Source organism: Amycolatopsis alkalitolerans, from assembly GCF_006152065.1.
Taxonomy (GTDB): domain Bacteria; phylum Actinomycetota; class Actinomycetes; order Mycobacteriales; family Pseudonocardiaceae; genus Amycolatopsis_E; species Amycolatopsis_E alkalitolerans.
Map to the genome: position 1 here is coordinate 335336 of NZ_VDFW01000002.1, position 48122 is coordinate 383457.

Sequence of the window (48122 nt, forward strand, 5' to 3'; positions counted from 1 at the left end):
CGTCGACGGCGAGCCGGTGCGCGCCACGACCACCATCATCAATCACCATCCGATCAATGTGCCCAGCCTGGAGGTCCACGCCATCGGATCCGGTGGCGGCGCGATCGCCTGGGTGGACCCCGGTGGAAACCTCCACATCGGACCGCGCAGCGCCCAGGCGGTGCCCGGTCCGGCGTGCTACGGCCAGGGGGGCACCGAACCCACCAACACCGACGCCAATCTGGTTCTGGGCATCCTCCCCGAGAGCGGGCTTCTCGGCGGGAAGAAGAAGCTCTCCATGGAGCTCGCCCGCGAGGCGATCCGGACCCGCATCGCTGAGCCATTGGGGTTGAGCGTGGAGGACGCCGCGTCCGCCATCTACGCCGTGCAGAACGCACAGACCGGTGACCTCCTGCGCAAGACGGTCGTCGAGGCCGGGCACGATCCGCGGAACTTCATCGTGTACGCCTTCGGCGGATCCGGCCCGGCGCACTGTGCCGGCTACGCCGCCGAAGTCGGAGTGAAGCAGGTCGTGGTCCCGCTGGGCCAGGTCGCCTCTGCCTTCTCGGCCTACGGACTCGCTTCCTCCGACGTCGTGCTGGCCACCGAGCTCTCCGTGCCGAGCGCGATCCCGCTGGACCCGGAGAAGGTGCGCAAGAGTTTCGAGGAGCTCGAGGCACAGGTCCGCGAGGCGCTCGCGCGCCAGGGGCTCTCCTTCACCTCGATCGGAATCGAGCGCGAGATCGACATGCGGTTCACCGCCCAGCTGGCCGAGATCGCCGTGCCGGTAGCGGGCGACGCCATGGACCAGCCCGGTCTCGACGCCGCCGCGACCTGGTTCGAGCGCAAGTATGCCGAGCTGTACGGCGAGGGCACGGGCTTCCGCGGCGCGGGCATCCAGGCGATCACGTTCCGGGTGCGCGCCACGGGTGTCCTGCCGTTTTCACCCGAGCTGCCCGGCATCGGCGTCGCGGGCTCGAGCGACGCCTCGGCGGCCCGCACGGGGACGAGGCCGGTCTGCCTTGACGGGGCGACCGGTTACGTCGATACCGGCGTCTACGACTACCGCAAGCTCGCCCGCGGCCACGTCATCCCCGGCCCCGCCATCATCGAGGTCCCCACAACGACCGTCGTCGTGCCGCACGGCGCCACCGGGACGATCGATCACCTCGGCAACCTCACCATCGCCGCCAGCCAGGAGCAGCCACGATGACCATGCACATTCCCGGTTCGGCCGCGTTCGCCAGCCGTCCCATCGACCCGCTCCGGTTCGCCGGCCAGTTGCCGGACTCCCCGCCGCGGCACACCGTGACCGATGAGCAGATCGAGGCACTGGACCCGCTCACCTACGAGGTGATCCGGCACCGCCTGTGGTCGGTCACCGACGAGATGGGCGAAACCCTCAAACGCATGTCCGGCTCGCCGGTCGTCACGGACGCCAACGACTTCGACTTCGCGATCAGCGACGAGCTCGGCCAGGAAGTCCAGGTCGGCCTCTACAACACGATGCTGGCCGGTGCGGTCGATCTGGCGATCTACTGGACCCTGCGGAACCGCACCGTTCGCGAGGGCGACATGTTCCTGTGCAACGACCCGTGGGTCGGCGGGGGTCTGCACCAGAACGACGTCATCGTCTTCCAGCCCATCTTCGTCGACGGGCGGCTCTTCGCGTGGACCAGCGCGGTATGCCATGAGCCCGACCTGGGCGGTGTCGGACTCGGCTCCTTCGACCCCGCGGCACAGGACGTCTTCTCCGAGGCGGTTCCCACCCCGCCGGTGCGTGTCGTCCGCGATTTCGAGCTCCAGGAGGACATCGCCGACCTGTGGATCCGCCGCTCCCGGGTGCCGCTGCTGGTCGGGCTCGACCTGCGCGCCAAGGTCGGCGCGAACACAGTGGGCCGCAACCGGCTCGAGGCGGTCGTCGAACAGTACGGCGCCGACACCGTCAAGGCCGTCATGAAGCGCATGATGAACGACGCCGAACAGCGGCTGCGCGACAAGCTCCGCCGCGTTCCCGACGGCACCTGGCACGCCACCGGCTATCAGGACCAGGCGCGCGAAGGCGACCGCGGAGTCCACAAGATCACCGTCGCGATGACGAAAAAAGGGGACCACCTCACCTTCGACTTCACCGGTACCGATCCGCAAGCCGGCGTCATCAACTGCACCTACGCCGGTATGCGCGGGGGCGCCATGCTCGCGCTCCTGCCCGTGCTCGCGCATGACATCCCGTGGTCCGCCGGTGGCCTGCTGCGCTGCTTCGACATCGTCTCGGAGGAAGGGACGCTCAACAACGCCACCTTCCCCGCCGCGGTCAGCCGGGGCCCGATCGGCCCGGCGTGGCTGACCGGATCGCTGATCGCGGAATGCCTCTCGCAGATGCTCGACCGGACCGTCGAGTTCGGCGACAGCGTTCAGGCCAGCTGCTGCGGCACGCACGACACCGCGGTCCTGGCCGGCGTCGACGCCCGCGGCGGCGAACCGGCCCCCTTCATCAACATCGTGATGGACGTGATGGCCGCCGGTTACGGCGCGCGCCCGCGGCAGGACGGGATGGACACCGGCGGCCTCAACTGCATCCCGATGGGCCGGATCCCCGACGTGGAAATGGTCGAGTACCTCTACCCGCTGATGACGCTGTGGCGCCGCGAGGAACCCGACTCGGGCGGTCCGGGCCGGCATCGCGGTGGCGTCAGCGGCTCCAGCGCCATGATCCCTTACGGCACGGGCACGCCCATGGGGCTGGTCGTGGCCTCCTCCGGCAAGGGGGTCGCCCAGAACAACGGCCTGGCCGGTGGTTACCCCGGCAACACCGCCATCGGGATCGTGGCCCGCGGCTCCAGCGTCAAGGCCGCCTTCCGGTCCGGCATCCTCCCGACCACGTTGGAGATCGTCGCCGGCACCCAGGAGTTGCGCGCCTGCTACGACACCTCCTATCTGGCCCCGGACGACGTCCTCTACCTGAACTGGCAGGGCGGCGGCGGGTATGGCGACCCGGTGCTGCGCGAACCGTCCGCCGTCCTGGCCGACTACCACGCGGGCAAGGTCACGGCGGACGGGTCGGCGGAGACCTACGGCGTCGTACTGTCCGGTGACACCGTCGACGAGGCGGCGACCGGGCGCCGGCGTGCCGAGATCCGCCGGCACCGCGCCACCCAGGCCACCATTCCGGCCGGGGAGCCGCGGACCGTGGATCTCGCTACCGCGGTCCGGCTGGACGACAACCTGGCCGAGGTCAGGGCAGGCGGCGGCCTCGTGGTGGCCTGCCGCCATTGCGGCCGTCAGCTGGGCGATGCGCGCACGGACGCCACCCTGGCGCTGGCCAGGCTCGACGGGCCCGCCCGCGCTGCCGGTCCGCAGGTCACCGCCGACCCGGCCACCTACCTCGATGACGAGGTGGTGTTCCGCCAGCTCTTCTGCCCGGGTTGCTGGACGGCCGTCTACTCCGGCCTGGTGCCCGCCGACCACCCCGACCACGCCCTCGACATCGGCCGGCTGATGCCGAGCAGCGCATCCCGATGAGCCACTCGGACTGGGACGGGCGCCTGGTGAGCGTTCCGGCCGAGCGGGCGGCGCGCTACCGTGCGACCGGCGAGTGGAGCGACGCTCCCACCAGCCGGCGGCTCCACGAGGTCGCAACCCGGTTTCCCCGGCGGCCGGCGGTCATCACCGCCGAGGGCGAGCTCAGCTACGCGGACCTCGACGCGCGCACCGACCAGATCGCCGCCGGGCTGATCGACCTCGGGTTCCGGCGGCTGGACCCGGTGCTGTTCCAGGTGACCAACCGCATGGCGACGGTCCTGGCGTGGTACGGATGCCTCAAGGCCGGGCTGGTGCCGGTCGCCACCTTGGCGGCGCACCGGATGCACGAGATCGGCCACGTCAGCCGGGCGGTGGGGGCGGTCGGCCACCTGGTCGAACGAGGCCTCGGCTTCGACCTCGCCGGATTCGCCCGCGAGGTCGCCGCGGGCCACCCCACACTGCGCCATGTCCTGACCATCGGCGGAGATCCGGAGCCAGGCGCGCCGGCCCGGATCGAGGACGTCGGCGCGTCCATCGACTCCGGCCGCGCCCGTGCCGTGGTCGAGGCCGTGGAACAGGCCACGGATCCGCTGGACGTCGCGGTCTTCCAGCTCTCCGGCGGCACCACCGGGGTGCCCAAGGTGATTCCCCGCATCCACGCCGAGTACTGGAACAACGCCCTGTTCTACGCCCGTCACCTCGGCTGGGACGAGCACAGCCGGGTCGCGCACCTGATCCCGCTGGTCCACAACGCGGGCATCTCGTGCGCCCTGCACGCGGCCCACTCCGTCGGGGCGTGCCTGCTGCTCGCCACACCCGATGCCCGCCGGGCCTTCGCGCTCATGGCCGAGCACGGCGCCACGGAGGCCCTGTTCGGCCACGGCCACTACCAGGCGCTGCTGCGGCCGGAGTTCGACCGGGCACGGCGCGCCTTGCGCCGCTCGGTGCTCTCCGGCGCCAAGGTCAGCCCCGAGCTCTTCGCGCGCGTCGACGACGGGCAGAGCCGGTGGGCCGGCCAGATGTTCGGCATGTCGGAGGGGTTGTTCACGGTCAGCCCCCTGGACTCGCCCGCGGAAGCGCGGCAGACCACCGTCGGCGTACCGATCGCGCCGAGCGACGAAGTGCGGATCCTCGATCTGTCCTCAGAGGACGAATTGCCGGCCGGTGAGGTCGGCGAACTCTGCTGCCGCGGCCCCTACACGATCGCGGGCTACTTCGACGCACCCGCACACAACGCGACCGCGTTCACCTCGGACGGCTTCTACCGGACCGGGGACCTGGCCGCGATCCGCCTTGCCGGAGGGCGCCGTCACGTCGTCATCGAGGGGCGCATCAAGGACCTGATCAATCGCGGCGGCGAGAAGATCAACGCCGAGGAGGTCGAGATGCTGCTGGCGCGCCACGACCGCATCACCGCGGCGGCGGTCGTCGCCATGCCCGACGCACGGCTCGGTGAGAAGACCTGTGCGTATCTCGTCTCCACCGACGAGACCCGGCTCAGCCTCACCGAGATCCAGCATCACCTCGAAGGCCTGGGAGTCGCGAAGTTCAAATGGCCGGAGCGGCTGGAGTGGGTGCCCGCCTTGCCCCGGACCACTGTCGGCAAGGTCGACAAGAAACACCTGCGTGCCGAGGTCGCCGCCAAGGTCACCGAGCGGGCCGCCGGCTGACTGGCGCAGGTACCTCCTGTCTTCACCCTGTACTGGCTGCCCGGAGTCGCGAACCGGGCTCCTCGTGGACGGGGGAACCCGGGTCTGGCCACCGTGTCGTGGACGTTGCAGAGTGAGCGTTACATACAGAGCTGGCGCCAGGCACGCTGTCCACCACGGTCTCATGCGCTGCTTCGAGATCGTCACCGACGAGGACACCATCACCAACGCCTCGTTCCCGGCCGGCGCGCGTCCCGGCGCCACCGGCCTCGGTCACCTCGTCCTGGCCAGTCCCAAGCTCGACGAACTCCGCGAACTCTACGAGTCCGTGCTCGAGTTCCGGCTGACCGACTATCGCGCTCCCGGCCTGTACTTCCTCCGCTGCAACGCGACCCACCACAGCATCGCGCTCGCGCACGCGGAGACACCGTCGATCCACCACCTCGAGATCGAGCACGGTTCGATCGACGATGTCGGACGGGCTCACGACCGGGCCCGGGCCAACGGCGTACCGATCTCCATCAGCCTCGGCCGGCATATGAACGACAAGGCGATTTCTTTCTACGTCAGGAATCCCAGCGGGTTCCACCTCGAGATCGGGTGCGGCGGCATCGAGGTGACCGACGGCTGGGTTCCGCACGATTTCGGGGTATCGGACGTCTGGGGTCATCACCATGCCGAGGCCAATCCCTTCGCTTCCCCCGCATCGTGATGAGCAACCCTTATCCCGGCGCTGCCCGAGGCGCCGAGGAGGAAGCCGAAGATCAGGGGCGAGACGACGCCGGCGAGGCGGGCGAAGCTGCTCGTCAGCGTTTTCCTGGGAAGCCGCCGCCACCGCTCTGACCGGCGAGCCCGCTGCGCGGCGGTGAACTGCTTCACCACCACCATGAGTTGTCCGGCGAGGGTGCCCAGCCAGGTCAGTCCAATCAGGACGGTCAAGCCGTCGAGCCGGAACCACCAGGCCAGTACTGTCGGGGCGCCCGTGAACGTTCAGGGCTGCCTACGCCCTTCTCCCGTCGCACCCCGCCGCTGATCGAGGCCCTGGTTGAGGGACCGGTTTCTGTCGACCTCATCTCTCGGCGGGTATGGCGTCGGGATCGGGAGGTGGGGTCCAGGCGTAGGTGTCCGCACTGGAGCGCAGGTACCGCCGGGCTGGAATGAGGCTCACCAGAGCGTTGCGGAACGCCGCCGCGGCTGGGTGGCTCCACGCCGCTATGCGGCCGATGCGGGCGGACTCGCGTACCAGGCGCTGGGTGCGGGGGCGGCGCGCGTGGTCGTAGCGTCGGAGGGCGGCGTCGATGTCCGGTTCACGGGCGAAGCCGGCGAGGGTGGCCGCGTCCTCAAGTGCCAGGCAGGCGCCCTGACCAAGGTCGGGAGTCATGGCGTGCGCCGCGTCGCCCAGCAGCGCGACCCGGTTGGCGACGTAGGTTGGCAGCGGTTGGCGCAGGTAGTAGATGTCGTGGCGCAGCACCGCAGCCGGCGGGGTGGCGGCGAGCAACTCGGGGATGGGCCGATGCCAGTCCCGGTACCGCGTCTGGAGGCCGGCGAGCTCGTCGTCGGTGTGTGTGCCCGCGGGGGCCGACGCCGCGGCGAACCAGTATGTCCGCCCGTCGGTGAGAGGGACGATGCCGAACCGCTGGCCGCGGCCCCACGTTTCGGTCACCGCGTGCTGTTCCAGAGCTGCTGCTCGTTCGGCGGGGACGATCCCGCGCCAGACGACGTAGCCGGCATAGGCGGGGCCGGGGTAGGCGGGAAGCAGCGTCGTGCGGATGGTGCTGTGGAGACCGTCGGCGGCGACCACCAGGTCGGCTGTCACTTCGGCGGTGGCCGTTGACTCGCCGTCCGGCCGTTCGTACGTCACGGTCGCGCGGCCGTCGGGCCGTTGCGCGATGTTGAGCACCCGGTGCCCGGTCCGCAGCTCGGCGTCCTGCACGGAGTCGGTGAGCAGCTGGTGCAGGTCGGCACGGTGCAAGGCGAACGCCGGGACTCCGAACATGGCCTCCAGGGCGTCAAGGCGGGTGTGCATGATCCATCGCCCGCCTGACACGGATGCCGGCGGCGCCTTGGGCCATCGCGCGGTCGTGAAGCGCACCGCCTAGCCCCAGGGCGTCCAGCGCCCGTACCGCGTTGGGCGCGAGCGTGATTCCCGCGCCCAGCGGGCGGAGTTCGGGCGCCTGTTCGAGCACCTGCACCCCCCACCCCGCCCGGATCAACCCGCGCGCCACCGCGAGTCCGCCGATGCCTCCGCCCACGACCACCGCCGACAGCTGCCCCATCCCTTTCTCCTCACTGCGAATCTCTGTGTCCGTATACGGGGGTCAGGAGGCGAGGCCGCGGCGACCGGAGGCTCCAATCGCCTGGCGGCCGGCTCGTGCCGGTCACCGGGGGAGCAGTTGGTCGATGAGCGTCTGCGTCAGCCAATGCTCGTAGCGCTTCGCTGACCAGCCACGGTCCTCCACGAGGAGCTGGAACACCTCGGGGGACATGAGTGCGTGGATGAGGTCGGCTGCGTCGCGTTCGCGGACTCCCGGTCGCAGCGCGCCGGCGCGGGCAAGGGCACGGGCGATCTGCCGCTGCCCGGCGCCGCGGGATTCCGTCCGCTCCGCGACCAGAGCGGCCGCGTCCCGGTCGGCTGCGGCAGCGCCGACCAGAACGCGGTACAGCGGTGCGGTCCTGACGTTCGTCTCCCGGCAGATCGCGGCGAACCCGGCGAGCTGCTTGGCCGGATCGGGTTCCCGGAGCAGGGCCTGCGCGGCCGGCTGGTCCACCAGCGCGCCCGCACCTGCCGCACCGGTGACGGCGGTGTCGATCAGTGCGGTGAGGATGCCGATCTTGGAGGAGAACAGCCGGTACACGGTCGCCGGGGGAACGTCGGAACGCTCGCTGATCATCTCCACGGTGGTGGCCGGGTAGCCGCGCTCGACGAACAGGGCGCGGGCCGCCTGGACCACCGCCGCGCGTGCCAGCCGGGTTCGGGCCTGCCGCCCTGTTCCCGGCCTGCCGGCGTCGGTCTCTGGTCGCATGGTGATCAGGCCGTCTCGCACTCGGTGGCTACGGCGCCGGGACCGTCCATGCTCGGCTCGGCGATGTTCATACAGATGAGAGTAGCACTCTTGAAATGACAGTGCTACTCTCAAAGAATGCGCAGGTCACTCGCTGCAGTCGTCGCCGTAGGGTGGGGGGTTGCTGTCGGCGGGACGTTCGGGTGCCTGCTGCCATACCTGCTGGGTTACTGGACGGTCCGCTGGTCGGCGCCCTTCGGCCTGATCCCGATCGTCGTCGGCGCGGTCCTGATCGGTCTCGGTGTGGTCCCGATCGTGCAGGCGTTCGTCGCGTTCGTTCGCGCCGGCGGCACTCCAGTACCCGCCGCGTCGCCACCCCGGCTGGTGGTGAGTGGTCTCTACCGGTACGTGCGTAACCCGATCTATGTCGGCTTCCTGGTCGTGCTGCTCGGCGAGGCGTTGCTGTTCGGATCCGTGCGGATCGTCGGATACACCGCCATCGCCTGGTGCGTCAGCGCCGCGGCGGTCCTGTTCTACGAACAGCCTCGGCTGGCCCGCCGGTTCGGCACCGAATACGAGCGGTACCGGCACGCGGTGCCGGCCTGGTTGCCCCGGCTTCGTCGCTTGACCCTCCCGGAACACGCCGTCACGTCGCGCAGGGTCAGCGATCGGTAAACCGCATACGGAGAGGAGTGGTCATGGCCCGCATCACACCGGTCTCGTCGGCGGACGCGAGACTGAGCATCAAGATCGTCTACTGGTTTGTCAGGCGCGGCTTGGCCAAGGCCGCCGGCAGGAACGTGACGCAGGTGATCCAGCCGCTGCAGATGTACGCACACCTGCCGAAGTTGTTCAAAGGCTACGTCAAGCTGGAACGGGCCACGGCCTCTCTCCACACTCTCAGCCCGCGTCTGCACGCACTGGCCGAGCTCAAGGCCGCCACCGTGACCCAATGTGAATACTGCATCGACCTGGGCTCGGTGATCGCCCACCAGTGGGGGCTCACCGACGCCGAGCTGCTCGCGCTGCCCGAATACCAGTCCAGCCCGCTGTTCTCCGATCAGGACAAGCTCGTCCTCGACTACGCCGTCGCGATGAGCCACACGCCCGTCGAGGTGACCGACGCTCTTTTCGGCCGGCTCCGACAGCACTTCACCGACGCTCAGATCGTGGAACTTACCCACCACATCGCTCTGGAGAGCATGCGCGGACGGTTCAACCTCGCTCTCGGCATCGGCTCCTCCGGGCTCAGCGACGGCATGGTCTGTGCGGTACCGGTGCGGCACTCCGCACCGAACAAGCCCGCGAGCCCGCCGGCCGGCCTGGCCGCGCGCAACGACCCGCATCAATGATCCAGTGGAGGGTGGAAAATCGGATGGACACACACGGGAGAAAGCGGACCGTCGCCGCTCCGCGGCTGACCGCGGCCCTGGGCCTGCTGCTCGCGGTAGGTGTGCTCGCCCAGGGCCTGACCGCCGGCGCGTTCCTGCAGGGTGACGGCCAATGGCACCCATGGCACGAGGCACTGGGCGATGCGCTCGTGCTGCCCCCGCTGATCAGCCTGGTGGTCGCGCTCGCCCTGTTCCGGCGACAACCCGACACGCCGTCGGTTCTCGCGACCCGGATCGTCCTGCTCGCGCTCGTCGTCATCGCGATCGGCGCCGGGCACGCCGGGAAAAGCATGCTAGTCGTGCACATTCCCACCGCTATCGCCGTAGTCGGAATCGCGGTGCGGCAGGCCACCGGCTTCGCGCGAATCGCCGAACCGCAAAGTGGCCAACCGGCACGAAGCGGATACCCGGATCCCGAAGAGCGTTCACCGAGCGAGACCAAGCGCCGCGGCTAGTAGAAGGAGGTGCCAGCGATGGCCGAATCCGTGACCGGGCCCACCGGAGTCGACATGAGGGTTACCTTGATCAACGCCTTCACCGTCCCCGACCTGGAATCTGAACGCTTCCTGCGCCGGTGGCGGGAAAACGCCCGAATCATGGCCGCTCAGCCAGGATTCGTCCGGGCCCGCATGTATCGTGCGCTGGATGACGGGACCGAGTTCCCTTTCGTCAACGTGGCCGAATGGGAGAATCAGGCCGCGTTCGATCGGGCCACGGCGAACCCGGAATGGCTGGCCTCCGTGCAGCGGGCGGTGAACGACCCTGATTTGCACCTGACCTCCCGGCCGGCGGTCTATCGGCTCAGCGTCGACGTCAGCCCCGGTGGCGAATTGTGACCGCGCCGCGCAACGTGGTACGGCACGATCGAAACGGGGGTGTGCTCCGATGAATCCTGACGTCGCCGGTGCGATCGACCTGCACCACCATTTCGTACCCCGCGAGTACGCCGCGGCACTCCACAAGCTCGGCATCTCGGAAGGACTTGGGGTGAAGCTCCCGAAGTGGAGTGCCCGCAAGTCGCTGGACGTAATGGACGCCAACGGAATCGCGACGGCGATCCTGTCGATATCGGCGCCGGGGGTGTATTTCCCGGCCATGGATCCGGACGGCCGGACCGCGCGGCAGCTCGCCCGGGAAATGAACGAGGCGGCCGCGCGGCTGATCCGGGAGCACCCGGGGCGGTTCGGCGGATTCGCCACCCTCCCCGTGCCGGATGTGGACGCCAGCCTCTCCGAGATCGACTACGCCTTCAACGAACTTCGCCTCGACGGTGTGCTCCTCTTGTCGAACTACGCCGGCTACTACCTCCGGTTCAAGGACAACGTCCTCCCGGAAGGCCCAGACCACTTCCTGGGCACCTTCCACTACGACACCGCGCTGTCGGCATCGCCGCACTGCTTCGCCTCCCTGACCACCCTGGTCGACAGCTCCCATATCGTGTTCGGCACCGACTACGTCTTCGCGACTCCCGCGGCGGTCCCGCTCACGGTCACCGGCATCAGCGACTACCCCCACTTCACGGCCGAAGACCGACGGCAAATCGCCTCCGGCAACGCCCGCCGGCTATTCCCCCGCCTGTCAGAGTCCGTTCCTGAACCTACGTCGTGAGTCGGCGGGTGGTGATGCGAATCATGCTCCAGCGGACCATCGCCTCGTGATGTTTGGGTAGGCGTTCGTAGTCACGGACACAGCGACGGTGGCCGGTGATCCAGGCCAGCGTTCGTTCCACTACCCACCGTCGGGGCAGGACCTGAAACCCGATGGTGTCATCGGACCGCTTCACGATCGTGACGGCGATCTTCACGGTGTTTCTCGCCCAGTCCAGTAGCTTTCCGGAGTAGCCGCCGTCGGCCCAGATCAGCCGGACGCGGTGGCAGGAGGCCGCCAGCAAGCTCAACAGTGGGCGAGCACCGTCCCGGTCTTGTACCGATGCCGCAGTCACCAGAACGCAGAGCAGCAAACCGAGGGTGTCCACCGCGATATGCCGTTTCCGGCCATTGATCTTCTTGCCCGCGTCGTAGCCTCGGCTCGACCGCGCGACGGTTTCGGCGGCCTTCACTGACTGGGAATCGATGATTGCCGCCGTAGGTTTGGCTGTGCGACCTTCCGCGAGGCGGACTCGGTCCCGCAACCCATCCAATACGTCTTGAGTCACGCCGACGGCTTCCCAGGCGGCGAAGTAGTTGTAGACCGTGGACCAGGGCGGGAAGTCCGACGGCAGGGCTCGCCATTTGATGCCGTTGTCGACCACGTAGAAGATCGCGTCCACGATGCGGCGGCGGCAATGCGTTTCCCGGCGGCCGCCCTTGCCCGCCAGCCAGGCCGGGTTCGGCAACAACGGATCGATCATTGCCCATTGGGCATCAGTGGTATCCGACGGGTAGCGACGGGCACGGCCCTGATCAGCGGCTTGGTGGAACGGGGCCAGACGGCAACATGCCCCGCCCGGCACGACCTCACCGGGGAGATACGGCACGATAACAACGGAACTCCTGGTGGAACGGCGCTTCAGCACCGCTCGATCTACCAGGAGTTCCTTCATAACCAGCGTCGACACGCCCAGCCAAGATCAGTTCAGGAACAGGCACTCAGAGACGAGCGCACCGCGGTACGACCGAGCGTGATCGAGCAAACCCCATCTTCCCCGGGCCGGACGGAGCGCCGTACTTCCCGGACTTCTTCGAGGCCGAAGTCGGCAGGCTCACCGTCTTCGTCCAAGACTGCCGCACCATTGCCGCTTCCGGGCGGGCCGGCGCGTTCGATCTGCCCGCCGCCGGTACGAGCAGCGATGTCGTAGACGCCGCAGAACACCGGGCTGCGGTGGGGGAACTGGCCGGCCAGAAGCGGCATGACGTCGTCGGATCGGGCTCGTGGCCGACGGGCCGTGCTCCCCGAAATCACCGACGGCCTGCCGATGAAGATCATCGGCAGGCCGTCTGAGCTGGGAAAACACGCTGTGGGCGATACTGGGATCGAACCAGTGACCTCTTCGGTGTGAACGAAGCGCTCTCCCGCTGAGCTAATCGCCCCCGTGCGGTACGAGTAGAAACTCTAGCGGACGTCCTTCCGGCTCTGACAAACGGGTGGTCTTACCCGGGCACGGTCCGCGCACGAGCCCGTACGCTGCGAACAACCGGGTGGTAGCGAGGGCCGTTTCGGGGAGTAGCGAGCCATGTCACCTGCGACATCGAAGACGTAACGCTGTCGTTTCGCGACTGAACCGAGCAGTATGTACGGGTGGACGATCACAGGACCGGACGCGGGGCGCAGGACGAAGGTGAAGATTGACCTAGCCGACCGATGAACTCGTCTGGGTGATGTCGCGTCAAATAGAGAGCGAATCAGGCCGCTGCGGCGTCACACAGGTGTAGACGGCCTGGCGGGCCGTGGAGGGAGACGAAAGGTAAGACCATGCGTAACGATCACGTGACGCTCCGCTCGACGGCGGTGTTCGACCTGCTCGCGCCCCGTACGCCGGCGGTGCCGGTCAAGGTGGAGCTGCGCTACGACACGCGCGACCCGTATGCCGTCGTGGCCGCGTTCCGCACCGGCCGCGCGGGCTGGGTCGAGTGGGTTTACGCGCGCGACCTGCTTGCCGACGGCCTGCTGGCGGACGCCGGCGACGGGGACGTCCGCATCCGGCCGTCGGTCGAGGATCCGGAGTCCGTGCTGATCGAGCTGAACTCGCCGTCGGGGCACGCCATGTTCGAGGCCTCGGCGCAGGAGCTGGCCGATTTCCTCGATCGCACCTACGACGTCGTGCTTCCCGGCAACGAACACCTGTGGGTCGACGTGGACGACGCCCTGACCCACCTGATCCCGAACGATCTGGGCTGATGACGCCCTGCGATCGAAACACCCACCCCCCTGTGACGTGGCATCCCGGGTCCGATATGGTTTTCACACCACGGCGACGGAGGAGCGAATGCTCTCGTCGCGGGCAACGCGGACGTAGCGCAGCTGGTAGCGCATCACCTTGCCAAGGTGAGGGTCGCGGGTTCGAATCCCGTCGTCCGCTCGGAGAGAGGCCTTCTCGGGCCTGTCGCGGTGGAGTGGCCGAGAGGCGAGGCAACGGCCTGCAAAGCCGTGTACACGGGTTCGAATCCCGTCTCCACCTCGCGCGATTAGCTCAGCGGGAGAGCGCTACCTTGACACGGTAGAGGTCACTGGTTCGATCCCAGTATCGCGCACCACGTGTTTTCGCAGGTCAGACAGCCTGTCGGCGATCTTCGTCGGCGGGCTGCTGGTGTGTTCGGGGAGCAGTTTGGGAGCACGGGGTGGTGAACACTTTTCGTTTTCCTAAGTGTTCAGCCCATGTCCAGGTGCCGAACTGCTCCCAGCGGGCTTGTAGGGCGGCCAGCATGGCTTGGGTCATCGCGGGGGTGACGTGCGAGTAGGTGTCGGCGACGTCCTTGCCCTTATGCCCGAGTCGCTGGTACTGCAGTACCCGGTCGACCGTCGGCGTCCCACTTCTGGACACCGCGCCCGACTCTCGGGGCATCAGGCTGACTCCTGTCGGCGAGACCTTCGCCAAGGACGTACTCCCGATCCTGGCCATGCTCGACAGAACCGGCAACGGCGACAATAGTTTCTGAGGCCCGAGGCCATATCGAGCACCACCGCCCGGTGGGCCGTGGACTGTCTGCCGGTTCTGATGGTCGGCACTCACCGGCTCGGTCGGGGTTATTCCGGCTCGGGGTGCCACGCCGACAAGTGGCGGCCTGGCACCCCGAGCGGTGCGTCCACCATTGGTACGGAAGAAATTTCCCGTCGAGCGTGACCACGACACGATCGCCGGCCGGGTCATGGACGCGCTGGACATCCAGCTGGCGCCGCCGCCTGTTGACCTGTTGGCGTTACCATCGCTGGAACACGGCTGGTGTCAGCGCGCAGCGGTGCTACGAGGTCAACAAGATCTTGCCGAAGGCGGTGCCCTTTTCCATGCTGCGGTGCGCGTCGCCGGCTTCGCGGAGTGGAACGGTCTGGCCGATGACCGGCCGGACGCAGCCACGCTCGACGAGCGGCCACAGGTTCTTCTGTACCTCCGCAACGATACGGCCCTTCTCCGGCACCGGTTGGGGTCGCAGCGCGATGGAGGCGATGCCAGCTCGTTTGCGCATCAGCGTGCCGATGTCCAGTTCGCCGGTGAGCCCGCCTTGGAAGCCGATGATCACCAGCCGGCCGCCGGTGGCGAGCGCGTCGAGGTTGCGGTCTAGGTAGGACGCTCCCATGTTGTCCAGGATCACGTTCGCACCGTCGGTTACATTGTGTAGCTCGGTGACGAAGTCCTGGTCGCGATAGTTGATGAGGATGTCGGCGCCGAGTCGCCGACACTGCTCAAGCCGTTCGGCCGATCCGGCGGTGACCGCGATGGTCGCGCCGAGTGCCTTGCCTACCTGGATGGCGTGGGTGCCAATGCCGCCCCCGCCGCCGTGCACCAGCAGCACCTCGCCACCACGCAGGCCCGCGCTCATCACCGCGGTGGCCCACACGGTGCAGGCAGCCTCGGGCAGGGCAGCGGCGGCCACCAGGCCCACACCGTCCGGGACGGGCAGCAGTTGCGGAGCGGGCACCACGACCTGCTCGGCGTAGCCGCCGCCGGCGAGCAACACGCACACCTGGTCGCCGACCTGCCAGCCGTCGACATTCTCGCCGAGTTCGGTGATCGTGCCCGAGCATTCCAGGCCGAGGATCTCACTCGCCCCGGCCGGCGGCGGATAGAGGCCCTGGCGTTGCAGCACATCCGCCCGGTTCACCGCGGTGGCGGTGACGCGGACCAGCACCTCGCCGGCGCCCGGCCGCGGGTCCGGCACCTCGGTCCAGTCCAAAACATCAGGGCCGCCGGATCCGCGGATCGTGATCGCGTGCACGGAATCTCCTTGACTTGACGGGTTTTCGGGTCGAGTCCAGTCCACCCGGAAACGTCGCCCCGACCAAGGCGTGATTCGCGTCCGCTGCGATCAGGAATCGTGATCGCAGGCGCGCAGCAGCTCGTCCAGACACCAGGGCGGGTTGGTCTCGGACACGGCGAGCAGTGTCGTCATGGTTATCGGCGTAACCGTGGCGCGGAACGTCACCCGGGGTGCCACCAGCCGGCGCACCTGCGACTCGTAAACGACGGTCCATATGTCGGTGCTGCTGCCGATCATGGCCAGCGTGTCTTGCAGGCTGGTGGACGGTGGGCCGAACACCGGGGCGAACCCTGCCGATCGGCAGGAGGAGACCATCAGGTCGTACAGCGGCCCGTTACGGGTACGGTCGGCCAGCCGCAACGGCATGTCCGCCAGGTCGGCGAGCGCGACCACGTCAGCCTCGGCCAGCGGATGCTCGGCGGGCAACGCGATGGTGAGTCGGTCCTGCCACAGCGGGATCAACCGCAGTTCGGGGCTGTCCGTCACGCCCCGGACGAACGTGGCGTCCATCGCGTGCACCCGGACCTGGTCCAGCCTCGTCTGAGTGGCGGCCGACACCAACTCCACGCTCACCCGTGGGACGAGGGCGGTCAGCTGGTCCAGTACTCGGTCCAGGTGCTCGCCGAGGCCATTGCTGGTGCCCAGCCGCAGCACGGTGGACCGCTTGGCGACGAGCTTGGCGATCACGGCCCTCGCCCGGTTCTCGGCGGCGAGCACGGCACGCGCGTCGGGCAGGAACAGCTGGCCCGCGGCGGTGAGCCGAACCGTCCGTGGTGAACGGTCGAACAGCTCCACCCCCAGTTCCCGCTCCAGCTTGCGGATCTGCTGGCTCACCGCGGCCTGCACGATGTGCAGCCGCTGCGCGGCCCGCCCGAAGTGCAGTTCCTCCGCGACCGTCACGAAGTACCGCAGTTGACGAAGTTCCATCAGCCCAGTATCCGCCGATCACAATCTCTGATCGCAGCAGGCGCGGACTGCTTCTTGGTCGCGCCGGGATTCTCCTGTGGACTGCACTCGGCCCAAAACCCGTCCAATACAAGGAAGAATGACATGCCGATCGTGACCATTCAGCAAGGACCGCGCGCCGTCGAGCTCAAACGGGAGTTGGTCAAGCAGATCACCGACGCGTTCGTCAACGCGTACGCGATCCCGGCCGAGACCGTGCAGGTGTGGATTCACGAGATCCCCACCGACAGCTGGGGCTCCGCCGGGAAGCTGACCGCGGACAAGTGATCGCGGCCCGTGGCGCCCGCCCCTGCGGCGGGCGCCACGACGGAAGCTGCGAGAAGACAATGCCGCGCCCTGGGATGAGTATCGGCGGTCAGTTCGCCGCGAATTCCGCGAGCCGGTCGAGCGCGGCCTCGAGCACGGGCACGTCGACCGCGTAGCTGAGGCGAATATGGTCAGGCGCGCCGAAGCCGCTGCCGGGTACGAGTCCGACCCCGGTGTCGGCGAGCAGCTGCGCGCAGAATTCGTCCGAGGTCTGGCACTGGTCGCCGAGCAGTTCGGCGACGTTCGGGAAGAGGTAGAACGCACCGGCCGGCACGGCGCAGCGGACCCCGGAGATCGACGCCAGCCGATGGTGGGCGAGGTCACGACGGGGGCGGTAGGACTTGATTTCGGCCCACGGCACGGAGTCCATGGCGCCGATGGCGGCGTACTGTGCGACGATCGAGACGTTCGAGGTCGCCTGGCCCTGGAGGCGCCGGATGAGTTGCGTGATCGCCTGCGGCGCGGCCGTGTAGCCGACTCGCCAGCCGGTCATGGCGCAGCTATTGGACACCCCGTTGACGATGACGGTTCGGTCTTGGAGTTCCGGGCCGAGCGAGGCGATGCTGGGCACGGGGCTGTCGCCGTAGTGGAAGTACTCGTAGATCAGGTCCTCGACCACGTACAGATCGTGTCGGAGCACCACTTCGGCGAGAGCTTCCAGTTCCGGCTTGCTGTAGGTGGCGCCGGTCGGGTTCGCCGGGCTGTTCAGCACGACCGCTTTCGTCTGCGGGGTCACCACGGTCTCCAGCAGGTCGGCGGTCAGCGTGAAGCCTTCGCCGGTGGGCGCGATGACGGGCTCGGCACCGGTGAGACGTACCTGTTCCGGGTAGGTCACCCAGTACGGCGCGGGCACGATCACCTCGTCCCGTTCACCGCACAGGGCCAGGAAGGCGTTGAAGAGGGCGTGCTTGGCACCGTTCGCCACCACGATGTCGCCAGGGGCGTAGTCCAGATCGTTGTCCTCGGCCAGTTTGCGCTGGATCCGTTCCCGGAGCTCAGGGATGCCGGTGACATCGGTGTAGCGGTTACGTCCTTCCTCGATCGTTTTGCGCGCGTACTCGCGAGCCAGTTCGGGCATCGGGAAGTCGGGTTCACCGACGGAGAGGTTCAGCACTTCCTCACCTGCCACCTTGCGGGCGCCGAGCTGCGCGTTGAGCGAGAGGGTCGGCGAGGGGCGGGTCGCTGCGGCCCGAGCGAAAGGGGTTTCATGTCAGTGGCTTTCCCTTGGTCTCAGGGGTCAAGAGCGTGGTGATCAGGCCGATGGCGACCAGCAAGACGAGGTAAACGGAGAACAGCCAGTCCAGCTGGTGCGCATGCAGCCAGGTCAGCACGTAGGGGGCGGTGCCGCCGAAGATCGCGACCATCACCGAGTACGGGACGCCGACCCCGGAGGCGCGTACCTCGGTGGGGAACAGTTCGGCGAAGTAGGCGGGCATGATCCCGACGAACGCGCCGAGGAAGAAGAGCGCGACGCCCATGAGCAGGCCCAGCCTGAGCGCCGAATCGTTGATCAGCGCCATCAACGGGAATGACAGCACCAGGAACGCGATGCCGTAGGCGATGAAGATCGGTTTGCGGCCGAACCGGTCAGACAGCTTGCCCCACAACGGCAACGTGATCATGAAGAACGCGTTCGCCGCCACGGTGGCCCACAGCCCAGAGGTCGCGTCGACACCCTTGGCGCTGATGGCGAAACCGGAAATTCCGACCGCCCAGATGTAGTAGACGACCGTGACACCCGCGGTGAGCCCGAGGATACGGACCAAGCTCGTCTTGTTGCGCCCCAAGGCACGCAGCAAATCGCGCGTGCTGCGGGTGCTCGTGCCTTCGGTGTAGACGTCAGTCTCCTTCAGCGTGCGCCGCAGGTACAGACCGACCAGTCCGAGCCCACCGCCGATCAGGAATGGCACCCGCCAGGCCCAGTCCCGCAGCGCCTGTTCGCCGAACAGGCTGGATCCGGCCGCGCCGATCAGCGACGCCAGAACGATTCCAGCGGTGACCGAAATGTACAGGCTGGTTGACCACAGACCCCGGCGCGCGGTCGGTGCGATCTCCGCGACATAGGTGTAGGAGGCGGCGATCTCCCCACCGTGCGCGAGACCTTGCAGCAGACGGGCCAGCAGGAGAATGATGGCGGCGCCCACGCCGATCGCGGCGTGGGTCGGGGTGACGGCGATGACGAGACTCCCTGCCGCCATTGTGACCATGGACGTGGTGAGGGAGAACCGGCGGCCTCGCCGGTCAGCCAGCCAGCCGAAGAAGAAGCCTCCCAGCGGTCGCATCAGGAAACCTACTGCGAATACGGCCAGAGTGGACAGCAGCGCGCTGGTGGCATTGCCGCCGACGAAGAACTGCTTGGCGAAGAACGGCGCGAAGATGGCGTAGACGCTCCAGTCGTACCACTCGAGCGTGTTGCCGATCCCCGCCCCGAACAAGGTGCGGATCGTGCCGGGCGCGGTGCCCGCTGGCGCCGTCACTGGCGCCTGGTTGGGAGCCGTCATGGGTCCTCCAGAAAACGGTCAGGCCGTGGCGGCCGCGATGCCGGCCACGCGCCCGAACACCATGCCCCGCAACACGGACGTGCCGCCGGGATACTTGTCGTAGTAGATACCGGTGCACTCGCCCGCCGCGTACAAACCGGGGATCGGAGCGCCCTGTTCACTGATCACCCGGGCTTCCGGGTCGGTCTCCAGGCCACCGAAGGTGAACACGATTGCGCACGCAACCGGGTAGGCCAGCAGCGGCGCCTCGTCGATCGGCAAAGCCCAGTTGCTCTTCGGCGGCGTGAGCCCCTCGGTGTGCTTGCCATCAGGCCGGCGCCAGTCGAACTCACCATCCACAACGGACTTGTTGTACGCGGTGATGGTCTCGGCCAGCCGGTCCGCCGGCAGCCCGAGTGCCGAAGCGAGCTCAGCCAGACTGCCGGCGGTGATGGGCTTGCGGCTGGTCAGCACGCCTCGCTCGCGGTCGGCCACCCGCTCGAACTTGCGGTCGGTGATGAAGTAGGCGGTGCCACCCGGTTGCGACCACACTGCCCGTGCGGTGCTTTCGTAGGTTTCGTCGACGGTGCCGCGACCCTCGTCGATGAACCGTTCCCCGTCCTTGTTGACCAGGATGCCGTAGGGAAACACCATGACTAGCGCTTCGGGATTGTCGGCGCGCGGGTCGACCGGTTCGGCGTGAAAGCTGTCCCACTGCCCGCTACGCCGGGCACCGGCTTGCAGCGCCATGCGGATACCCTCGCCCTTGTTTAGGGCGACACCGGGTGCGATCGGGATGAGCGTGCTGACGTCTCCCGGCAGCTCGTCAGCCAGCGCCGCCGGGTCGCCCTCGAACCCGCCGGACGCGAGGACCACCGCCCGTGCGGGCAGCACCTGCTCGCCGTCGGGACCAGTAACGACCACTCCCGTGACCCGGCCGTCCGCAGCGGTCACCAGACTCCGCGCGGTCGTGTGATAGCGAAACTCGACCCCGAGTTTCTCCGCGACCGGACGGAGAGTGTTCAACAGTGCTTCGCCACCGCCATGTGGCTGCAGCCGCGGCCGGTTGCTGTTGACGAAATAGGTCGGGAAGCGCCGGAAGCGTACGCCGTGGCGCTGAATCCACTCCATTGTCTCGGGCAACCGATCGACAAGTGTCTCGATGTACTCCTTGGAAGTGCGATCGCCGGAGAATCCGACGACCTCCTCCACGAACGACTCGCTGGGCTCGTACACGTCGTCCAGGCGCAGGTACGCCGAGGTCCATTTGGTGTTGCCGCCCGCATCCAGCGGACCGGCCCGGTCCACCAGTACGACGGAGCCGCCTTGCTCGGCGGCCGAGACGGCAGCCGACAGGCCCGCGATACCCGCTCCAACCACCACGACGGGACTCGGCGACGATGCCGATGTTGTCATGCTCTTCTCCTTGGACGGCGCGTCAGGCGCGGGGGTTGAAGGGGTCCTTGACGCCCTGGCCGGTGTCCACCCAGACGCTCTTTTCCTCGGTGTACTCGCGCAGCGCATCGGCGCCGTTCTCGCGGCCAAGACCGCTTTGCTTGTAGCCGCCGAATGGGGTGGCGTATGAGGTCTTGCGGTAGTTGTTGATCCACACCGTGCCAGCGCGCAGCCGACTCGCGACCCGGTGGGCCCGCTGCACGTTTCCAGTCCATATTCCGGCGGCCAGACCGAACTGGGTCTCGTTGGCGATGCGCACGGCCTCGTCCTCGTCGTGGAACCGGATGAGTGAGGCGATGGGACCGAAGACCTCCTCCTGCGCGATCCGCATGTCGTTGGTGACATCGGCGAACACGGTGGGCCGGACGAACAGGCCATCGGGGAAACCGTCTACCTCCGCCCGCGTACCTCCGGCGACCAGCCGCGCCCCGTCGGACTTGGCGATGTCGATGTAGGAGAGCACCTTCTCGAACTGCGGGCGGCACGCGACTGTGCCCATCTCGCTGGCCGGGTTCTGCGGGTCACCGACCTTGATCGCCTCGGCGCGCCGCACGAACTCCTCCACCACCTGGTCGTACATGGTGTCCTGCACCAGGATGCGGGAGCCGGCCATGCAGGTTTGGCCGCTGGCGCCGAAGATCCCCGCGACCAGGCCGTTGATTGCGCTGGTGAGGTCGGCGTCGCTGAAGACGATGTTGGGCGACTTGCCACCCAGCTCCAGCGACACCCGCTTGAGCGTCTTGCCGGCCTGGGAAGCGATCGCCTGCCCCGTGGCGGTCGAGCCGGTGAAGGCGATCTTGTCCACGCCAGGGTGCCCGGTCAGTGCGCTGCCCGAGGGGCTGCCCAGGCCGGTGACGACGTTGAACACGCCCGGTGGCAGCCCGGCCTCGGCTGCAAGCTCGGCGAAGCGGATCGCCGACACCGGAGTCACCTCCGACGGCTTCGCGATCACGGTGTTGCCCGCGGCAAGGGCCGGACCGAGCTTCCACACCAGCAGCAGCAGCGGCGAGTTCCACGGAGTGATCGCAGCGACCACACCAAGCGGCTCTCGCACGGTGTAGTTGAGCATTTGCTTGACGTGCAACGGATTGGTGCTGCCGGTCGGCATCTGCGCCAGCCCGGCATAGTAGTTGAAGTACTCGGGCATGAGCTTGGCCTGCCCGACCATCTCACGGATCAGCTTGCCGTTCTCGTTGACCTGTAGCTGGGCGATTTCCTCGGCGTTGTCGGCGATCGCCTCGCCGAAGCGGATCAGGAATTTCGCGCGGTCGGCCGCGCGGTAGCCGAGCCAGTCACCTTCCTCGAACGCCGAGCGGGCGGACTCCACCGCCATGTCGACATCCTTCACCGACGCGTTCGGCACCTGGGCCCAAACCTTGCCGGTCGCGGGATTCACGACGTCGAGATACTCGCCGTCCACCGGGGCGATCTGCTGATTGCCGATGAACAGGCCATAGCGAGTGACACCGGCCACGGAGGTGCCCGGCAGCGACTGGGACATGGTGCGCCTTTCTCGTCGTCGATGACGGCGCTGACGATAGATTATTGTCCCACAATATGTCAATCCGAATGTATTGACCTGCATATATGTCCAAACGGAGCTAAGATCTCGGCATCGGTTTTTGACCTACAATCGGGCAACAAGTAGGCTAGCGCCGTGAAGGTGATCCATGCGGCGGCCCCGGTCCGTGCCCAGACGGTCGACACCATCCGGGCCGAGATCATCAGCGGTGCGCTCAAACCCGGACAGCGGCTCGTCGAACGCGAACTGTGCGAGCAACTGGACGTGTCACGCAACACCATCCGTGAGGCCTGCCGCCAGCTGGAAGCCGAGGGTTTCCTCGTCATCCCGCCCCATAAAGGCCCGACCGTCGCTCAGCTCAGCGACGATGAAGCTCGCGCGATCTACGAGGTGCGCGAAGCCTTGGAATGCTTCGCCGTGCGACTGTTCGTCGAACGGGCTTCCGACGAGATGCTGAACCGGCTAAAGGACACGCTCGCCAAGCTCAAGGCAGCGCACCAATCCGGCCGGGTCTCGCGCATGCTCAGCACGAAGAACAGGTTCTACGACGCGCTGTACTCCGGGGCCGGAAACGACGTTTTGCACGCACAGGCCCGGCTCCTGCACGGCAGGCTAGCCCAGCTGCGCGCCCGTTCACTGGAACATCAGGGCCGTCCGCAGTCCAGCATCGAGGAGATCGAGGAAGTCGTGGAACACATCGCCGCACGGGACGCGGACAGAGCGAGCGAGCTATGGCGGGACCACATCCGCAACGCTGCGGCCACAGCGCTGGCCCCGATCTGACCGAACGTCCTATCGGGACACAGGAAGTCTCGGACTTCAAGACAACAGCGGCGCAAGCGCGCCGAGCAGTACCAACGTTGTGCCGCCGCACCAGTCCGCGTCCGCATCGGGCACAGGGAATACCGGGTTGAGGGCCGTGAACAACTCATCGAACCGGTCTCTGCTGGAGGTCGCCGGCGACGACTGCGAATCACCGGTCATGTTCAGGGAAGGCACCCAGTCGACGAGCGAGTCGACCCGGCGGCGGAGGCGTGTCGACGCTCACGATTTTCATGGGCGCCGACACAAGCATCTCCCGACGACGAAACGTCAAACAAGTCCTGAGACCACACAGCACGCTTTCCGTGATGGGCCCCGGGTCTTGCGTGCCCGGCCGGGTGGTTGATCATGTCCGCGGTGTGTTGATCTTGATCTTGTTTCGGTGCTGTGGCCGCATCTGGCTCGGGTACGGATCGAGGCGGTGTCGGCTGCTGGCGGTGCGGTGCAGATCCGGGCCAGGACCAGGAGCGCTTCGGCGGCGTGTTCAGGGTGCGGGTCGGTGTCCGAGCGGGTGCACAGTCGCTACGAGCGCCGCCTGTCCGACACCGCGTCGGCGGGCCGTGAGGTGCTGATTCGGCTGACTGTCCGCCGGTTGTTCTGCGACAACGCCGACTGCGCGAAGACGACCTTCGCCGAGCAGGTGCCCGGCCTGGCCGCGCGCTATGCCCGGCGCACCACGGTTTTGGAGCGAGTGCTGTGCGCGGTCGGGTTGGCGTTGGGCGGTCGGGCTGGGGCACGGTTGACCTGGCACCTGGCGGCGTCGGTGAGCCGGATGACCTTGGTGCGCATGGTGCGGGCGCAATCGGATCCCGACCGGCCGACGCCGCGCGTGCTGGGGGTGGATGACTTCGCCCTGCGCCGCGGCCACCGCTTCGGGGTCAGCCCCCCGCAAAACGATCGTGCCGGATCCATGCACCACCACAACCTCGCCGGTTGTCGACCGACACCCATCCGGAAAGCACGCTGTTCGCGGCCACCACAGTGGTATCGACTACCCCTTTGGTCACCCCGGTCGAGTCCGGACCGAGCAGCACCCTGATAGTTGTACTGAAACATGATTGTAAGCATAATTAGATACCTGTGCAGACGCGGGGGTCTGCCCAGGAGCGGGATTGACGGCTACCGATGACGATAGTGAGGGTTTCTTGTGAAGCTGGTGTGTTATACCTCGGAGGCGGGTGCACCGCGTCTGGGTGTCGTCATCGACGACGAGGTTCACGATGCCTCGCGGCTGCTCGGTGGTCAGGTGATCCGGGACGTGCAGGAGCTGCTGGAGCTCGGGGACAAGGCTGACCGCCTGCGTGACGTCGTCTCGTCCGACCGAGCCCGCCGTGCGTCGGCTCCGGTGGCCGAGCCGATGTTGATGTCACCGGTGCTCAGGCCGCCGAACATCCGCGACCACATCGCCTTCGAAGAGCACGCGACCAGGAACTTCACCCGTGAGCTTGCCCCGGTCTGGTACCGGCGGCCGATTCACTACTACAGCAACACTGCCCGATTGGTCGGGCATGACGGGCCTGTGGTGACCCCCGCGACGGAGCGGCTGGACTACGAGCTCGAGATCGCCGCGGTCATCGGGCGTGAAGTCTCCGACGCCACCGCCGATGACGCCCTTTCCGCCATCTTCGGCTTCACCATCTTCAACGACTGGAGCGCACGGGACCTGCAGCCCGACGAAATGGCTTACGGTCTGGGCCCGTCGAAGGGCAAGGACTTCGCGAGTTCTGTCGGGCCGGCCGTGGTGACCGCCGACGAGCTGGCAGCGCACCTGCGTGAAGGCGTGCTGCACCTGACGTGCGTGGTGCGTGTCAACGGGCAGACCTGGGCTGAGAGCAACTCGAAGAATCAGTACCACTCGTGGACCACCATGATCGTCCACGCTTCGCAGGACAGCCGGCTGCTTCCGGGAGATCTGCTGGCCAGCGGCACTGTGGGCGGATGCTCGATCGGTGAAGCCATCCGGCTCGGCAAACCGGCGCACTACCTCGAGCCAGGCGACGTCGTGGAGCTGGAGGTGGAGGGAATCGGCGTGCTCCGCAACACTATTCGGGAGCCGGTAGCACCCGTCGCACGCCGGCCGTTCAGGGCGCACGAGCTGCCCCCGATGCCGCAGCCGATCAAGCACGACGCCTGATCGCCGGATGGCGCGGCCGCGATGCTCCGAGCATCGCGGCCGCGCCATCCCGAGATCGCGGCTACGGCTTGAGGTCGGCTTCGAACTGCGCTTCCTCGAGCCGCTTCCGCACGACGGTGAGGAACCGGCCAGCGGCATGCCGATCGACCCGCCGCGCGTGTGCGATCAGAGAAATGGTGCTCACCGAGCTGATCGTGATGGTGTCCTCGCCTCGCGGCCCCTCGACGATCCTTGGCCGTTTCACGACCGCGCCCATACCGAGACTCGCGGTTTGGTCCTCGCGCAACGCGGGTGTGTCGACGAGCACCCCTGCGTCCCCTTCGACCGCCGCTATCGAGAACGTCGCGGCCGCGGTCGTGGTCGCTCCCGAGCCTGTTGCCGCCGCCCGGGCCAGCCCCGCGACGTTGAGCCGGTCGGCGTACTCGACCACGACGCCGTCAGTATGGCCATCCGTGGCGATGCCCAGGTTGATCGGCCCCGATGCGGCCGGGGCAAGCGCGGGCACTTTCCGCACGGCATCGACGACCGCCTGGGCCAGGAACGCGAGAATGGTCAGATCCACGCTTTCCCTCGCGGCGAAGCCCGGCCCGAACCGGTCGCGGAGTGATACCAGCCTCGTGACGTCGACTTCCTGCTGGAGGATGATCACCGACCCGGCCACCGAGGTCGGCGCGGGTGGCGGTTGCCCGGCGCCGGTGACCGTTTGCCGTGCGGCCGGCGCTTGCCGGACGCCGGTGGGCACCGCCCGCGGAGCGTGCGCCGGTTTGCTCAGTGGACCGGGCTGCCAGGGCTCGGCCCCCGCGGCCGCGAGGACGTCCTGTTTCCGGATCCGGCCGCCCGGCCCGCCTCCCCGCAACATGTGCAGCGCGATACCGTGTTCTCGCGCCAAGGCCCGCACCTCGGGCGTTGCGAGCACGACGGTCCCGCTGTTGCCGGCTGCCGGTCGTGTCGGTTGCGGGGGCGGCGCCGCCTGTTCGACAGCGCAGGCTCCCTCGGCGACGACGGCGAGGTCGCCGCCGACCGCGACGGTTTCGTCCTGACCGGCGATGATCTTCTCGATGACGCCCGTAACCGGGCTGGGGATCTCGGTGTCGACCTTGTCTGTCGCGACCTCGAGCAACGGCTCGCCTTCTTCGACGAGGTCACCCTCCTTCTTGAGCCACTGCAAGATCGTGCCTTGGGTGACACTCTCGCCGAGGGCAGGCATCTGAACCTGGACAGACATGGGTCGTTCGTGCTCCTTCGCTAGGGTCGTCGCCCATGGACGCCGGGCCCGTGCCGGAGCCGGAGTCCGGTGATCGATGAACAACCAGGCAACCCTGTTGCGGAACGAGACGACGCGGGCCGTACCGGACGCCGTGCTCCGTTGGACCCCATCGCTCCGCCCCGCTGATGCTCGCCTTGCTCCAGAAGATTATGAACAGGTGAGTCTTGTGTCAACTGACGCGCTTGACGAATGCAGAGGTTTATCAACAGTTGCGAGGCCGGCCCTTCTGGTGTTTCTATTATGTTTCTCGTTTCACGGCTGCTCGGTACCGGTCACCGCCAGAAGGGACGAAGCATGACATCGTCGTCGGAACTGGCGCCGGGGACGCGCCGCCGCGCACTGGCTGCCGGTGCGATCGGCAATTTCGTCGAGTGGCACGACTTCGTCGTCTACGGTTCGCTTGCCAGTGCGATCGCGTTCGCGCTGCGGCCGGTTGGTGGTTCATCTTCGGGCAGGCGATCCTCGGGGTGTTCGTCGGGGCGAGCAACGCGCCGCTCGCGGTGCTCTGCATCGAGTTGTTCGCTGCCAGAGTCCGGTTTGCTACCGGTGCGATCGGCCAGGCCCTCGACGCCGGGCTCATCGGTGGTTCGAGGCCTCTGGTGGCCACCGCCCTGATCGCCGCGACCGGCCTGGCGCTCGCGCCGGCCTACTACCTCGTCGTTTTCGTTGTGCTCGCGCTGATCATCATGGCCGCACTGGTTCCCGAGACCAGGGGCGCCGATCTGGCGAGCGGCGAGGTCGCGCTCGGCGCCAGCAAGATCACTCGTAATACTGTTGCCTGAAATTGGGAGGAAATGACGTGGGCTCGCTGGACGGGAAGGTCGCGTTCATCACCGGCGCTGCTCGGGGCCAGGGCCGTAGTCACGCCGTGCGGCTCGCCGCGGAAGGGGCTGACATCCTCGCCGTCGACATCTGCGCCCAGCTGGATTCCGTGCCTTATCCGATGGCCACGCCGGAAGACCTGGAGACGACAGCCTTGGAGGTCGAAGCTCTGGGACGGCGGGTCTGGACCGCGATCGCGGACGTGCGCGACTTCGACGCCCTCGGCAAGGCGATGGCCGAGGGGCTCGACCGGCTCGGATCGGTCGACATCGTGCTGGTCAACGCGGGGATCGCGCCGATGTCGGTCAACGATCACCAGGATGCGTGGCAGGACGTCATCGACGTCAACCTGACCGGCGTGCAGAACACCCTTCGCTTGGTCGCGCCCGTGCTGGTCGCCCAGGGACGCGGTGGCGCGATCGTCATTACCAGCTCGACGATGGGCCTCGCGGGCGTGGGCACCGACAAGCCGGGCGCGCTGGCCTACACCGCATCCAAGCACGGCGTCGTCGGTCTGATGCGGGCGTACGCCAACTTCCTCGCCCCGCACAGTATCCGGGTCAACACGGTGCATCCGGCCGGAGTCGGCACCACGATGGTGCTCAACCCCGCCATGGAGGAGTACCTGCAGTCCGTCGGCACGCGATCCGGCGGCGGAAACGCACTGCCGGTCGACATGGTCGAGCCGATCGACGTCTCGAGCGCCGTGGCCTGGCTGGTTTCCGACGCGGCGCGCTACGTCACGGGGGTCACGCTGCCGGTCGACGCCGGGTACCTCAACCGCCGCTAGGGCCTGTTTCATAAGTTGATCAAGGTTTGAGATGATCTTGATCCGTGGCGCGTGGTGATCTGACCAACGAGCAGTGGGCGAAGCCGGAACCGTTGCTGCCCGAGGGTAAGAAGTCTGGCAGGCCGCCGAAGCATGCGAAACGGACGCTGATTGACGGGATCCGGTTTCGGGTTCGGACTGGGGTGCCGTGGCGGGATCTGCCGGAGCGTTATGGCCCGTGGGAGACGGTGTATGGCCTGTTCCGGCGCTGGCAGCGGGATGGCACGTGGAAGAGGATTCTGACTGCGTTGCAGGCGGACGCGGACGCTGCGGGCCTGATCACCTGGGATGTCAGCGTGGACTACACGGTCGCTCGTGCGCATCAGCACGCCGCCGGTGCGCGTCAAAAGGGGATCTCCAGAAGGAATCTCCAGGCGGGGTCGAGGTCGAACCGGACAATCACGGGCTGGGCCGCTCCCGCGGAGGATTGACGACCAAGACTCACCTGGCGGTCGAGCAGGGGCAGAAGCCCTTGTCGATCGTGATCACCGCTGGCCAACGAGGTGACTCGCCCCAGTTTCAGGTGGTGCTCGACCGTATCCGGGTGCCCCGGCCCGGTCGCGGCCGACCGCGATTCCGCCCGGACCGGGTGCTCGGCGACAAAGCTTACGGGTCCCGCGCCAACCGAGCCTACCTGCGCAGGCACGGTATCCGTTGCACCATCCCGGACAAGGCCGACCAGGTCCGCCACCGCAAGAAGAAGGGATCACGCGGAGGACGGCCACCTGCATTCGACAAAGAGATCTACAAGCAACGGCACGCTGTCGAGTGCGGAATCAACCGCCTCAAACGCAACCGAGCCGTCGCCACCAGATACGACAAGCTCGCCGTCCGCTACGAAGCCACGGTCACCATCGCAGCGATCAACGAGTGGCTCCCAAAACTTTCGAAACAGACCCTAGCAGGCCGGGCCCGGCTGTTCGGCGCTTGTCACGCCGGCGGTTTCATCATCGCGGTCACCTCGGCCTCGGCACGGGCAAGTGCGGCATCGCGGCTCAGGTCCTCGGTGGCCGACTTGATGAGCCGGGTCGTTCCCCGGGTCAGGTCGTCGCGGTAGCGCTCGTCGGTGATGTCGTAGTTGAGGTTCTTGACGTAGACCCGCAGCCGTTCGCGCAGCTCCGGGTCCTGGTCGCCCGAATCGAGCACCTGCGGCAGAAACGTGGCGCGCACGAGGAGCCCGTGCGCGACCTTGCGGGCGCGCTCACCGCGCAGGCCGATCAGGGTCTCGCGCGGCGAGCAACGGATGAGATGGTCCTTCCACCAGTCGAACACGTTCGGCGGTTCGACGGTCGCCACCTCGACATACGGGCGTTCAAGGACTCGGGCGAGCGTTTCGACTGCCAGCTCGAGATAGGAGGTTCGTTCCTTGCGGGCGAGTTGCTCGACGAAATTGCTGAGCTCGTACCGGGCCCGGTCCATCGAGAAGCAGTAGCGGCGGATCCCGTGGATCGAGTCGTCGAACAACCCGTACTCGAAGTTGAAGATCCGGAACGGGCTCTTCGCCGAGCGGTGCAGCGCGGAGCGCACGGCCTCGGAGCCCTTCTCGAACTGCCATGGTGGTACCGCATGGCGGTGTCCGGCGAGCAGCTCGGACAGGACCGGCCCGCCGTGATAGCTCTGCGGGAGCACGGCGCCGGGAGACGCGGCGTAGGTGATGCTGACGCCATCGGCCTGTGCCTGCCGCATGAACCGGTTGCACCCCAGGTAGACCAATGGTGCCGTGTACCGGGTGACGGCGGGGGAGACGAGCTCGTCGGCGTGGAACGCGGCGTCGAACAGGCGCCGCACCCAGTCTTCCCCCCACACCTCCTCGGCGCAGCGGGCGATCTGCTCGCCGTACCGGGATTCCTCACGTTGGATCCGGGCGCCGACCGTGGCGGCGCCGAGCAGGCCGAGAATCGCGGCGGAGGCCGTGTCGAACCCGGCGCTCCCGTCACTGGAGCGGATGAGCAGCTCCATGCCGTCCAGCAAGTGCCCGAACCCGTGGTCGGTGTCGACCGCCACGGCGGGGCGCAGGCCGGCCAGCATCTGCACGCCGGCGCGGGTGAACTCCTGCTGGCGACCTTCCGTGCCCATCGCGGCGACCAGGAACTCGCGCAGTACCCGCGCCGCGTCCTCGTCGTGCCGCGGCCCCGGACCTTCCTCGATCGCGGCCGAGATCGCTTCGGCTGTCTCCGCCAGCTCGGGGGTCTCGCGAAGCAGTTCGAGGAAGCTCGCCAGCTGCGGCCGGAACCCGGTGGAGACGGGTTCGGCCCGCCACCGGTTGGCGGCGACGGAGATTTCCGCGAGCGAAACCAGTGGTGCGCGCCGGCCGTTGCCCTCGGTCGCGGGATACGGGCTGAGTACGCCCTTTCGCACCCACTGGTTGACGGCCTGCCTGCTGACGCCGACCGAGCGTGCGGCCTCGGCCTGCGACACGAGGTCGGTGGGTTTCTCCGCGTGTGCCGTGCCCATCCGCAACCGCTCCGCAGCCCGTTCGAGCGCCCGGATCAGGTCACCGCGCGGAACCGCGCCGGCTTCTCCCAGCGCGAGCGCGAGCTGCTCGAGCGACAGTGAGATGGACAGTTCGGAGTTCCCAGTCATCACAACCTCTCGTCAAGTAAGTCACTTGACGGCGTCTACTTGTGTTAGTCGAATCTACCGCACGCCGGCGGCGACGCACCCCCAGTGGTTGGGACCATGGCCCGTGCAGGCATGGAACCTCCCGTCCACTCCGGCGTGGGGGCGGAGTGCTCTCACCGTGCGCCCAAAATAGCTTTTCGTCAAGTGTGTCACTTGACGAAATGTGATGACGGATCTACGGTCTTGCTTGCCGCACCCCACACGTTCCGAACTCCAACGGGGGAGTCATGGTCGTTGCCGACGTTCACGCCGCCGTACAGCTTGCTCGTGATGTCGCCGAGCTCATACCCGCCCCGCCAAGTTCGCTCCGCGACGACGAGGCCAGTCACCAGATATGGGCTGAGGTCATGGTGAACGCGGCGAATGGCCTGGCCGCCGCCTATCGAGAGCGCCCGCACGTGCTGGAGGCCGCCATCGGGCCGGCGCTCGAAGTCGGTGTCAACCCGCCGTGGCGGGTGCTGTTGATCCTCGCGCTGACACGGCTCGGCGGGGTCACGCACGAGCTGACCCCGCTCGCCAGGCGGTCGCGGAAGCGGGCCATCGGCTGATGACCTCCCCGGATTCCGGCCGTGGCACAGCAGAATGGGAAGGTTGAGATGAACGAGGGAAACGGCGCCGGATCGATGCCGGCCGATCCGCGCGCCATCTACGAGACGATGGCCACGATCTCCGTGGGCGAGGCGGCGACGGTGGGTGCCGTCCGCGCTGGGCGCCTCAACGCGGCTGTGTACCCGGTGCGCGGACTGGAGGGCGTCTGTGCGGCGCTGGGCGACGTGCTCGAGCCGACCGACTACCTGGTCTCGACGTACCGGAACCTCGGGGACGCCGTGGCCAAGGGCGTCGAGCTGCGCCGCGTCATCGCGGAATCCTACGGGCGCAAGCTCGGGACCAGCAAAGGCAAGGGCGGTCCGATGCATCTTGTGGACGTCCACGCCGGGCTGATGGCGACCAGCGGGATCGTCGGCGGTGGGGTACCCATCGCGGTCGGCCTGGCCCTCGCGGCGCAGCTCGACGGTGAGGGGCAGATCGCCGCCACCACGTTCGGCGACGGCGCCACCTCCATCGGCGCTTACCACGAGGCGATGAACCTCGCGGCGCTCTGGAACCTGCCGATCGTGTTCGTGTGCCAGAACAACCAGTGGGGCGAGCACACCGCGCTCGTCGACTACGCCGGCAACCCCGATCTGTCGGAACGGGCCCGTAGCTACGGTATGCACAGCGTGGCGGTCGACGGCTTCGATGTGCCGGCGACGTGGCGCGCGCTCCGGGATGCGGCGGACCACGCGCGTTCCGGTGCGGGACCCGCGTTCGTGGAGGCCATCACCTACCGGCTCGGTCCGCACTCGGCAGCGTCCGACCGGGGATACATGCCCAAGCAGGACTTCGACGCCGCGATGGAGCGCGACCCCACGCCGGCGTTCCGCAAGCAGCTCCTCGAGTCCGGCACGGCGACCGCCGGGGAACTGGACCGCATCGACGCGCGCGTCCACACGCTGGTCGAGGACGCGATGCAGGCGGCGATCGACTCGCCACCACAGACCGACGACGAGCTGTTCACCGACGTGTTCGCCGATCCCGCCGCCATCCCCGCCACGAAATGGAAGGCCCGCGCATGACCGCCGCCCAGCTGGTCGCCGGCACATCCGCCACGACCGAGGAGATGAACTGCCAGCAAGCGGTGCGCTCCGCGATGGGGCTGGCGCTCGAAGCCGACCCGCGGGTGCTGGTCCTCGGCGAGGACGTCGCCGATCCCCCCGGCGGCGTCATCGGTACCACCAAAGGGCTCTCGACGCGGTTCGGGCCGAACCGGGTGCGTGCGACGCCGATCGCCGAACAGGCGATCATCGGCGCCGCCATCGGCGCCTCACTCGCGGGCTACCGGCCCATCGCCGAGATCATGTTCTGCGACTTCCTGGCGGTCTGCGCGGACCAGATCGCGAACCACGCGGCGAAGTTGCGGTACATGTCCGGCGGCGAGACGAACGTGCCCATCACGATCACGACCTTCGTGGCGGGCGGCCGGTTCGGCGCCCAGCACACGCAGTCGCTCGAGGCTTGGTTCATGCACACGCCGGGCATGAAGGTCGTCATGCCGTCGAACCCGATGGATGCCAAGGGGTTGCTCGCCAGCTGTATCGCCGACGATGATCCCTGCCTGTTCGTGCAGCCGCTGGCGTTGATGTTCGCGCCGAAGCAGGAAGTGCCGGTCGGCGAGTACGCCGTGCCACTCGGCAAGGCGTCCGTCGTGCGGCAGGGAAACGACGTCACGATCGTGTCATACGGGGTGCAGGTCCCGCAGGCCCTCGCCGCGGCGGAGGAGCTGAAGGCCGAGGGAGTCAGCGCGGAGGTGATCGATCTGCGCAGCCTGGTCCCGCTGGACATGCCGACGGTGCTGGAGTCGGTCGCACGAACCCGCCGGGTCGTGATCACTCATGGCGCCACGGAGTTCTGCGGCCCTGGCGCCGAGATCGCCACCCAGATCTACGACGAGCTGTTCGGCGAACTCGCCGCGCCCGTCGCGCGGGTGGCCGCGCCGTACGCGCCCATGCCGTTCGCCCCCGACATGAGCTATTTGCCGATGGGGGCGGACATCGCGTCGTCGGCGCGGGCCCTGTTCGCGAAGTAGCAGGCGGAGGCGATCGGATGAGCGCGCTCGAGGGCCAGGTGAGGGGGCTCGATGACGTCCGCGCCGTGCGGCGGGTACTCAGCGGCGAGGACGACGCGCGATGACAGCCGATCCGGCCACGACGACGGAGCCAGGCGTCGACCAGGCGCCGCGGTGCGCCGGCTGGTCGACGAGCAGCAGATCCTCGCGCCGCTGACCCGCTACACGCATCTCTGCGACGCGCGCGACGGCACCGCCTGGGAGATCTTCAGCGAGGACGGCACCGACGATCACAACCTGTTCGGGCAGGCCATCCACGGCTGGGACGCGATCGAGTCGATGTTCGCGCGGTCGTCGGAGAACCTGGAGGCCACCGCGCATTTCATCAGCAACACCGAGATCGAAGTGGACGGCGACCGGGCCAAGACCAGGACGTACGCGCAATGCTGGACGTGGCTTCGTTTCTCGGGGGACAAGGGCGCGGTCCGGCCGTGCGACTACGTGTTCGTCGGCGTGTACAACGACGATCTGGTGCGGACGGCGGACGGCTGGCGCATCTCTTACCGGCGGACGACCCCGCTCGGCACGGGCGCACTGGGCCTTGGCGAAGGGAACGAGACCTACTTTGCGGCCTACGCCGCCGGGGTCGCGCGGGCGTTGTGACGAGCGGCCCAATAATGTTGATAGCCGAGCTAATAATGATATTCTGAACACTACTGGACGTCCGGCCACGGTACGAGGAGCCTTTCCATGCAGCCAGCAGATCCGGTACTGGTCGAGACCACCGGCGGTGTCGGTGTGCTCACGCTCAACGAACCGGATCGGCGGAACCCGCTCAGTCCGGCGGTCGTCGACGCCCTCACCCAGTCGCTGCGCCGGCTCGCCGACGACGGCACGTGCCGGGCGGTCGTCCTCCGGGGCGCGGGGCGCGGGTTCTGTGCCGGCGCCGACCTCACCCGGATGCGAGCGGCATCGGCGCTCGAGGACCGGGACGAGTACAACGCCATCCTCATGTTGAACAAGACCTTGTGGGGGTACCGGAAACCGACGGTCGCCGCGGTGCACGGCTTCGCCCTCGGCGCGGGCTGCAACCTCATGAACTGGTGTGACGTGGCCATCGTGGAGGACGATGTCCGCCTCGGATTCCCCGAGGTGATCGCCGGCGTGCCGTCCGCGACGGTGATCCCGACCCTGCTTCGCACCGTGGGCCGCAAGGCGACGATGGAGTTCGTGCTCTCCGGCGCGAAGATCGATCCCGCCAGGGCCGAGCGGCTGGGCCTGGTCAACCGGGTCGTCGGCCGGGGTGAGGCGTTCGGTGCCGCGATGGAGTTCGCCGGGACCGTGGCCGCGCACGACCCGTCCGCGGTGCAGCTCACCAAGGACATCGTGCGGGCAGTGAGCGACATGAGCTACGAGCAGGGCATCGAGTACGCCAAGGAGGTGCGGGTCGTCGCGCGCATGGCGCCGGACTTCGGCGTGCGGATCCGGCAGGGCGGCACGCCCGACACCGCCGGGGTGAGCCGGCCGTGACCCGCCCACTGCAGGACGTGCGGGTTCTCGACCTCACCACGGTGCTCGCCGGTCCGCTGTGTTCGATGATGCTCGGCGACGCCGGAGCCGACGTGATCAAGGTCGAGCCGCCGGGCGGCGACCCGTCCCGCCGGATGGGGCCGCCGTTCTGGGGGGGCGAGGGCGCCGAGTTCCTGGCGCTCAACCGCAACAAGCGTTCGATGGTGCTGAACCTCAAGAAGGATGAGGACCGGCGGACCTTTCTCGAGCTGTGCGAGTCCGCGGACGTCCTGGTGGAGAACTACCGCACCGGGGTGACCGCGCGCCTGGGCATCGGCTACGAGGAGATCTCCCGGATCAACCCCCGTATCGTCTACTGCTCGATCTCCGGTTTCGGCCGAACCGGGCCCCGCAGCGACCAGCCCGCGTACGACGCGATCATGCAGGCGTTCACCGGCATGATGGCCAGCACGGGCACGCCAGGCGGAGAGCCGGTCCGCGCGAACGTCTCCATCTGCGACATCGGCGCGGCCATGTACGCCAACCAGGCCATCCTGCTGGCCCTGGCCGCCCGTGCGCGGACCGGACAGGGTCAGTACGTCGAGGCGTCGATGTTCGAGACGCAGATCGCCTGGCTGCTGTATCGGGCGGTCGGCTACTTCGCGACAGGCACGGCGCCGGCGCGGAAACTCGGGTCAGCGGCCCCGCATGTCGTTCCCTACGAGGCGTTCCCGGTCAAGGACGGCTACGTGATCGCCGGGGCCCTCAACGACGGGTTGTTCCGCCGCATGATGGACGCGATGTGCCTTGGCGAGCTGGGGACCGATCCGCGCTTCGCGGAAAACCCGAAGCGGGTCGCGAACCGGCAGGAGCTCAAGGCCCTGCTCGACCGGCGATTCCAGGAGGAGACCACCGAGTACTGGGTCGCCACGTTCACCGAGCACGGCATCCCGCACAGCCCGCTGAACTCCGTCGAGGACGTGCTGAACGATCCGCAGACCGAGGCGAGGCAGATGATCGTGGAGATGGACCACGCGAAGCTGGGCGCGATCAAGATGCCCGGACCGGCGATCACGTTGTCCGGCACCCCCTGCCGCGCCGAACTGCCGCCGCCCGGCCTCGGCGAGCACCAGGCCGCGATCATCGACGCGCTCGGCGAGACCGGGACCTGGCCGGCGCGGACGTACCTCGATCCGGATCTCCTCAGCGCGCACGGGGACGGTGCGCATGGCTGAGCTGGTCAACGTATCGGCGGACGCCGCAACCAGGGTCGGCGTCGTGACGATGTGCGGGGCGCCGAACAACTACCTCAACCGTTCCGTCCTGGACGCGGTGCTCGACGGCCTGCGCACGCTGGACGACGATCCTCGCTGCGACGCGATCGTGCTGGTCGCGGAAGGGAAGCACTTCTGCGCGGGGCGGGACTTCACGGCACCTCGCGGTCCGGGCGACGACTCGGCGAGCGTCTACCGGACTGCCGCGTCGTTGTTCGACATCGCGACGCCGTGGCTCGCGGCCGTGCGGGGAGGTGCGATCGGCGCGGGATTCGGTCTCGCGCTCGCCGCGGATTTCCGGGTCTGCGCCGCCGACGCGTATTTCTGGCCGAACTTCGTCACACTCGGCCTGCACCACGGCTTCGGGACGACGGTGACCCTCCCTCGGCTGGTGGGGCCGCAGCGCGCCGCTCGCATGCTGATGAGCGGGGCGAAGATCGGCGTGGGCACGGAAGCCGCGACGGGTTTGACCGACGCGGTCGTGCCGACGGACGAACTCGTGTCCGCGGCAGTCGCCTTCGCCGAGGAATTCGCCCGGAATCCGGCACCCGCGGTGCGCGCCGTCCGGGCGACGATGCGGGCGGGACTTCGGGACCAGTTCGCCGCTGCGGCCGAGCACGAATCAACCGAGCAGAGCCGGCTCACCAACGCCAAGAAGACCACCACAGAGTCCGGGAATCAGGAGAAGCGGGCATGAGCCGACTACGGATGGGCATCGTCGGTGCCGGAATGGCCGGGTTGTATGCGGCGTACCGGTTGCGCGAGCAGGGCCATGACGTCATGGTCTTCGAGAAGGACTCCGACGTCGGCGGTACCTGGCACGTCAACGACTATCCGGGTCTGCATGTCGACGTCATCACGCGCAGCTACGAGTTCGCCGAGATGCGCAGCAGCGCCTGGTCCCGCCGCTACGCGCCGGGCGTGGAGGTCGGCGCGTACCTGAAGTCGTTCACGCGCGAGAAGGACCTGTATCCGCTGATCCGGCTCGGCACCGAGGTCACCGGCACCACGTGGCGCGGCGACGCCTGGGAGGTCGTCACCGCGGACGGGTCGGCGCACGTGTTCGACGCCGTGCTCGTGGCGACGGGTTTCCTGCGTGTCCCGAAGATGCCGCGCTTCCCGGGCCTGGACGGCTTTCAGGGGCCGGCGTTCCATTCGTCGCGGTGGGATCACTCGGTGTCTCTCGACGGCAAGCGGATCGGCGTGATCGGCACCGGGTCCAGCGGCATCCAGATCGTCAGCGAACTGGGCAAGCGCGGCCACGACGTGGTGCACTTCATCCGCACTCCGCAATGGATTCAGATCAAGGAGAATCCCCCAATCTCCTGGCTGGAGAAGGTGCTGCTGTGTGTTCCGGCGACGGCGAAATACTGGGACCGGCGCATGCAGCGGCTCCGGGTCAGGACCGAGGGCCCCGAGACGTGGCGGCTGGAGCCCGGAGCCGACCGCAACGCGGCGAACCAGCGGTTCCTCGACATGCTGGAGCGGGAGATCCCGGACCCCGTCCTGCGGAAGCGGCTCACCCCGGCGGAACCCCTCGGCTGCAAGCGCATCCCCAAGTCGCCCGACTACTACCAGGTGCTGCAGCGGCCCAACGTGCGGCCGGTGTTCGGCCCGGTCGGCGGCGTCGAGCCCGACGGGATCGTCGATGCGGACGGCACCAAGCACCCCGTTGATGTCCTCGTGCTGGCGACCGGCTTCGACACGCACGCGTACATGCGGCCCCTGCGGATCACCGGTGCGAACGGCGTGACGATCGACGAGCTGTGGCGGGACTCGGTGTTCTCCTACCGCGGGGTCGGCCTTCCGCAGATGCCGAACCTGTTCCTGCTTAACGGTCCGTTCGCACCGATCAACTCATTGGCGATCCCGCTGTGCCTGCGGGACGAGGTCGGCTACCTGCTCAGGCTGCTGGATGTCATCGGGCGCGAGGGCAAGCCGATGGCGCCGACCCGCGCGGCGACCGAGCGTTTCGTACAGACCATCCGCGACCGGCTGCCGAACACCACCTATTCGTTGTGCGACAACTGGTACACCGACGCGAGCGGCACCCAGGTCATCTGGCCGTTCACCCGCGCCGAGCACGGCCGCCAGTACGACGAGCTGAACCTGGACGACTTCGAGACCTTCGGACTGCCAGTCAAGGCGTTGCGCTGAACCGGCACGAGCACAGGGAGGAGACGACGTGGACGACGCGGTGATCTGCGAGCCGTTGCGCACCCCAGTTGGCGGATTCGGCGGGACCCTTCGCGACGTCGCGCCGCATGAGCTGGCCGCGACCGTGATCCGGGCACTGCTCGATCGCACGAACCTGGCCCCGGCAGCGGTCGACGACGTGCTGCTCGGCAACTGCTACCCGACCATGGACGCCCCCGCGATCGGCCGGGTGGCCGCGCTCGACGCGGGGCTGCCGGTGACCGCCTCCGGGCTGCAGATCGACCGCCGGTGCGGGTCCGGGCTGCAGGCCGTGCTGTACGCGGCCATGCAGGTCCAGACCGGCGTCAGCGAGCTCGTGCTGGCCGGCGGCGCGGAATCGATGTCCAACGCGCCCTTCTACTCCACGAGCATGCGCTGGGGGGTGAAATCCGGTCCGGGCGTCCTGCTGCAGGACGCGCTGACGACCGGTCGCCTCACCGCGGGCGGCAAGAACTTTCCCGTCCCGGGCGGCATGCTCGAAACCGCGGAGAACCTACGGCGGGAGTACTCGATCTCGCGCCAGGAGCAGGACGAATACGCGGTACGCAGCCACCACCGGGCCGCTGCCGCCGCGGCGGCCGGGCAGTTCGACGACGAGATCGTGCCGGTGGAGGTCAAGCGCCGCAAGGAAACCGTCGTGGTCGATCGCGACGAGCACATCAGGCCGCACACTTCCGTCGGCTCGCTGGCCCGGCTGCACCCGGTGCTCGGCCGGGACGACCCGGACGCCACGGTGACCGCAGGCAACGCGTCAGGGCAGAACGACGGCGCCGCCGTCTGCGTGGTGACCACTGCCCGCAAGGCGGCCGAGTACGGGCTGCGCCCGCTGGTGCGGGTCGTGTCGTGGGGCGTCGGCGGTGTCCCGCCGCGAACGATGGGCATCGGACCGGTGCCGGCGGTCGCGAAGGCGCTGGACGCGGCCGAGTTGGCGCTGAAGGACATCGATCTGATCGAGCTCAACGAGGCGTTCGCGGCCCAGGTGCTGGCGTGCACCCGCGAGTGGGGATTCACCGTCGGCGACTTCGACCGCCTCAATGTCAGCGGCTCGGGAATCTCGCTGGGCCACCCGGTCGGTGCGACCGGCGGCCGGATCCTGGCGACGCTGGCCCGGGAAATGGTCCGGCGCGACGTCCGCTATGGGGTCGAGACGATGTGCATCGGCGGTGGTCAGGGACTGGCCGCGGTGTTCGAGCGGGTGACGTCCTGAGTCTGGCCCGGTTCTCAACACCGAAAGGAGCACCACTTGACGTCGAACAGTGAAAAGGTCGCCATCGTGACCGGGGCAGCGCAGGGAATCGGTGCCGCGACCGCACGACGCCTGGCGAGCGACGGCTTCGCGGTCGCCGTACTGGACCTCAAGGAGGACACCGCCGAGAAGGTGGCCGCCGATATCGAGTCGAGCGGCGTCCGCGCGATCGGGGTGAGTGCGGACGTCTCCGATGCCGACCAGGTGCGCGCCGCGGTGACCCGAGTGCACGACACACTCGGTGCGCCGGCCGTGCTGGTCAACAACGCCGGCGTGACCCGCGACAACCTGCTCTTCAAGATGGCCGATGCCGATTGGGACGCGGTTCTCGGCGTCCATCTTCGCGGTGCGTTCCTGATGAGCCGGGAGGTCCAGCGGTACATGGTGGCGGCTTCCTGGGGCCGCATCGTGAACCTTTCCAGCACGTCCGCGCTGGGCAACCGCGGCCAGGCGAACTACGCGACGGCGAAGGCGGGCCTACAGGGGTTCACCAAGACCCTCGCGCTCGAACTCGGCAAGTTCGGTGTCACCGTCAACTCGATCGCACCCGGTTTCGTCCAGACCGACATGACCAAGGCGACCGCCCAGCGCATCGGGCAGGACTGGGAAGCCTACGTCGCCGCCAGGGCCGCGCAGATCCCGGTCGGCCGGGCAGGTGTTCCGGACGACATCGCGCACGCGGTGTCCTTCTTCGTGAGTCCCGGGGCGGGTTTCGTCTCCGGGCAGGTGCTGTACGTCGCGGGCGGCCCGCGCGGCTGACCGCCGTGTACCGGCACGAACCCGCCCGTCGCATGTTTGACTAACAAGCTATGTTGTTACTAACATAATTAGAGCGCCCTCTAACAAGGTTGCTCGTGTGGATGGGGTGACGGCCGCCGGCGGCGTCCTCACGGACGTCGCGGCATCCTGCACGTGACCGGATTGGACTGCCAGATGAGCGTTGGTGACGTGGACTCGTTGTCCACGGAGACGTACCCGTGCCAGGAGAAGCTTGTCCCCGGGGTGTTCGCCGTCGTACAGGCCGACGGGGGGTGGGGGCTGAGCAACGCCGGGCTGATCTGTGCCGACGGAGTCTCGGTGCTGGTCGACACCTTCTTCACGGAGAGCCGCAACCGGATCCTGCGGGAGATGGTGACGGCGACGGCTTCGGCACCGCCGGACTTCATCGTCAACACCCACCATCACGGTGATCACGTTTACGGCAACGGATGGTTTCCCGAGGCCACCGTCGTTTCGCACACCAGTACTCGCGACGCGGTACTTCGCATGGACGCCGGAGCGTCGGCCCGCCGCTTCACGACGGTCGACTTCGGCGAGGCTCGCCCCACCCCGGCTGCCCTCACCTATGAGACGAGCGCCCGGATCCATGTCGGGGACATGACCGTCGAGGCCTTCTTTCCCGGCGTGGCGCACTGCGCGGGGAACACGGCGGTGTTCGTGCCCGAACGGTCGGTGTTGTTCGCGGGCGATCTGTTGCTGAGCAACTGCACGCCGACCTTCGTCGGCGGCAGTGCACGCGGCTTCCTCCCGGTTCTCGACCTGCTCCGCAACCTGGACGCCGAACACGTCGTTCCCGGTCACGGTGCGCTTTGCTCGGCCGGCGTCATCGACGAGACAGAGCGCTACGTGCGGTTCGTGCTCGACCTCGCCGCCGACGGACTCGCGAAGGGACGAACCCCGCTGGAAATCGCTCGTGGCGCCTCGCTGGGGGAGTTCGAGAGCTGGCTGGACAACGAGCGCATCGTCGGCAACCTGTATCGCGCTATGCACGAACTCGGCGGCGAGGCCGCCGAGAGTCGGATCGACATGCCGGCGATGTGGCGCGACACGGAGGCGTGGCTGGGCCGTCCAGTGCACAGCCACGCCTGAAACGCGCGCCGTTACCCCAGATACCGCAAGATCCGACTGGAGAAGTGACATGAAAATCGCCGTCGACCTCACCAAGTGCCAGAACCACGGCCAGTGCACCTACTCGGCGTCCGAGGTGTTCTCGTTGGACGACAACGGAGAGCTGTCGTTCCGCGCGGTGGCGAAGGACGAGTACGTGTCCGGCGAGCTTCCTGGCTCCGTCGCCGAGGACGTCGAAGAGGCGATCGACGTGTGCCCCGTTCAGGCGATCCGCCAAGTCGACTGATGACGGACCGAGTTGTCGTCGTCGGTGCGTCGCTCGCCGGACTGCGCGCGGCCGAATCGGTGCGCAGGGCGGGCTTTCCCGGGGAGGTCGTCGTCCTGGGCGCCGAGCGGCATATGCCCTACAACCGCCCGCCCCTGTCCAAGACGCTCGACGGTGCCGACCCGGTCGAGTGGCTGAAGCCGGGCAGGCACGCCGCCGAGGTCGAATGGCGTCTCGGGCAGGCGGTCACCGGCTCGGATCTTTCCGCGCGCACCGTACGACTCGAGTCGGGCGACGTGCTGTCCTGGACCGGGCTCGTCGTCGCGTCCGGTCTGCGCCCGCGCAGGCTCGACCTCCCCGAGCCCGCTGCCGGCCGGTACGTGTTGCGTAGCCTCGAGGACCGCGACAGATTGCTGTCGGCTTTCGATGAGGTGCGGTCGCTGGTCGTCATCGGCGCCGGTTTCATCGGTTGTGAGGTCGCCGCCGCGGCGGCGGCGCGCGGCGTCAAAACCCACGTGGTCGCACCGGAAACCGTGCCGATCGAACGGCCGCTCGGTCCGCTCGTCGGTACCGAGATACGGCGCCGGCTGGAAGCGCTGGGCGTGCTGTTCCACCTCGGCACGGTCCCGGTGGAGTTCCGCGGCGAGGCCAGGGTGCGCAGTGTCGTGCTCGCGGACTGGACGGAGATCGCGGCCGACGCCGTGCTCGAAGCGGTGGGCAGCAGGCCGAACGTCGAATGGCTTAGCGGCAATGGGCTGGACCTGTCCGACGGGGTCCGCTGCGACGAGCACCTCCGGGTCGAGCACCGGCCCGACGTGGTGGCGTGCGGGGACGTCGCCCGGTTCCCGAACGCGCTGTTCGACGAGGTTCCCCGGCGAGTCGAGCATTGGGTCACGGCCGTCGACACGGCCAAACGAGCAGGCCAGGTGCTCGCGGCCCACCTGCGCGGCGCGGGTTGTGGCGATGCTTTCGCGCCGGTGCCTTCGTTCTGGAGCCACCAGGCATCCATCCGGCTGCAAGCGTTCGGGGCACCCGGGCTCGGTGGCGACGACGTGCGAGTCCTGGAAGGTGAGCTGGGCGGCGAGGCCGCCGTCGGCTACCACCGGGAGGGAAGGCTGGTCGGCGTGGTGCTGCTGGGTCTCACCGCGCGCTATGGCTACTACCGCAAGGAGATCGAGCGGTCGTCCGGCGGCCGGCCGGCGGGAAGGTGAGTGGACAAGTGGACATGCCGCTGCGCCGCCTCGGCAGATCCGGCCTCGTGGTGTCCGTCGTCGGGCTGGGCACGAACAACCTCGGCATGAAGCTCGACTTCGACACGAGCCGGGAGGTTGTGCACGCTGCTCTGGATGCGGGGATCACCCTGTTCGACACGGCCGACGTTTATGGCGCGTCGGAGGAACGCCTCGGGGAGATCCTGCGCGGGCACCGGGACAACGTCGTGATCGCCACCAAGTTCGGCAGCGATGTGCGGCGGCTGGGCAACGACAACGGCGATGACTGGAACGCCCGAGGGGCACGGCGCTATGTCCGGCGGGCGGTGGAAGCCTCGCTTCGCCGCCTGAGAACCGACTGGATCGATCTCTACCAGTTGCACCGGCCCGACGCGCTCACCCCGATCGAGGAGACACTGTCCACGCTCGACGACCTTGTGCATGAGGGAAAGGTCCGCTACCTCGGGCATTCGAACTTCACCGGGTGGCAGGTGGCGCACGCCGAGTGGACGGCCAGGCAGCGCGGATTCGAGCATTTCGTCAGTGCGCAGAACGAGTACAACCTGCTGCGCCGCGATATCGAGCAGGATGTGGTGCCCGCGCTTCGTGAGTACGGGATCGGGCTGCTGCCGTACTATCCGCTCGCCAGCGGGCTGCTGACCGGCAAGTATCGCCGTGGTGCGGATGTTCCGGAGGGCAGCCGGATACAGGCGTGGGGCTTGCAGTCCGTCCTTCGTGACGAGACGTTCGACGCGATCGAGGCGCTCGAGGCGTTCGCCGGGCAACGGGAGCTCTCGCTGCTCGACGTCGCGATCGGTGGCCTGGCCGCGCAACAGGCGGTCTCGTCGGTCATCGCGGGTGCGACCAGCGCGGACCAGGTGCGCGCCAACGTGCGTGCGGTGAGGTGGCAGCCCTCCGCCGCCGACCTGGCCGATCTCGACGCACTGACCAGGAAGAGTGCCGGCTAGTTGCCCGAAAAGGGCGTTCCCCGCCCGGGGAACGCCCTTTCTGACGTGGAAGGGGAGCGGAGAGGCTGTCAGGCCTGCTTCGCGACGGGTAGTGGCCTGCCGCCTACCCAGTCGATTAGCTGTGGGTCGGCCCAGGTGAGGTCACCGCGGATGTGGTGTCCACGCCGGTCGAAGTAGCCGATCGTGCCGGCGTCGAGGTCCTCGACCCGGACCAGGCCGTCTGGTTGCTGTTCGAACACCTGGTTGTATAGGGGATGCCTGACCTGCATGGGTCTTCCTCTCATTGTTCCGATCGCCGAAGAAGACGGTCACTGATTGATGTATTCCATCAGGGTCTTGTGGAAATGGCGGATACGCGATTCCTGGTAGCGCGACATCATCAGGCCCCGGCGATAGTGCCGCAAGGCCTTCATGCCTCGCTGGACCTCCGGGATGTTGTTCGCGTCCTGGTTGAGCACCGGGCCCAGCCGGCCGAGTTCCTCGGCGTCGGTCCACTCCTGGTCCTCCCGAAGCCATTTGACCTTGGCGGGTTTCGGGCGTTCGGTGCCGGGGGGATACGGGCTGAGGAACATGACGTCGAGGATGGACGTCTCGTGGTCGTCGCCGTTGGGCCGGAAGCGGTACACCAGTGACGGGCCCGCGGCCATCCACGGCGCGAAGTTCGGGAAGACGGTGTAGGCGATCGGATCCAGGATTTCGCAGTCCGTCGCGGTTTCCGCGGCGTCGTCCCCGAGCAGGGGCTTGAGCTGCGTGCGGAGCTGCTCGGCGATGAACTCACGGGGAGTCTGCCCGTCGGCGACCTTCAGGTCGTCCGCCACCAGGTCGCGGCCCTCCATCGCCCGCCCGTAGTACTGCCGGTTGAGCAGGTAGTTGGCCATGATGGTGTCGTCGTCGGTGCCCTTCATATGCGGGCTGGAGTAGCCCGCGACCGTGATCGCGCGGCTGATGTGGCGCTGGTCGGGCCACACCGTGTACTCCGTGCTCTCGTCCGCCGTGCTGCCCAGCAGCTGCGGGTGGGTCGCGATGAGGTGGAAGGACTCCAGGAACGCCTCGGCGGTCACCTTCCAGTTCGCCGGGATGATCTTGGCGATGTGGATCGAGGTGTACCGGTCTTCCAGCGGGCGGTGCTTGAAGTGGTCGGGCAGGGTCTCCAGGTACACGTCCAGTGGTGCCGCGTTGCGGTCCATGTTGATGAAGACGAAGCCGCCCCAGCTGCCGACCTTCACCTGCGGCAGGCTGAAGCGCTCCGGATCGACCTGCGGGAAGTCCCAGCCGCTCGGGTTCTCGGCGAACGTCCCGTCGATGTTCCAGGTGAACCCGTGGAACGGGCACCGGAAGTTCGGCACGCATCCGCCTTCGGTGCGCAGCCGCCGGCCACGGTGCAGGCAGACGTTGAGGAACGCCTTGATCTCGTGCGGGCCGGTCCGCACGACGAGGAAGGAGTCGTCGACGATGTCGTACACAACGTGGTCGCCGACGTTGGGGATCTGCTCCTCGCGGCAGGCCATCTGCCAGACCTTGCGCCACACCTTCTCGACCTCGAGCTCGTGGAACTCGCGGGAGAGATACCGATCGATGGGGATCGCCTCGACGCCGAGATCGGTCGCGCTCTCGCGGCGCAGGACTTCCGGCACATCCCGGTGTTCCCGCTTCAGCACCTCTTGAACGCGCGGACCGGTTGAGCCGTTGAGATCCTGAGACAAAGTTGATCACCATCCACAGACCGAGTGTGGGAGCCGCTTCACCAGCGTAGCAATGCGCGCCCAATTATGTTAATACATAGAAATCATAACTTGAGCGAAGGGCTGCTCGCAAGCCGGTCAGCGCTGCCGTGTAGTTATGCTTGAAGGTTGGAACCGAGCAAGCTTGGATGAGAAGGTGGCGGTGGCATCGAAGCTGGACGGCAAGGTAGTGCTGATCACCGGCGGCAGCTGGTGGTGGCGCGTTCGTCAACATCAGCTCACCCACCGGCACCGCCTTCCCGGCCCCGGGGATGGCCGCATACGGTGTCGCGAAGGGTGCGCTGGTCGTGTTGACCAGGTACATGGCGCGCGAGTGGGGCGAGTGGAACATCCGTGCGAACGCGATCGCTCCGGGGCTGATCGTGGACGACCGCCACGTGACCGCCGACGCGATCGCGAGCAACCCGGTGTACCGGGCGCTGCTGGACCGGACCTCGCTCAGGAGACCGGGTGTGCCGGCGGACCTCGCCGGTGTGGTCGCGTTCCTCGCGTCCGATGCGGCGCGCTTCGTCAGCGGTGCGCTCATCCCCGTCGACGGGTGCCGTTTCTGAGTTAGTGCACCACAATTCGAGGCCCGCGCAGCTGGCCGTGGGCGATGGAGGAGCGAATGGAAATCGACGGCGCGGTTGCCGTGGTCACCGGTGGTACCGGTGCGATCGGCCAGAGTGTGATCGCCCTGCTGGCCAAGCATGGGGCTCGTCCGGTGGCGTGGGACCTCTACGTCGAGGGCGGCCAGGACGGGGTGATCTCGTGTGATGTCGGTTCCGCGGAATCGGTCGAGGCGGCGATGGAGCAGACAGTCGCCCGGTGGGGTGTCCCCGCGATTCTGGTGACGGTGGCCGCCGTTTCCGGTGGGTTCAGCCCGCTGGCGACGTCGGCCACGGGCACGGAATGGGACGAGGTCTTCACTGCGCCCGAAACATGGGAGCGCGTACTCAGGACCAACGTCGTCGGCGTCGCGAACTGCATGCGGTCCTTCGCGCGGCGCCTCTCCGATGCCCGCCGCCCCGGATCCGTCGTCAACGTCTCGAGCATTTCCTCGGGCCCGGTCGCCGAGCCCGGGCTCGCGGCGTATTCGGCGTCGAAGGCGGCGCTCAACCAGCTGACGCGGGTCGCTGCCGCCGAGTTGGGTCCGCTCGGGATCAGGGTCAACGCGGTCGGCCCCGGACTGATGGAGACCCCGATGCGGGGCCCCAGCCGGCCGAATGCGGGGGTCACGAAGAAGTCCGACGCACGTCCGGCGGAGTTCGCGTCGGAGATCGTCAAGCACGTCCCGATCGAGCAACGCCACGGCCGGGGCGAGGACATCGCACAGGCGGTCGCCGCGATGCTCCAGACGGACTGGGTGACCGGGCAGATCGTCTACGCGGACGGCGGGTTGACGCTGCGCAGTCCCGTGACCACCTGAGGGATGGCGATGACCTTGACTTCCGGACTTGACGAGCTCCGGCGCGAGCTCGCGGAGTTGTGCGCCCTTCGTGACATCGAGGACCTGCTGTCCCGCTATGGCTTCTACAGCGACTGTGGCGCCGTAGCGGCCTGGCTCGATCTGTTCTGCGAGGACGCGTTCATGGACGTCCCGGACTACGAATCGGGCGACCCGGCGGCGACCACGCGCATCGCGGGTCGCGAGCGGCTGCGCACGGAACTCGTCGACAACGGCACCGTGCGTGCCCTCCGCGGTCGCATGCAGCACCACCTGTGTGGACCGCGGACGGTCGAGGTCAGCGAAGGCACCGCGCAGGTCGACTCGTACGCCGTCGTGTTCCGGACGGCAGGCAACGACGACCCGAGCGGGTTCAGCCTGCAGTTCAACAGGTGGACGTTGCGCCAGGTCGAGGGAACCTGGAAGATCGTCGGCTGCGTGCGACGGCCCGTGGATCAGTCGTTGCCGTTTCTGCGCGACATCGCGGATACGGCGGGTTCTCGCGGATCGGCGACCCGGACCCGGTCGCGGGTGTCCGGGGTGAACCACGTCGCGATCAGCGTGTCCGACCTGGCGCGGTCCATCGCTTTCTATACCGAGCGGCTGGGACTGACCGTGGTCGCGACGCAGCCGGCCATCGAAAGCATCGGGGGAATGGCGACCGTCACCGGGTATGACGACGAAGTCCTGCGGGGATCGTGGGCGCTCCTCGCCGCCGGGCCCGACCGGGTCGAGCTCGTGTCCTACCGATCGCCTGCCGGTCAGGTGCCGACGGGGGTCCGCAGGCCGGCGGACATCGGTCTCGCCCATGTCGCTCTGCAGGTCGACGACGTCGACGCGGTGCGCGCAGAACTGACGTCAGCCGGGGTGGTGACCGTGAGTGAACCGGTGGACTTGGGCCGCCACCGCAGCTTCTACGCCTACGGCCCGGACGGCGAGCTCATCGAACTGCTCGAAGAGCGTTCACCCGTGCCGCCCGGTAGCCCATCCCGCTGACCACACGGTCGGCTCGAACTCGAGGAGTTTCCGTATGGCCCGCCTGGCCCAGACAGTCGGCCTCACCGAGGTGCAGGTCGAGATCCTGTCCACCGTCCGTTCGTTCGTGGACAAGGAGATCATTCCGCATGCCCAGGAGTTGGAGCACGCGGACAC

At 67.9% G+C, this 48122-nt stretch carries 49 protein-coding genes, 4 tRNA genes and 3 pseudogenes (1 of these 56 cut by a window edge); 38 read left to right on the forward strand and 18 right to left on the reverse strand.

The window, feature by feature from the left end:
- From FG385_RS03680 to FG385_RS03695, 4 genes are all read left to right on the forward strand, one after another.
- On the forward strand, positions 1–1192 hold the 3' portion of the coding sequence (locus FG385_RS03680; protein ID WP_139095138.1) for a hydantoinase/oxoprolinase family protein. 926 nt of this gene lie to the left of the window's left edge; the window shows 1192 of its 2118 coding nt (coding positions 927–2118); the start codon falls outside the window, past its left edge; its stop codon occupies positions 1190–1192.
- On the forward strand, positions 1189–3501 hold the full coding sequence (locus FG385_RS03685; protein ID WP_139095139.1) for a hydantoinase B/oxoprolinase family protein: 2313 nt from the start codon (positions 1189–1191) through the stop codon (positions 3499–3501). Before FG385_RS03680 ends, FG385_RS03685 begins: the two co-directional genes overlap by 4 nt.
- On the forward strand, positions 3498–5171 hold the full coding sequence (locus FG385_RS03690) for a (2,3-dihydroxybenzoyl)adenylate synthase (RefSeq protein WP_139095140.1): 1674 nt from the start codon (positions 3498–3500) through the stop codon (positions 5169–5171). The genes FG385_RS03685 and FG385_RS03690 overlap by 4 nt, the downstream gene beginning before the upstream one ends.
- Positions 5172–5334: 163 nt before the next feature.
- On the forward strand, positions 5335–5862 hold the full coding sequence (locus FG385_RS03695; RefSeq protein ID WP_235022369.1) for a VOC family protein: 528 nt from the start codon (positions 5335–5337) through the stop codon (positions 5860–5862).
- On the opposite strand, the gene FG385_RS03700 is transcribed toward FG385_RS03695, so the two are convergent.
- The 4 genes from FG385_RS03700 to FG385_RS03710 all read right to left on the reverse strand — a co-directional run bounded on the left by FG385_RS03700 (position 5820) and on the right by FG385_RS03710 (position 8173).
- Positions 5820–6089: a hypothetical protein gene (locus FG385_RS03700; RefSeq protein WP_139095141.1), complete on the reverse strand. Its 270-nt coding sequence runs from the start codon at positions 6087–6089 to the stop codon at positions 5820–5822. The two genes, FG385_RS03695 and FG385_RS03700, sit on opposite strands and share 43 nt — an antisense overlap.
- A gap of 130 nt (positions 6090–6219) precedes the next feature.
- On the reverse strand, positions 6220–7176 hold the full coding sequence (locus tag FG385_RS03705) for an FAD-dependent monooxygenase (RefSeq protein ID WP_200834278.1): 957 nt from the start codon (positions 7174–7176) through the stop codon (positions 6220–6222).
- Positions 7160–7426: an FAD-dependent monooxygenase gene (locus FG385_RS35250; RefSeq protein WP_200834279.1), complete on the reverse strand. Its 267-nt coding sequence runs from the start codon at positions 7424–7426 to the stop codon at positions 7160–7162. The genes FG385_RS03705 and FG385_RS35250 overlap by 17 nt, the downstream gene beginning before the upstream one ends.
- A 102-nt stretch (positions 7427–7528) precedes the next feature.
- Entirely contained in the window at positions 7529–8173 is a 645-nt protein-coding gene (locus FG385_RS03710; RefSeq protein WP_200834280.1) for a TetR/AcrR family transcriptional regulator, read from the reverse strand.
- A gap of 117 nt (positions 8174–8290) precedes the next feature.
- Here FG385_RS03710 and FG385_RS03715 point away from each other — a divergent pair, with 117 nt between their 5' ends.
- Genes FG385_RS03715 through FG385_RS03735 form a run of 5 tightly spaced genes read left to right on the forward strand, consistent with a single transcriptional unit; the run spans position 8291 to position 11151 of the window.
- The gene (locus tag FG385_RS03715) at positions 8291–8827 is read left to right on the forward strand and encodes a methyltransferase family protein (RefSeq protein WP_139095142.1); all 537 of its coding nucleotides are present in this window, start codon (positions 8291–8293) and stop codon (positions 8825–8827) included.
- Between the two features lie 23 nt (positions 8828–8850).
- Complete coding sequence (locus FG385_RS03720; protein WP_139095143.1) at positions 8851–9504, forward strand: carboxymuconolactone decarboxylase family protein; 654 nt, start codon at positions 8851–8853, stop codon at positions 9502–9504.
- 23 nt (positions 9505–9527) lie between these two features.
- Positions 9528–9998, forward strand: a complete 471-nt coding sequence (locus FG385_RS03725; protein ID WP_139095144.1) for a hypothetical protein — start codon at positions 9528–9530, stop codon at positions 9996–9998.
- A gap of 18 nt (positions 9999–10016) precedes the next feature.
- The gene (locus FG385_RS03730; protein WP_139095145.1) at positions 10017–10379 is read left to right on the forward strand and encodes an antibiotic biosynthesis monooxygenase family protein; all 363 of its coding nucleotides are present in this window, start codon (positions 10017–10019) and stop codon (positions 10377–10379) included.
- Positions 10380–10428: 49 nt separating this feature from the next.
- Positions 10429–11151: an amidohydrolase family protein gene (locus FG385_RS03735; protein ID WP_139095146.1), complete on the forward strand. Its 723-nt coding sequence runs from the start codon at positions 10429–10431 to the stop codon at positions 11149–11151.
- Here FG385_RS03735 and FG385_RS03740 read toward each other — a convergent pair.
- The 3 genes from FG385_RS03740 to FG385_RS03750 all read right to left on the reverse strand — a co-directional run bounded on the left by FG385_RS03740 (position 11141) and on the right by FG385_RS03750 (position 12572).
- Positions 11141–12100, reverse strand: a complete 960-nt coding sequence (locus FG385_RS03740; protein ID WP_268815898.1) for an IS5 family transposase — start codon at positions 12098–12100, stop codon at positions 11141–11143. The two genes, FG385_RS03735 and FG385_RS03740, sit on opposite strands and share 11 nt — an antisense overlap.
- A gap of 17 nt (positions 12101–12117) precedes the next feature.
- Complete coding sequence (locus FG385_RS03745; protein ID WP_139095147.1) at positions 12118–12468, reverse strand: hypothetical protein; 351 nt, start codon at positions 12466–12468, stop codon at positions 12118–12120.
- A 32-nt stretch (positions 12469–12500) separates the two neighbouring features.
- Positions 12501–12572 (reverse strand) — tRNA-Val (locus FG385_RS03750).
- A gap of 382 nt (positions 12573–12954) precedes the next feature.
- On the opposite strand from FG385_RS03750, the gene FG385_RS03755 reads away from it, so the two are divergent.
- The 4 genes from FG385_RS03755 (at position 12955) to FG385_RS03770 (ending at position 13736) form a co-directional block, all read left to right on the forward strand.
- Entirely contained in the window at positions 12955–13380 is a 426-nt protein-coding gene (locus tag FG385_RS03755; RefSeq protein ID WP_139095148.1) for an SsgA family sporulation/cell division regulator, read from the forward strand.
- Positions 13381–13488: 108 nt separating this feature from the next.
- Positions 13489–13561 (forward strand) — tRNA-Gly (locus FG385_RS03760).
- 28 nt (positions 13562–13589) lie between these two features.
- Positions 13590–13660 (forward strand) — tRNA-Cys (locus FG385_RS03765).
- Position 13661: 1 nt separating this feature from the next.
- Positions 13662–13736: transfer RNA gene (locus FG385_RS03770), tRNA-Val, on the forward strand.
- Between the two features lie 225 nt (positions 13737–13961).
- Here the strand turns inward: FG385_RS03770 and FG385_RS35555 are convergent.
- The 3 genes from FG385_RS35555 to FG385_RS03785 all read right to left on the reverse strand — a co-directional run bounded on the left by FG385_RS35555 (position 13962) and on the right by FG385_RS03785 (position 16382).
- On the reverse strand, positions 13962–14369 hold the full coding sequence (locus FG385_RS35555) for a cyanase (RefSeq protein WP_200834290.1): 408 nt from the start codon (positions 14367–14369) through the stop codon (positions 13962–13964).
- Between the two features lie 72 nt (positions 14370–14441).
- Positions 14442–15413: an NAD(P)H-quinone oxidoreductase gene (locus FG385_RS03780; RefSeq protein ID WP_139095149.1), complete on the reverse strand. Its 972-nt coding sequence runs from the start codon at positions 15411–15413 to the stop codon at positions 14442–14444.
- A gap of 90 nt (positions 15414–15503) precedes the next feature.
- A complete protein-coding gene (locus tag FG385_RS03785) occupies positions 15504–16382 on the reverse strand; it encodes a LysR family transcriptional regulator (protein WP_139095150.1) in 879 nt (292 codons plus the stop codon).
- 123 nt (positions 16383–16505) lie between these two features.
- Between FG385_RS03785 and dmpI the strand changes: the two genes are divergently transcribed.
- Positions 16506–16688: a 4-oxalocrotonate tautomerase DmpI gene (dmpI, locus tag FG385_RS35560; RefSeq protein WP_139095151.1), complete on the forward strand. Its 183-nt coding sequence runs from the start codon at positions 16506–16508 to the stop codon at positions 16686–16688.
- An 88-nt stretch (positions 16689–16776) separates the two neighbouring features.
- Here the strand turns inward: dmpI and FG385_RS03795 are convergent, their stop codons facing one another.
- The 4 genes from FG385_RS03795 to FG385_RS03810 all read right to left on the reverse strand — a co-directional run bounded on the left by FG385_RS03795 (position 16777) and on the right by FG385_RS03810 (position 22163).
- Positions 16777–17841, reverse strand: coding sequence for a pyridoxal phosphate-dependent aminotransferase (locus FG385_RS03795; protein WP_200834281.1), 1065 nt, complete (start codon positions 17839–17841; stop codon positions 16777–16779).
- A 91-nt stretch (positions 17842–17932) separates the two neighbouring features.
- On the reverse strand, positions 17933–19228 hold the full coding sequence (locus tag FG385_RS03800) for an MFS transporter (RefSeq protein WP_139095153.1): 1296 nt from the start codon (positions 19226–19228) through the stop codon (positions 17933–17935).
- An 18-nt stretch (positions 19229–19246) separates the two neighbouring features.
- Positions 19247–20623 carry an FAD-dependent tricarballylate dehydrogenase TcuA gene (tcuA, locus tag FG385_RS03805; protein WP_160148719.1) on the reverse strand — a complete coding sequence of 459 codons (1377 nt, stop codon included), beginning with the start codon at positions 20621–20623 and terminating at the stop codon, positions 19247–19249.
- Between the two features lie 22 nt (positions 20624–20645).
- The gene (locus FG385_RS03810) at positions 20646–22163 is read right to left on the reverse strand and encodes an aldehyde dehydrogenase (RefSeq protein WP_139095155.1); all 1518 of its coding nucleotides are present in this window, start codon (positions 22161–22163) and stop codon (positions 20646–20648) included.
- 162 nt (positions 22164–22325) lie between these two features.
- Between FG385_RS03810 and FG385_RS03815 the strand changes: the two genes are divergently transcribed.
- From FG385_RS03815 to FG385_RS03825, 3 genes are all read left to right on the forward strand, one after another.
- On the forward strand, positions 22326–22967 hold the full coding sequence (locus FG385_RS03815; protein ID WP_160148720.1) for a GntR family transcriptional regulator: 642 nt from the start codon (positions 22326–22328) through the stop codon (positions 22965–22967).
- A gap of 481 nt (positions 22968–23448) precedes the next feature.
- Positions 23449–24045 carry a transposase family protein gene (locus FG385_RS03820; RefSeq protein WP_268815900.1) on the forward strand — a complete coding sequence of 199 codons (597 nt, stop codon included), beginning with the start codon at positions 23449–23451 and terminating at the stop codon, positions 24043–24045.
- 117 nt (positions 24046–24162) lie between these two features.
- Positions 24163–25140: a fumarylacetoacetate hydrolase family protein gene (locus FG385_RS03825; RefSeq protein ID WP_139095158.1), complete on the forward strand. Its 978-nt coding sequence runs from the start codon at positions 24163–24165 to the stop codon at positions 25138–25140.
- A gap of 61 nt (positions 25141–25201) precedes the next feature.
- Here the strand turns inward: FG385_RS03825 and FG385_RS03830 are convergent, their stop codons facing one another.
- Positions 25202–26365 (reverse strand): biotin/lipoyl-containing protein, encoded by a 1164-nt coding sequence (locus tag FG385_RS03830; RefSeq protein ID WP_139095159.1) that lies wholly within the window; start codon positions 26363–26365, stop codon positions 25202–25204.
- Between the two features lie 509 nt (positions 26366–26874).
- Between FG385_RS03830 and FG385_RS03835 the strand changes: the two genes are divergently transcribed.
- From FG385_RS03835 to FG385_RS03845, 3 genes and pseudogenes are all read left to right on the forward strand, one after another.
- The gene (locus FG385_RS03835) at positions 26875–27189 is read left to right on the forward strand and encodes a hypothetical protein (protein WP_139095160.1); all 315 of its coding nucleotides are present in this window, start codon (positions 26875–26877) and stop codon (positions 27187–27189) included.
- A gap of 17 nt (positions 27190–27206) precedes the next feature.
- Positions 27207–28019, forward strand: coding sequence for a mycofactocin-coupled SDR family oxidoreductase (locus tag FG385_RS03840; protein ID WP_139095161.1), 813 nt, complete (start codon positions 27207–27209; stop codon positions 28017–28019).
- 44 nt (positions 28020–28063) lie between these two features.
- Positions 28064–28935: pseudogene (locus FG385_RS03845) on the forward strand (IS5 family transposase); the annotation flags it as partial.
- Positions 28936–28988: 53 nt separating this feature from the next.
- On the opposite strand, the gene FG385_RS03850 reads toward FG385_RS03845, so the two are convergent.
- Entirely contained in the window at positions 28989–30641 is a 1653-nt protein-coding gene (locus FG385_RS03850) for a hypothetical protein (protein ID WP_139095162.1), read from the reverse strand.
- Between the two features lie 386 nt (positions 30642–31027).
- Between FG385_RS03850 and FG385_RS03855 the strand changes: the two genes are divergently transcribed.
- The 14 genes from FG385_RS03855 to FG385_RS03920 all read left to right on the forward strand — a co-directional run bounded on the left by FG385_RS03855 (position 31028) and on the right by FG385_RS03920 (position 43802).
- Positions 31028–31228 carry a hypothetical protein gene (locus tag FG385_RS03855; protein WP_139095163.1) on the forward strand — a complete coding sequence of 67 codons (201 nt, stop codon included), beginning with the start codon at positions 31028–31030 and terminating at the stop codon, positions 31226–31228.
- 48 nt (positions 31229–31276) lie between these two features.
- On the forward strand, positions 31277–32296 hold the full coding sequence (locus FG385_RS03860; RefSeq protein ID WP_139095164.1) for a thiamine pyrophosphate-dependent dehydrogenase E1 component subunit alpha: 1020 nt from the start codon (positions 31277–31279) through the stop codon (positions 32294–32296).
- Positions 32293–33306: an alpha-ketoacid dehydrogenase subunit beta gene (locus tag FG385_RS03865; RefSeq protein WP_200834282.1), complete on the forward strand. Its 1014-nt coding sequence runs from the start codon at positions 32293–32295 to the stop codon at positions 33304–33306. Before FG385_RS03860 ends, FG385_RS03865 begins: the two co-directional genes overlap by 4 nt.
- Positions 33307–33459: 153 nt before the next feature.
- A complete protein-coding gene (locus FG385_RS03870) occupies positions 33460–33948 on the forward strand; it encodes a nuclear transport factor 2 family protein (RefSeq protein WP_160148722.1) in 489 nt (162 codons plus the stop codon).
- Positions 33949–34035: 87 nt separating this feature from the next.
- A complete protein-coding gene (locus tag FG385_RS03875; RefSeq protein WP_139095166.1) occupies positions 34036–34815 on the forward strand; it encodes an enoyl-CoA hydratase/isomerase family protein in 780 nt (259 codons plus the stop codon).
- Entirely contained in the window at positions 34812–36029 is a 1218-nt protein-coding gene (locus tag FG385_RS03880; RefSeq protein WP_139095167.1) for a CaiB/BaiF CoA transferase family protein, read from the forward strand. Before FG385_RS03875 ends, FG385_RS03880 begins: the two co-directional genes overlap by 4 nt.
- Positions 36022–36765, forward strand: coding sequence for an enoyl-CoA hydratase/isomerase family protein (locus FG385_RS03885; RefSeq protein ID WP_139095168.1), 744 nt, complete (start codon positions 36022–36024; stop codon positions 36763–36765). The genes FG385_RS03880 and FG385_RS03885 overlap by 8 nt, the downstream gene beginning before the upstream one ends.
- The gene (locus tag FG385_RS03890) at positions 36762–38225 is read left to right on the forward strand and encodes a flavin-containing monooxygenase (RefSeq protein ID WP_139095169.1); all 1464 of its coding nucleotides are present in this window, start codon (positions 36762–36764) and stop codon (positions 38223–38225) included. The genes FG385_RS03885 and FG385_RS03890 overlap by 4 nt, the downstream gene beginning before the upstream one ends.
- 28 nt (positions 38226–38253) lie before the next feature.
- On the forward strand, positions 38254–39471 hold the full coding sequence (locus FG385_RS03895) for an acetyl-CoA C-acetyltransferase (protein WP_139095170.1): 1218 nt from the start codon (positions 38254–38256) through the stop codon (positions 39469–39471).
- A 36-nt stretch (positions 39472–39507) separates the two neighbouring features.
- A complete protein-coding gene (fabG, locus tag FG385_RS03900; RefSeq protein ID WP_139095171.1) occupies positions 39508–40269 on the forward strand; it encodes a 3-oxoacyl-ACP reductase FabG in 762 nt (253 codons plus the stop codon).
- A 174-nt stretch (positions 40270–40443) separates the two neighbouring features.
- On the forward strand, positions 40444–41379 hold the full coding sequence (locus FG385_RS03905) for an MBL fold metallo-hydrolase (protein ID WP_139095172.1): 936 nt from the start codon (positions 40444–40446) through the stop codon (positions 41377–41379).
- Between the two features lie 49 nt (positions 41380–41428).
- Positions 41429–41644, forward strand: coding sequence for a ferredoxin (locus FG385_RS03910; protein WP_139095173.1), 216 nt, complete (start codon positions 41429–41431; stop codon positions 41642–41644).
- The gene (locus FG385_RS03915) at positions 41644–42834 is read left to right on the forward strand and encodes an NAD(P)/FAD-dependent oxidoreductase (RefSeq protein ID WP_139095174.1); all 1191 of its coding nucleotides are present in this window, start codon (positions 41644–41646) and stop codon (positions 42832–42834) included. The genes FG385_RS03910 and FG385_RS03915 overlap by 1 nt, the downstream gene beginning before the upstream one ends.
- Before the next feature lie 14 nt (positions 42835–42848).
- Positions 42849–43802, forward strand: a complete 954-nt coding sequence (locus FG385_RS03920) for an aldo/keto reductase (RefSeq protein ID WP_139095220.1) — start codon at positions 42849–42851, stop codon at positions 43800–43802.
- A gap of 68 nt (positions 43803–43870) precedes the next feature.
- Here the strand turns inward: FG385_RS03920 and FG385_RS03925 are convergent, their stop codons facing one another.
- Both FG385_RS03925 and FG385_RS03930 read right to left on the reverse strand, forming a co-directional pair.
- Entirely contained in the window at positions 43871–44071 is a 201-nt protein-coding gene (locus FG385_RS03925; protein WP_139095175.1) for a transposase, read from the reverse strand.
- 39 nt (positions 44072–44110) lie between these two features.
- A complete protein-coding gene (locus FG385_RS03930) occupies positions 44111–45460 on the reverse strand; it encodes an aromatic ring-hydroxylating oxygenase subunit alpha (protein WP_200834283.1) in 1350 nt (449 codons plus the stop codon).
- A 278-nt stretch (positions 45461–45738) separates the two neighbouring features.
- On the opposite strand from FG385_RS03930, the pseudogene FG385_RS03935 reads away from it, so the two are divergent.
- The 4 genes and pseudogenes from FG385_RS03935 to FG385_RS03950 all read left to right on the forward strand — a co-directional run.
- Positions 45739–46095: pseudogene (locus tag FG385_RS03935) on the forward strand (SDR family NAD(P)-dependent oxidoreductase); the annotation flags it as partial.
- Between the two features lie 56 nt (positions 46096–46151).
- Positions 46152–46952, forward strand: coding sequence for an SDR family NAD(P)-dependent oxidoreductase (locus FG385_RS03940; protein ID WP_160148723.1), 801 nt, complete (start codon positions 46152–46154; stop codon positions 46950–46952).
- A 9-nt stretch (positions 46953–46961) separates the two neighbouring features.
- Positions 46962–47966, forward strand: a complete 1005-nt coding sequence (locus FG385_RS03945) for a VOC family protein (RefSeq protein WP_160148724.1) — start codon at positions 46962–46964, stop codon at positions 47964–47966.
- 34 nt (positions 47967–48000) lie between these two features.
- Positions 48001–48122 (forward strand): annotated as a pseudogene (locus tag FG385_RS03950) (acyl-CoA dehydrogenase family protein); the annotation flags it as partial.

Bases quoted from the DNA above. Each gene is read 5' to 3' on its own strand.
- FG385_RS03940 (WP_160148723.1), top strand. From the start codon at position 46,152: ATGGAAATCGACGGCGCGGTTGCCGTGGTCACCGGTGGTACCGGTGCG.
- FG385_RS03755 (WP_139095148.1), top strand. From the start codon at position 12,955: ATGCGTAACGATCACGTGACGCTCCGCTCGACGGCGGTGTTCGACCTG.
- FG385_RS03810 (WP_139095155.1), bottom strand. From the start codon at position 22,163: ATGTCCCAGTCGCTGCCGGGCACCTCCGTGGCCGGTGTCACTCGCTAT.
- dmpI (WP_139095151.1), top strand. From the start codon at position 16,506: ATGCCGATCGTGACCATTCAGCAAGGACCGCGCGCCGTCGAGCTCAAA.
- FG385_RS03720 (WP_139095143.1), top strand. From the start codon at position 8,851: ATGGCCCGCATCACACCGGTCTCGTCGGCGGACGCGAGACTGAGCATC.
- FG385_RS03925 (WP_139095175.1), bottom strand. From the start codon at position 44,071: ATGCAGGTCAGGCATCCCCTATACAACCAGGTGTTCGAACAGCAACCA.
- FG385_RS03915 (WP_139095174.1), top strand. From the start codon at position 41,644: ATGACGGACCGAGTTGTCGTCGTCGGTGCGTCGCTCGCCGGACTGCGC.
- FG385_RS03800 (WP_139095153.1), bottom strand. From the start codon at position 19,228: ATGACGGCTCCCAACCAGGCGCCAGTGACGGCGCCAGCGGGCACCGCG.
- FG385_RS03890 (WP_139095169.1), top strand. From the start codon at position 36,762: ATGAGCCGACTACGGATGGGCATCGTCGGTGCCGGAATGGCCGGGTTG.
- FG385_RS03855 (WP_139095163.1), top strand. From the start codon at position 31,028: ATGGTGAACGCGGCGAATGGCCTGGCCGCCGCCTATCGAGAGCGCCCG.
- FG385_RS03860 (WP_139095164.1), top strand. From the start codon at position 31,277: ATGAACGAGGGAAACGGCGCCGGATCGATGCCGGCCGATCCGCGCGCC.
- FG385_RS03685 (WP_139095139.1), top strand. From the start codon at position 1,189: ATGACCATGCACATTCCCGGTTCGGCCGCGTTCGCCAGCCGTCCCATC.
- FG385_RS03690 (WP_139095140.1), top strand. From the start codon at position 3,498: ATGAGCCACTCGGACTGGGACGGGCGCCTGGTGAGCGTTCCGGCCGAG.
- FG385_RS03910 (WP_139095173.1), top strand. From the start codon at position 41,429: ATGAAAATCGCCGTCGACCTCACCAAGTGCCAGAACCACGGCCAGTGC.
- FG385_RS03705 (WP_200834278.1), bottom strand. From the start codon at position 7,176: ATGCACACCCGCCTTGACGCCCTGGAGGCCATGTTCGGAGTCCCGGCG.
- FG385_RS03830 (WP_139095159.1), bottom strand. From the start codon at position 26,365: ATGTCTGTCCAGGTTCAGATGCCTGCCCTCGGCGAGAGTGTCACCCAA.
- FG385_RS03875 (WP_139095166.1), top strand. From the start codon at position 34,036: ATGCAGCCAGCAGATCCGGTACTGGTCGAGACCACCGGCGGTGTCGGT.
- FG385_RS03785 (WP_139095150.1), bottom strand. From the start codon at position 16,382: ATGGAACTTCGTCAACTGCGGTACTTCGTGACGGTCGCGGAGGAACTG.
- tcuA (WP_160148719.1), bottom strand. From the start codon at position 20,623: ATGACAACATCGGCATCGTCGCCGAGTCCCGTCGTGGTGGTTGGAGCG.
- FG385_RS03730 (WP_139095145.1), top strand. From the start codon at position 10,017: ATGGCCGAATCCGTGACCGGGCCCACCGGAGTCGACATGAGGGTTACC.
- FG385_RS03725 (WP_139095144.1), top strand. From the start codon at position 9,528: ATGGACACACACGGGAGAAAGCGGACCGTCGCCGCTCCGCGGCTGACC.
- FG385_RS03735 (WP_139095146.1), top strand. From the start codon at position 10,429: ATGAATCCTGACGTCGCCGGTGCGATCGACCTGCACCACCATTTCGTA.
- FG385_RS03865 (WP_200834282.1), top strand. From the start codon at position 32,293: ATGACCGCCGCCCAGCTGGTCGCCGGCACATCCGCCACGACCGAGGAG.
- FG385_RS03920 (WP_139095220.1), top strand. From the start codon at position 42,849: ATGCCGCTGCGCCGCCTCGGCAGATCCGGCCTCGTGGTGTCCGTCGTC.
- FG385_RS03945 (WP_160148724.1), top strand. From the start codon at position 46,962: ATGACCTTGACTTCCGGACTTGACGAGCTCCGGCGCGAGCTCGCGGAG.
- FG385_RS03905 (WP_139095172.1), top strand. From the start codon at position 40,444: ATGAGCGTTGGTGACGTGGACTCGTTGTCCACGGAGACGTACCCGTGC.
- FG385_RS03885 (WP_139095168.1), top strand. From the start codon at position 36,022: ATGGCTGAGCTGGTCAACGTATCGGCGGACGCCGCAACCAGGGTCGGC.
- FG385_RS03850 (WP_139095162.1), bottom strand. From the start codon at position 30,641: ATGACTGGGAACTCCGAACTGTCCATCTCACTGTCGCTCGAGCAGCTC.
- FG385_RS03710 (WP_200834280.1), bottom strand. From the start codon at position 8,173: ATGCGACCAGAGACCGACGCCGGCAGGCCGGGAACAGGGCGGCAGGCC.
- FG385_RS03715 (WP_139095142.1), top strand. From the start codon at position 8,291: ATGCGCAGGTCACTCGCTGCAGTCGTCGCCGTAGGGTGGGGGGTTGCT.
- FG385_RS03695 (WP_235022369.1), top strand. From the start codon at position 5,335: ATGCGCTGCTTCGAGATCGTCACCGACGAGGACACCATCACCAACGCC.
- FG385_RS03745 (WP_139095147.1), bottom strand. From the start codon at position 12,468: ATGATCTTCATCGGCAGGCCGTCGGTGATTTCGGGGAGCACGGCCCGT.
- FG385_RS35250 (WP_200834279.1), bottom strand. From the start codon at position 7,426: ATGGGGCAGCTGTCGGCGGTGGTCGTGGGCGGAGGCATCGGCGGACTC.